Raw genomic sequence first — 57,671 nt, 5'->3', positions numbered from 1 at the left:
CGTTGGCGATGACGCTAGATTGGTAATCTTATGGCGCACCATAAAGTCGCGGGTATTGGTCGCATCAAAGCCTGCTTCGTTAAAGTAGGTCGTGACCCCTAATAATAAAGGCCCAGTAATCGCATAATATAGCCCATACGCCCAGCCGGGATCAGCCATATTCCAGTAGTTATCAGTCTCGCGCAGATCAATCGCATAACGCATATATAGATAAAAAGCAGGCAACGCCGCTAATGACACACTAACGCCTTTTGACTTGCCCACCGTACCTGAAGTAAACATTTGCAAGAATGGTGCATCCGTATCTAGCAAAACAGCTTCTATCGCTTGCGGCTGCGTCACCCTCATCTCGTGATAATTGTCATCACCCCAAGCGTCGCTATCATGAATACTGCCAATAAGTACCATTTTGGCTTGTTTGGCCAAATCTTCAAACTTGCCACGATTTTCCTGATTGGTAAATACCACCTTGGTATTGGCCTTATCCATACGGTACTTAATCGAATCGTAACCAAAAGCGGTAAATAGCGGCTGGTACACTGCCCCAATGCGCCATGTCGCTAATACAACCGTTAGTAATTCAGGCGTGCGCGGTAGCATGGTGGCGACTTGGTCACCGGCTTTTACACCATAGGACAATAATAAATTGGCAACTTGCGCACTCGCTTCATCCAACTCGCCAAAGCTCATGCGCGTTATGTTACCGCTAGTATCTTCATGGACTAAGGCCGTATTGTCCGCGCGACCGTCACGCACATGGCGACCACAGCAAGCCATGTAAGCATTTAATCGATCATCCAAATGCGCGCCAAATATTTCCTCTAACAACGCATTCATCTCGAAGTTATTATAATAATCACTATAATTGATGGGTGTTTTAGAAGTATCCGCTGTAGCGTGCGCGGTTTGTGTAGATGAGGTATTCATGGGCTAATCCTTTAGCGGTGGAGATCGAGCTGAAAATATCAATTGCTATCACAACAGTCGATATCCTATAGACTGTGTTACTTGATAAAATTGGGCGTTAATCATTAGGGTCTGTTAAAAAAGCACGTTAACATCTAATTCAATACATAACGTATCATTTATAAATATCTGAGTCCAGATAATTATCTTACTATTAGCAGTTGTTAGACTGCTATATATTCTTCTAATGTGCTTACTTTATAAAGCAACTATTCCCGAGGCCTTTATTTTATAAGCCTCTTATTTTCTAACGCAGTTACTCTAGTGCGCTTAGTCAAGTACGCTTAATCGAATGTACTCAAAAAGCCCAGCAGTGCTTTTTCTTCACAGCTTTGATACTTTCGAGTGCGTCCACGGCGCGCTTGTTTATAGGGCTCAAAAAACTGACCTGCCAAAAACCGTTCAATAATAACAGGGTGAATATAGGATGCTCGGCACACGCTTGGAGTATTGCCAAGCTCATCTGCCACTTCTTTAACCATATCAGTGACCAACTGTTGGCGCGTCCGACTGTCCGGCTCGCTAGTCAATATCTCTTTGCCACTGGCGGCTTCAAGCTCGTCATACAGATGACTGGCAGCCAATACACTGGCCATCCAAGTACGAAAATCCTTGGCACTATACAGATTGCCACTATATAAATGATCGCTTTTATTATTGCTGGCATCAGTGCAAAGGTGCTTACGCAAATAATCATTGATATCGGCACTATCGACGACTTGCTTATGACCATTATCATCTAAGTATTTAAAAATTTGATAACCGGGCAGCTCAGAACACGCTTGTACAATCTCAATCAAACGCTCATCCTGCAATTCGATATGATGGGCTTTGGCACTTTTTCCGACGAAATCGAATGCCAAGCCATCGTCTATCTCGCTCACATGTTTGCTACGCAATGTACTGAGACCGTAGCTTTTATTCATCTTCGCATAGCGGCTATTACCGATTCGAATTAACGTCGTCTCAAGCAATTTAACCACGGCAGCCAGTACATTGGCGCGTGATAGCGGCGCTGCTTCTAAGTCTTCTTCGACTTGCGCACGTAGGTTTGGCAATGCCTCCGCAAAACCTATCATCGCATCGAACTTGGCTTGGTCACGTACCGTATCCCACTCAGGATGATATAAGTATTGCTTGCGCGCTTTGCCATCACGACCGGTCGACTGCAGATGACCCTTATCATCTTGGCATATCCATACCTCTGACCACATCGGTGGAATGACCAAGGCATCAAAACGCTGGCGCAAAGCCTTGTCTTTCACCGTCTTGCCAGTAGCATCTCGGTAAGTAAAACCGCGACCCCAACGCTGACGACTATAACCCGGTTCATTATCACTGACGTAGCGCAAATTCGCCCGACGTGCTAAATGCTCATAATCGTGACGAATATCCTCTGAGGTCGTTTGTGCAGCTGCTTTGGTCATAAATAATACACTTTTAAATAATAGTGGTTTTAGCATAATTAACTATGAGAATTTTTGCTGTTTACTTGCCACGGATAAAGTGTAATCGCTATGTAAAAATGCTGTATAGAAGGGTTATCAATTATGATTGATTGCGTCATAATTGAACGTCTGTCCATTAATAAAATCAAGTGAACACCCATGAAAAATATTTCGATAAAAATAATCCCATTGTCTAAAGCTGATTACGATGCTTGGTTAAAATTGTGGCAAAGTTATTTAATTTTTTATGAAACTCGTCTGCCACCAAGTACCACAGAAAAGACTTGGCGCAACCTGCTTGATAGCAATATGCCAATTTATGGCTTTGGGGCATGGGTCGATGAAACGCTGGTAGGTATCACGCATGTCGTGCTACATCCCAATACATGGAATACCACCGAATGCTGTTACTTAGAGGATCTGTATGTTAGTGAGTCTGCCCGCGGGCAAGGCATAGGACGCGCACTGATTGAACAGGTTTATGACTTTGCTGATAAGCAACATTGCAACCGTGTCTATTGGACCACGCAAGAAGGCAACACCACAGCACGCAAACTCTATGATGCCATCGCCACCCAAACGGACATGGTGCAATATCGTAAAAAATTATAACGATTGACAAAGATAGTCAAAATATTTTAAAAACGCGATGGTATTGCTGATATAAATTTTTTGTCGCCTCTGTCTGTGCAGACACAGTAAGCTAGAAAAATTGATATCAGCAGTGCGTGATGGTTCGATATTACTTTTCACTGACTATATCTTACGACTGAAACTTAATCTTACGACTGAAACTTATCTTAAAATTTAACCATAAAAAAACGCCAAGCGTTAAACACTTGGCGTTAATTATTATATTACTACTTTAAAATCGCTTATTTACCATATACACATAAATAAGCAGTTTCCACTTCAACTTTAACATTGAATTTCTGATTGGCTTCAACGGTAAACTGCTCGCCCGCATTAAAGGTTTGCCACTCAGTGCTTTCTGGTAGCTTAACTGTCAATGCACCACTCACCACACTCATGGTTTCAAATTCGCTAGTACCGAATTCATACTCGCCAATTTCCATCACGCCAACGGTAGCGGGCTTGGTCGCGGTTTGAAAAGCAATAGAAGTGACTTTATCATCAAAATAATTATTAACGCTTGGCATAGTTTTCCTTAATAAGGTTTTAGGTAATATTTGAAAGTTTTTTTACAATCCCGCTTTTAGACTTGCTTCGATAAATTGATCAAGGTCGCCATCTAGCACTGCACCGGTGTTAAAGGTTTCAACGCCAGTACGCAAGTCTTTAATACGTGAGTCATCCAGCACATATGAGCGGATTTGACTGCCCCAACCGACGTCAGATTTACCATCTTCAACCGCTTGTTGCGACTCCATGCGTTTTTGCATCTCAAGCTCATAAAGCTTGGCACGTAGCATCTTCATCGCCGTCGCTTTGTTGCCATGTTGGCTACGCTCATTCTGACAAGTCACCACCACACCACTCGGCTCATGAGTAATACGCACCGCAGAGTCAGTGGTGTTCACGTGCTGACCACCCGCGCCTGATGAACGGTAAGTATCGATACGCAAATCAGCTGGGTTGATATCAATCTCAACGTTATCATCAATTTCAGGCGAGACAAAAACAGCGGCAAATGAGGTATGGCGACCGTTGTTACTATCAAATGGTGATTTACGCACTAAGCGATGCACGCCAATTTCGGTACGTAACCAACCAAAGGCATAATCACCCTTAATCTCAATCGTGGCTGATTTAATCCCAGCAACGCTACCAGAAGATACTTCAATCACGTCAACTTTAAAGCCATGCGCCTCTGCCCAGCGCGTATACATGCGCAGTAGCATCTCGGCCCAATCTTGCGCTTCTGTGCCGCCACTGCCTGACTGGATATCCAAGTAGCAATTATTAGGATCCATCTCGCCACTAAACATGCGACGGAACTCTAAGTCCGCAACGCGCTTCTCCGCATCGTCAAGCTCGGCTTGTACATCAGCAAGTAACGACTCGTCTTCTGCTTCTACCGCCAGCTCCAGCATGGCAGATGCATCTTCTAAGGTGGTCTCAAGCGAGACCACGACATCGATGACGCCATCAAGCTGGCTTTTCTCTTTATTAATCTTGGTTGCACGCTCTGGATCATTCCATAGCTCGGGGTTTTCTAATTCTAAATTGACTTCTTCTAAGCGTTCTTGCTTACCATCGAAGTCAAAGATACCTCCGCAAGTCCTGTCCACGCTCAGATAGATCTTTGATTTGTTCTTGATACGGATTGATTTCCATAAGTATTCCTGTGTTTTTAAATAAATATCTCACTGATATGGCGCTATTTTAAATGAGATTGACGATAAATAGTTGACTAATTATCAATGCCTTTATATTAAATAATCATAGACCAGCTAAATTGACCAATCCTCTACTGCCCAGCGATGGGCTAACGCATGCGCATGCAACGCGTCATCAGGGGACACGCAAATAGCCACATCCGCCCATTCAAGCAAAGGAATATCATTTTTGGAATCTGAATAGGCATAGGTTTTATCAAATTTTATGCCAGCCAGTTGCTTTTTATTCAGCCACTTATCGAGATGGTATATCTTGCCTGCCTGAAAGTTTGGTTTGTCCATCAGCTTACCAGTATAGCGCTGATCTTTGATTTCCAAAGGCGTAGCCAAGACATTGGCATCTTCAATACCAAAACGTTTAGCGATAGCCGACACTACAAAGTCATTGGTCGCCGAAATAATCACCACATCATGACCTTTTTCGACATGATGACAGAGCGCCTCCATCGCTTTTGGACGAATATGAGGCTCGATTTCAGTCTTAATATAATCTTCTCGCAACTCATGCAGTCTATCCATCGGCAAACTGCTCAAAAACTGGGCGACGAATTCATTATATTCGGTCGCATCAAGCGTGCCTTCGATGTACTGTTCGTAAAATGCTTGATTGGCTGTACGATATTCAGCTTCATCAACGAGGTTATGCTTGACGATATATTCGCCCCATAGGTAGTCGCTATCGACATCGAGCAAGGTATGATCTAGATCGAATAACGCCAATTCTTTTCCATCAGTGTGTGCTTGAGTTGCCTGCATAATTGGAGCCTTATGATTTTTTAAGGGAATGATTTTTTGAATGAAAAATATTTTAGAGAAAATATTGGATATAAAATGTGCTGATAATTCTCTATAAGCCTACTGTTCACCGAACAAAATTATGCTAACTTGTTTACTTTAAAATCTCATTAGCTTATCTTTAGCTTGCTTGATAATAACAATAGAGAACCTTATGAAAGCGCCTGATGATAAAACTGCTTTGTTTAATCGACCGCGACGCCCTGCCCGCTCCATCAGAGAAATTAGGCGACGGCAGTTAGGCAAAAGCTATCAATCGCCTTTAGAGCGTCTGCTTTATGCGCTGTTAAATGGCTTGATGTATGGCTTTGGCGGCTTACTTATCGACCTTGCGATTGTTGTCATTCGCTCACTTGCTGGCATGGGCAATGGCGAGATATTCTGGTTATTTACGCCGTTTATGTTGGTTTTGGGTGCTTTAATAGGCTTTATCGTTGGCAAAAGCGCCGGTGCCGAGAGCGTCAATGCTTTGCATAATGATGAAACTGGCAACAACAATGCTTATCTTAACGACTACTCGATACGCCATGACGTTTTTCGTGGAATAATCATCGGTATTATCATTTTTGCCGTTATTTGGCTTATCATGATGCTAATGGCATAAATAACATAAAAGCTTCTGCCCCAAAATTATTTGCTCAAAAAACGTTTCAATAAAGGATGAGAAATCAATAACGCTCAATCTGCTTATCACTTATAAAACGATTATCTAAAGATAAATCAATGCTCACTTTTATATTGATTAATCAGGCATGGCTATTTCTTTTAAGCCAGTCTTAAATGTCTGACAACGATCGCTATAATGCAGCGCAGACCACTTCATCATGGCAGCTTGCTCATCGGTCAAGGTTTTGACTACTTTTGCAGGTGCGCCCATTACCAGAGAATTATCTGGAATCTCTTTGCCTTCAGTGACCAACGCTTTGGCACCAATGATACAATTTTTACCAATTTTGGCATTATTTAAAATAACTGCACCGATGCCAATGAGACTATTATCACCGACTTCGCAGCCATGCAGCATCGCTAAATGACCAATGGTGACATGATCGCCGATCTTTACTTCGATGCCTGCATCGGTATGAATGACGCTGTTTTCTTGCACATTACTATAATCACCGATATGAATGCGCTCATTGTCCCCGCGAATCACCGCCCCAAACCAAACACTGGCTTGATGACCCAAATATACATCGCCGATGACACGTGCGGTATCTGCCACCCAACCGTTAAATGGAACGGCAAACTCAGGCACTTTGTCTAAATATTGGTAAATCATAACGGGTCCTTGTTACATTGGGTATTTTAATAATTATATTCGGTTCAAAGCTATATTTATAACAGCGCCGTCCATTGTGGCAAAGCTACCTGTGAAAATCTAGCTCTTTTAGTATTAGATTTATGGTTATATCAGTCACGAAAATTCATTTTTATAACTTAGGCTATTTTATATATAGTTAGAATATCCTAGAAACGCGACGGTATTGCTGATATCGATTTTTTGTAGCCTCTGTCTGCGTAGGCACAGCAAGCAAGAAAAATGGATATCAGCAGTGCATGATTTATCGATATTACTTAGGCCATTTTATATGGCTCTTATTTTAGGCAATCATGTTCTTTAAAGACGACCATACATATGCATGTCACGCAAATTTTAAACAAAGCCCAAGTATACAGATATCGGCTTTTAGCTAAGTTAATATCGGCTATTTACTACGATCAGCAAAGCCACAGTCATCAACCTTGAGAATCGGCTGGCTATCTTAGCGGATATTGTATATAATGCGCAAAATCTGTGCCTAAGCGAGCGGACATGATGCAAGTTACCTATTCACTACCTAGTGAGTTTTGTAGTTTCCATCGATAATGTCTTCTCGCTTTTTTGTGGAAAAATTTTGGCTTTAGTCCTTTTTTATTCTGGTTTTAACAGCAGCTATAACCCTATAAATAGTGATTATAAGTCAATATTTTCACCCACAAATCATGATGGCACTCACCAATAACAGCGGAGGCAACCCTTGAATTCATCGGCAGAAATACAAGCAATTTTGGCACTAGCAGACGGTACGATCTTTCGCGGTGTGAGTATCGGCAGTCTTGGTCATCGTGTCGGTGAAGTGGTCTTTAATACAGCCATGACAGGGTATCAAGAAATCCTGACCGACCCAAGCTACGCGCGCCAGCTCGTCACCCTCACCTATCCGCACATTGGTAATACTGGTACCAATGCTGAAGATACGGAGTCTGGTAATGGACACCAAGTATGGGCAGAAGGCCTGATCATTCGTGATGCAACGCTGGTTACCTCAAATTTCCGTAACTCTGAATCGTTGAGTGATTATCTACAGAGCCATGATACGGTCGCTATTGCTGATATAGATACCCGTCAGTTGACCCGCCTACTACGTGATAAAGGCGCTCAAAACGGTTGTATCATGACCGCATCTAACGGCGACACGATTAGCAGCGAAGACGAACAGCAAGCCATCAAACTGGCGCAAGAGTTCGCTGGTCTTGAAGGTATGGATTTAGCAAAAGAATGCTGTACGCCGACGACGTTTGAGTGGACCGCTGGTAGCTGGGATTTATCAGATACCTTGCTTAATCGTGATGTAGCTGGTAGCCATGATAGCGGTACGGGCGGCTTCTTTAAGAATTTGGGCACGCACGTTGAAGCAAAATATAATGTTATCGCTTATGACTTTGGTACCAAAACCAATATCTTACGTATGCTAGTCGACCGTGGTTGTCACGTCACCGTTGTACCAGCACAAACGCCTATCGCTGACGTGCTAGCGATGAATCCAGATGGCATTTTCTTATCAAACGGTCCTGGTGACCCTGCTGCTTGTGATTATGCCATCGATGCGGTACGTCACATCATTGAAGAAACGGAAATTCCAACTTTTGGTATCTGCTTAGGTCATCAGCTGATTGGTCTAGCCAGCGGTGCAAATACTATTAAAATGAAAACCGGTCATCACGGTGCCAACCATCCAGTACAAGACTTGGCTACTGGTACGGTGATGATTACCAGTCAAAACCACGGTTTTGCGGTTGACGAAGACACCTTGCCTGCCAATGTTAAATCGACTCATCGCTCATTATTCGATGGTACTAACCAAGGGATTGAGCTGACTAATAAGCCGGTCTTTAGCTTCCAAGGTCACCCAGAAGCCAGCCCTGGCCCGCATGATGCTGCGCCATTGTTTGATAAGTTTGCAGAGATGATGGAAAAGGCTAAGGCATAATCAATGTTGAAATTAGTTTTAGCAACTTTGTTCTTGATATCTTTTTCAGTAGCTAATGCCGATGATAGAAGAAATTTATTGCCTGAAGATACAAAAGAGCAGGTTGCTAAACTAGTTGCTAATAATTCAATTGATACGCCTATTACTTTAGGGGTTTTAGTCGCTAATAATCCAAAATTTTATAACAAAAGAGAAGACGCTGAAAAAATTTCTAATGCTATTTTAGGTTTATACGATTACAGCGGTTATCTTAAGCAATTTCGAACTAATATGAACGACCATGATCCTATAGAAAAGGTGACTGCCCCGCATCAAAAGGCATATTTAACATGTCTACAAAATAATTGGACTCCAGAAAAATATGCAGAGCATCTGCTAACTTATAGCTTAATATATGTAAATTCCATTAATGATAAAGAGTTAAACGAAAAACTGTTGCTATTAAATAATCAGCTAATAAAGGATTACTATAGTCTTTTAGCTCAGACTTGGGAACATTCATTAAAAGCAATAGAAGATAATGACTCATCTCTAAAAGCCTTGCTAACAAAGGATGAGCAACAACTCGACAAGATGTTGAAAAACCCTCGACTTTTGGAACTTCTACAAAATATTCATGAGTCTCCAGGTTTAACATTTTTAACAAATTATCCTATGCTGACCACTTTCGAATTTGATAATGGTATTTTAGCAAGATTTATAAATGGGACTGCAACCATATGTACTGCTGATTTTAATAAAGAGTTCTATAAAATGTTTGATAGAAAATGATTTTTTTATAGAATTCAACTCAACTATCTAATCTATACGAATTTTAAATATTTAACAAATCCCAAACCGCCAAAATAGGACTTAAAAACATTATGCCAAAACGTACCGACATAAAAAGCATTCTTATCATTGGCGCAGGCCCCATCGTTATCGGCCAAGCGTGTGAGTTTGACTACTCAGGCGCACAGGCGTGTAAAGCACTAAAAGAAGAAGGTTACCGCGTTATCTTGGTCAACTCAAACCCTGCGACCATCATGACCGACCCTGTCATGGCGGATGCCACCTATATCGAGCCGATCACATGGCAGACGGTTGAGCAAATCATTGCCAAAGAGCGTCCTGATGCGATCTTGCCAACCATGGGCGGACAGACCGCGCTCAACTGTGCGCTAGATCTAGACAAACATGGCATACTGACTAAGTACGACTGCGAGCTAATTGGCGCGACCAAAGACTCAATCGAGATGGCAGAAGATCGCGACTTGTTTGACAAGGCAATGAAACGTATCGGTCTTGAGTGCCCACGCGCTGAAACCGCTGAAACGATGGAAGAAGCTTTTGCGACCCAAGAAAAGATGGGCTATCCCTGTATCATTCGTCCCTCATTCACCATGGGCGGCTCGGGCGGCGGTATCGCGTACAACCGTGACGAATTCATCGAAATCTGCGAGCGCGGTTTTGATTTGTCTCCAAACCATCAGCTACTCATCGATGAGTCACTCATCGGTTGGAAAGAGTACGAGATGGAAGTCGTCCGTGACAAAAACGACAACTGCATCATCATTTGTGCCATTGAAAACTTTGACCCAATGGGCGTACATACAGGTGACTCAATCACCGTAGCCCCTGCGCAGACGTTGACCGATAAAGAATACCAAATCATGCGTAACGCCTCGCTCGCGGTACTGCGTGAGATCGGTGTAGAAACAGGCGGCTCAAACGTACAGTTCGGTATCAACCCTGATACGGGCCGCATGGTGGTCATCGAGATGAACCCACGCGTATCGCGCTCGTCTGCCCTCGCCTCAAAAGCGACTGGCTTCCCAATTGCCAAAATCGCAGCAAAGCTAGCGATTGGTTACACATTGGATGAATTGCAAAATGACATCACGGGTGGCAAAACGCCAGCCAGCTTTGAGCCTGCGCTTGATTATGTCGTTACCAAGATACCTCGTTTTAACTTTGAAAAATTCCCACAAGCGGACAACATCCTATCGACTCAGATGAAATCGGTCGGTGAAGTGATGGCGATTGGTCGTAACTTCCAAGAGTCAATGCAAAAAGCACTACGCGGTATGGAAACAGGCGCAGATGGTTTTGATGAGCAAGTTGATTTATCCAAAGTCAGTGCTGAGAAGGCTCGTAGCGAAATTATCAATCGCTTAACGATTCCAACCCCTGATCGTATCTACTATATCGCTGATGCTTTCCGCGTTGGTATGAGCGTCGATGAGGTGTTCAACTTCACCAAGATTGATCCATGGTTCTTGGTACAGATCGAAGACATCGTGAAAACCGAAGCAACCGTAAAATCACTCGGCTTTGGCGGTTTAACCGAGAAAAACTTGCGCAGCTTTAAGCGTAAAGGCTTGTCAGATTTACGTTTGGCTAAATTGCTAGGCGTGTCACAGAAGCAACTACGTAAGAAACGCTGGGATATGAACGTCTATCCAGTTTATAAGCGTGTTGACACTTGTGCTGCAGAGTTTGCGACCAGCACCGCTTATATGTACTCAACCTACGATAGCGAATGTGAAGCCAACCCAACTGACAAGAAAAAAATCATGGTCATCGGTGGCGGCCCTAACCGTATCGGTCAAGGTATCGAGTTTGATTACTGCTGTGTACATGCAGCGCTTGCCATGCGTGAAGACGGCTATGAGACTATCATGGTCAACTGTAACCCAGAAACGGTTTCAACTGACTATGACACTTCTGACCGTCTATACTTTGAGCCAATCACATTAGAAGACGTGCTAGAAATCGTCCGTATCGAAAACCCAGACGGTGTGATTGTCCAGTTCGGTGGTCAAACGCCATTGAAGCTTGCCCGCGCGTTAGAATCAGCGGGCGTAAAAATCATCGGTACCAGCCCTGATGCGATCGACCGCGCTGAAGACCGTGAACGTTTCCAGCATATGATTCAACAGCTAAACCTAGTACAGCCATCGAACGCCTTAGCAACGAGCTTGGAAGATGGTTTGGTCAAAGCAAAAGACGTGGGTTATCCATTGGTTGTACGCCCGTCGTATGTCCTTGGTGGCCGCGCGATGGAAATCGTCTACAACGAAGACGAGCTAAGACATTACCTGCGTACTGCGGTACAAGCCTCGAACGAAGCGCCTGTCCTACTCGATCGCTTCTTAGATGACGCCATCGAAGTCGATGTCGACTGTGTATGTGACGGTACTGATGTCGTCATCGGCGGTATCATGCAGCATATCGAACAGGCGGGTGTCCACTCAGGCGACTCAGCCTGTTCATTGCCGCCATACTCACTGTCTAAAGAGCTATGTGATGTCATGCGCGCGCAAACAGTCGCGATGGCAAAAGAGCTTGGCGTGGTTGGCCTCATGAACGTTCAGTTCGCGGTCAAAGGTGAAACGGTTTATATCTTAGAAGTGAACCCTCGTGCTGCCCGTACTGTCCCGTTTGTCTCTAAGTGTATTGGTACATCATTAGCACAAATCGCCGCTCGTTGTATGGCTGGCACGTCATTGAAAGACCAAGGCTTTACCACTGAAATCGTTCCTGCATTTTTTGCCGTAAAAGAAGCGGTATTCCCATTTGCTAAATTCCCTGGTGTCGACCCTATCTTGAGCCCTGAGATGAAATCAACGGGTGAAGTCATGGGTGTGGGTAAAACCTTTGGCGAAGCATTCTATAAAGCCGTCATCGGTAGTAATGAGCGCCTGCCCGGTCTACCTGTTGAGGGCGAAAGCAAAACGGTCTTTATCTCGGTACGTGATAGTGATAAAACACAAATCGCCCCTATCGCCCGTCAGCTAGCGGACTTTGGCTTTAACATCGTCGCTACTACTGGTACGCAAGAAGTCTTGGCTCAGAATGGTATCGAATGTAAGCAAATCAACAAAGTCACCGAAGGTCGCCCGCATATCGTTGACGCCTTGAAAAACGGTAAGATTGACCTTATCATCAATACGACTGAAGGCAAACAAGCTCAAGAGGATTCGTTCTCTATTCGCCGTAGTGCACTACAAGGCAAAGTCTTCTATGTCACGACGTTAGGCGCGGCAGATGCGGTTTGTAAATCTTATGGCATTGACCTACCGTTTGAGGTCTATAAGCTACAAGATTTGCACGAACAAGCAAAGACTATTGCTTAGCTCTATTGACTTAGCAGCATAATTTCAGTAGATTAAGCATAATGGCAACGCTCGTTTAACAGCGGATGCAAAACTTGTTATCGATTTTTATATAACAATAGGGCTTTAAAAAAACGTACGGCTTAAAAAAGCAGTACTTTAAAAAAATAAAGTTTTAAAAAGATAGACCTAAAAAGCATAGTGGCTAAACTGCGACTATGCTTTTTATTACGTAAAGTTAAAGTGCCTTGCTTGTCAGTGTATCCACGCTCACAGATAAGCGCATGTTTAGTTGTTACGCAGTCTAAACCTCATTCTTTTTATATCTTCACATACTCATTGCAACAACACTGACACCATCTCACTATTCACTAAGAGTAGGAGATGGTGTGGTGTTATTGGTTTAAGGAAAAAACATGCAACGTTATCCCATGACTCCTCAAGGACATGCGGCTCTAGAAGCCGAATTAAAACAGTTAAAAAGTATCGACCGTCCACGCATCACTGCTTCTATCGCTGAAGCCCGTGAACACGGCGATTTGAAAGAAAATGCTGAATATCATGCTGCTCGTGAGCAGCAAGGTTTTTGTGAAGCGCGTATCCGTGATATCGAAGCCAAACTTGGCGGCGCGCAAGTGATTGATCCTGCAACATTACCAAAAGATGGTCGTGTGATATTCGGCGTGAGCGTCGTTATCGAAAACATGGACACCGGAGAAGAAAAACAATACAAAATCGTTGGTGATGATGAAGCGGACTTTAAAGCGGGTAAAATCTCAGTCAATTCACCGATCGCACGTGGTTTGATTGGTAAGTCTGAAGGCGATGAAGCACGTATTGAAACGCCAAAAGGCGTGGTCGAATACGAAATCATGAAAGTGATTTACGATTAATTTTCCTGATTTGAGAAATATCTGGATAGAAAGCCTTTGATAGCAATTCTTTGATAAAGAAAAAGCTTTTGATAACAGAAGTATCTTAACGCGAATCAGCTGGCAATTCGCCTAGCAAATGAGCGTAGAAAGTAGTACACAACCTCATTATGAATAGAGCAGAAGTTACACAACGCTGCTTTTTTAGTCTGTTTGTTTTAGCGCATAATTGCTCGAGTATAGATGCTGAGCCTTGTGACTATTACAAGTGTCTCATTATAAGTATTAGACATAAGTGCTTAGCAACTGACTAAAATAATGATGGAGAGATAGCGAACGTTGGCTATCATTAGTATCTTTACCCTCGTTATTTGACATGGTTTACATGCTCATTTGACGGGGGTTTTTCTTTTCTAGGTGTTGTTTTCTAAGCGTTATTTTTTACGCTTTGCTTTCTGCTACTACATTAGCGGCTTTATTTACTGTTATTTTAAAGGAATCTATTATGACCATACACATCGATATGCCAGCGTTACTGACTATAAATAAGAAGGCGTTTACCCAGCACAGCCTCGTCAAAAAAAGCGTGATAAGCACTGCTATTCCAACAATTTTAGCAGGCGCTTTATTGACGGTATCTACCGCACATGCTGCGCCTGAGATCGCCATCACTTCGTCTGCTGGTAGTAGCACTACCGTCGTTGAGCAGTATTCTGACGGTAAAACCGCGACCATTACAGCGACACCACACGGCATCACCATGCAAGACGGCATGCCTTATGCTGTGACTCAAGTAACTAACGTTCCTCGCTATACGGTTCGCCAAGTCGCCAGTGGTGCGAGCAATACGGTCGTCACCCAAGGCAGCACCACGGTTACGAGCGTACCTGTGACCAACCAAGTCACCAATCAAACAAGCAACGTTGATGTCATAGCCGTGCCGACGACTAGCGTGACACAAGTATTGCCTGTGACGACGGCTACCCAATTGCCAGTCATCAATACGCCAACGACAACCATAGTGACGAACCAACCTGCAACGACGCAAATAGTATCTACGTCTTTAGATGCTCTGCAACTGACCCCGACCTTTAGCACGCCTGACGTGGTGAATGCACAAACCAAAGTGATGAAAATATTAAAAAATAAAGATGGTCGCGAAGTGGCTGTACCTGCGAACCATATCGCACCTGGCGACATCATCGAATACCACACCACTTATACCAATACCACGGCACAACCCGTCACTGACATCAATGCCATGGTGTCACTGCCAAATGGCGTGCAATTGGTATCATTGAATAGCCCACTACCAACGCTTGCGACAACAGGCGGCGACAGTTATCAGACTATCCAACAAGTTGGCAATACTGTAGTTATCACAGAAAATTACTCTGGACTCAAATGGAACTTGGTAGATCTTCCTGCTAACGTACCGCAAACGGTTGTTATACGTGCGAAGGTTCAGTAAAAATTAGATTTGAAAGTTTAGATTTGAAAGTATTGTTATTTAATAAATCTTAAAATTAATAAAAGGTCTTGCCGGCTAATTTCCTAGTCAGCAAGACCTTTTTGATGAGCGTACCTTATTCCTTAACAACCAACCTTTTGCTATAGTGCTATTAATTCAAAACAAATATCCGGTCATTACTTCCATGTATAAATTTACTCCTCTCTATTCATTGGCTTTTATCATTTACAGCTGTATTTTGAGTTCTATATCTTGGGCTGAAGCTGCCGAACCAAAATTTGACGATAGCTTTTATATGTCGAAAATTTGTACTGCCTATATGAGTAAAGACGGTCATGAGTATTGCGATGATGGTTACATCCTTAAAAGCGAAACCTTGAAAGACGGTCAAGTAAAAGAAACTAAACTTATGGATGGAATAGGTCATTACGGCTGGAACCATACTTCGCTCAAAAAAATCGATAAAGATACTTATCATGTTTACGTTGGCTGTGGCAATCCGTGCGGTGCTAATATGCTATTTGGTCGTGGCGGCAAGGAGCAATACTTTGGCCGTTATTTCACCTTTGACCTAAACAGTCCGTGTAGCGTTGGATATAATAGTGATAAACAATTATGGACGGCTAGCCGATTTTTTTCAGATAAAGAAATCGATTTTCCTTCGACCTATGACCCTGACGCTTTTGCAGCTTACCCCAAGTACAACGTCGAGTTTGACAAAAAAGGACGTCTTATTATCAAAGAATACTTCTCAGAAGAAGTGGTTCAAACGTTGCCTAACCCCTGTTTCTCTAATTAAAAAACTCATAAATAGCACGACAACAGTTGTCGTATGAAATCGATATTTCCCTAATAATTACAGTGACTTACAAGACAATTTGCTAAAATAATAGCCAATAAATGAATTGGTAATCTTATGGCCACCATCAATTATGAACGACTACAAGGCAAGCTCAATATTTTAGCGGACGCGGCTAAGTATGATGTTTCTTGCTCATCTTCCGCTGGTACGCGCAAAAACCAAGGCGGTGGCCTCGGTGATGCCTCAGCAACGGGTATTTGCCACAGCTATACCGAAGATGGTCGCTGCGTTAGTTTACTCAAAATTCTGCTGACCAATCATTGTATTTACGACTGTGCTTATTGCACCTCGCGCAAAAGCAATGACACCCCACGCGCGGCCTTTAGTGTTGAGGAAGTAGTCGATCTAACCATGCAATTCTATCGTCGTAATTATATCGAAGGACTGTTTCTCAGCTCAGGTATTTTCAAAAGTGGTGACTATACGATGGAGCGCTTGGTCGAGGTCGCCAAGATATTGCGTACCCGTGAGCGCTTTAATGGCTATATCCATCTGAAGACTATTCCGGGCGCATCAAAAGAGCTTTTGTTAGAAGCAGGGCTTTATGCTGATCGTTTGAGCGTCAATATCGAGATTCCAACGATATCTGGCTTGGCTTTACTCGCACCAGAGAAATCGCATGATGAATTAAAAGCACCAATGGAAACCGTTAAAACTGAAATTATTACGATAAAAGAGAGCCGTAAAACCCATAAAAAAGCACCGAAATTTGTGCCAGCAGGTCAAACCAGTCAAATGATCGTTGGTGCCAGTAATGAGACCGATTTGCAAGTAATTCAGCTATCGAGTCATTTTTATAAACAGTATGATTTAAAACGCGTTTACTACTCTGGCTATGTACCGATGTTGTCCGACAGCCGCTTGCCAGCGATTGGAACGCCCGTGCCGATGATACGTGAAAACCGCCTTTATCAAGCGGATTGGCTGATGCGTTTCTATGGTTTTGGTGCGCATGAGATCGTAGAGCCAGACTCGCCATTTCTAGACTTGGACTGTGACCCAAAATTGGCTTGGGCAATCCGCCATCGTGAGCATTTTCCGGTCAATATTCAGACAGCGAGCTATGAGATGATTGTACGCATCCCAGGTATTGGTACCAAAACGGCCAAAAAGATAATGAAAGCGCGCAAGTTTAATCAGTTAACGCTTTATCATCTAAAAAAGATGGGCGCAGCGGTTAACCGTGCCAAATACTTTATTGCAACAACGGGTAAGAATGAACATTTAGCGCATTTAACCCGTGATAACTTCCGCCAATATGTACTGGCGCAAACGCAGACCAAGTATAAAGATCAACGTAGTGGTCAATTGGCGCTATTTTAAAAACCATTTAGAACGAGTATTTAGAAAAACTGTCTTTAAAATCAGCCATAACATTTTTAGAGTTATCTTAGGATAGACAATGTCGATACTTGCTCAACACATAACGTATTCTGTCGGTCACTTAATGCCCAGTATTGTGCTTTATGAGCCAAGTTTTGAAGGTTGGCTGAGTGCCGTTTTTTATGTCTATGCTAATAAGTTACAGGACGATGCATCCTTACGGATAATTGCTGAGGATTGTTATGTACCGTCATTAATCTCACAAGCGACAAGTGTTGCCACTGATGAAGACAAAGCCGAACGGGTACTAACCAAGCTGCATAAGCTTTTGGGACGCTCGGGCATACGTAACTTGCTTTGGGGGTTTTTATCTGAAAAAGACAACATCGGCACCACTTTATTTCAAGTGGTGAAGTATGCCATTGACTACCCTAGCCGTCATATTATGCAGGATTTAGGTAATTTAGATGTGCTTGAACTGGTACAGACGGTCAAGTCTGTCGGTCGTGAGAAGCATCGCATGGAAGCCTTTGTGCGCTTTGAACATACCACTGATGATATCTACTTTGCCCGCGTTGAGCCTGACTTTAATGTTTTGCCATTGATTGGTGAGCATTTTCGTCAGCGCTACCAAGACCAACACTGGGCGATTTATGATTTGACTCGTAATTATGGTATTTATTATGACAAAAGCCAAAGCACGCCCAAACGCCCCGCTGCCCTGCAAACGATTACTGACCTTGATGATGCAGTACTGCGTAATCCTGCCAGCATTCATAGTCCTGATGAGCAGCGCTATCAAAGATTTTGGCAGGGTTACTTTACCAACGTCAATATCAAAGAGCGTAAAAACCCGCGTTTGCATAAGCAATATTTGCCGCAGCGCTATTGGAAATACCTAAGCGAAAAACAAGTACTGCCCAATGCTAAGCATCTGCAAAAACGTCGCTAAGGTAGTCATACGTTTTTGACCCAATAAGAGTGTCTATTACTTATTTGCTAAACGACTCAAAAACCAAACGCCTCTTTTACGCTTCATGGTTGAGTTTTTTGCGCTTTTAACTGACAATAGCAGTTTAATATTTTAACCGGTGACCCACGCTATTATGAAAGTTATGCGCTTACTGTCGTCTTTAAAGCATGATGAATCCGAGCGCGGTATTTTTCATCTTGGGCGCGCACTGGTCAAAAATGGCCATACCTCTATCATTGTCTCTAGCGCGGACTATGACAATGATTTGGTAAAACGCTTAGAGCGTGACGGCAACCTCTATCATCAGCTGTATATGAATAAAAAGTCTTGGCTATCCCTGCTCCAAGTCAGCGCCTTACGACGCCTCATCGAGAAGTATAATCCTGACGTCATTCATGTGCACTCGCGTACGCCTGCGTGGATATTACATTTGGCACTACGCCGCGCGCGCGTTAAACGTCCGCCAAAGCTAGTGTCGACCATGTATGGCTTTTATCCCATCAATAAATACTCACAGGCGTTGCTCGATGTCGATACCATTATTACGGTGTCCGATAGTGTCACCAACTATCTAAAAAAAGGACTGCGCCGCGAAGACGTCGATCCCAAAGTCATTAAGCGTATCTACCGCGGTATCGATACCCGTCGCTATCCTTATCGCCACAATCCGTCTGTCTATTGGCTGCGGCATACCTTTGCCGAATATCCTGAGCTTGAGCATAAAAAGTGGCTGGTGTTTCCGACCGTAATCGGTAACGAATACGGGCAAGAATGGCTCATCGATATATTGGGCAATCTGCAAGAACAATTTCCTAATATCCACGCCATTATTATGGACGATGACTTTAGAGATGGTGATGTCGCCCACGAAGACTTTCGTCAGCGCACCAATACCTTGGGACTTGCTGAGCGCATCACTTACGTCGGCAGCAAACGCAATGATATGCGTGAATGGTTGTCAGCGGCCAATATTGTTATGGCGCTTGCCAATGAGCCCGAATCAATTGGTATCAATGCGCTGCAAGCCATTCATTTAGGGACGCCTGTGATTGGCTGGGATCAGGCAGCATTTAGTGAAATTCTACAGCCGCTCTACCCGCAAGGCTTGGTAAAAAAATACAATGCCAATGCCTTGTGTAAAGCGGTTAGGAACCAGCTAGAAAGCGTAACGCGTCCAGAGATGACCAATCAATTTACCATGCGCGAGATGATCGAAGAAACGCTTGCCGTCTATCAAGGCTTATATGATGAATCGCTAGTAGAAGAGCAAGCGGCAGCTGATGCGGCAGCGGTACGAAGAATTAAAAAGAGCCTAAAGAAGTCTGCTAAGCTTACCCTTGCACCCACGCACAAAAATACTGGGTCGATTTATATCAAGCCTGAGCGTATTAATACTAATGGCAAGGCAAAGCTACTCAAAAAAGAGGATAAAACGGGTCATATAGCAAAGTCTACTGAGGAAGATCTCAAGCTCTAAATAAACCTCCAAATTCACTGTACAAAACCTCATCGAATGACGTCAACAGCCTTCTGTTTATCCTTTATTATCGTCAAATATAGAAACCTCTCCTGATACGCAGTGGTATTTCATTACCTAAACTCGACATATTTTGTCCCCCTTCTATAGCAAATCCTTAACCTGTCATTATTCCTTCATTATTTGCCAATACAATGATATTTCTGGTATTTTAATGACTATATACCTTGAAAAACCCTTTGCGTGTCATCAGGTAGTGGGAGTAAGAAAGACATGGTTCTAGGCGGCGGCCACATTACTATTATTACTCAACCTCAGCCGTCAAGTAATAACACTACAATGACAGCGCTATTAAAATGCTAGAGTCATTGTAGATGTTTTGGCACTCTTTTTACGAATCTGAAAACTATAAAATGACTGACAACCATAAGAACAATCCACGCGCTTTATGATAAAAAATAGAGTAATTTGCCACACAATCAAAAATGGATCTTAATCCAAGGACATTTTAAACTAAAGGACATAACTATGAGCGAATATCAAGTTAGCAACCCATCTACAGGTGAAATTGAAGCCACTTATCCTACAGCGACTGAGCAAGATATCCAGAATGCCATTGAGCAAGCGGATAATGCGTATCAGGACTGGCAAAAAACGTCGCTTAGCGAACGTAGTGTTATATTAAATAAAGTCGCTGACCTCTATATTGAGCGCCAAGACGAGCTAGCACGTATCGTTGCCAACGAAATGGGCAAGCCTGTCGCACAAGCCAAAGGTGAAATCCAGCTAGTTGCCGAAATTTATCGTTATTACGCAGACAACGCAGCGCAGCTATTAGCACCAAATAAGATTGATGTTGCAGAAGGTTCAGCCTCGGTAGAAAAACTACCAGTTGGTGTGTTACTTGGCATCATGCCATGGAACTATCCACATTATCAGGTAGCACGTTTTGTCGCACCGAACTTTATGGCAGGTAATACGGTCATTCTAAAACATGCACCGCAATGCCCTAATACGGCAGAAGTCATCGCTGAGATGCTGACAGAAGCAGGCTTGCCTAATGGCGTGTATAACAATGTTTTTGCTACTAACGATCAAGCAGCAACGATTATTGAAGACACTAGAGTTCAAGGTATTTCTTTGACAGGCTCTGAACGTGCAGGACAAGCGGTTGCAAAAATAGCAGGCGGCGCACTTAAAAAAGTCGTTTTAGAACTTGGCGGCTCTGATGCCTTTATCGTTGCAGCAGATGCTGACATCGAACAAGCCGTACAAGGTGCGATCACAGGTCGTTTCGGTAATACTGGCCAGGCTTGTAATGCTGCTAAGCGTTTAATTATCGTCGAAAGCGTTTACGACCAGTTTGTTAAAGGCTTTACTGACGCCGTACGTGGCATGAGCCTAGCTGATCCACAAAGTGAAGATACTTTCATTGGTCCGATGTCTTCGAAGGCCGCAGCAACCAACTTGCAAGAGCAGTTAGACAATGCTGTTAAAGCTGGTGCAACCGTTCTAGTCGAAGGCGGCATAGTCAAAGACAAGCCCGGTGCTTGGTTTGCACCTGCTGTATTGACAGACGTCAATGATTCAATGGATGTTTATAGTCAAGAGTTGTTCGGTCCTGTCGCCGTTATCTACAAAGCGGATGACATTGCACATGCTATCAAAATTGCTAATGATGTGCCTTTTGGTTTGGGTGCTTCTATCCAAACTCAAGATGCCGCATTGGCAGCAGAGATTGCTGAGCAATTAGAAGTGGGTATGGTAACTATTAATGCTCCTTCTGGTACCGAAGCCAACACCCCATTCGGTGGCGTTAAACGCTCAGGATTTGGTCGCGAGCTAGGTACTCTTGGTATTACAGAATTTCTAAACTACAAGTTGATCCGCGATAAATCGTAATCAATAGCGTATTTTTTAGATAAACAAAAAGCCTAACATTAGATGTTAGGCTTTTTTATGCATGATCATTGATAAAAAAATCTTATCGTTTAGGTGGGTTATCTTTTAGCCACAACTGGTTAACAATTTTTAATTCACGTAGCTCTTCTGCCATAATTGACTCACTAATACCCGGATACTTGATCCTTGCATAGCCATATAATGCAATACCTAGCACAGTCCAGCCAAAGAAAATCCACCATTCAATGGGTGTTAGCGCCGATGGCATACCTGGCATATATAACATCAATAAACCAAAACTTAGTGCAATCGTAACCATACCAACGAGCTTACCTGCTGGTATTTTAAATGGACGTACCATATCAGGTTCGCGGTAGCGTAGTACTAGGAATGAGATAGCGACACAGGTATAAGCAATAACGATACCAAAGCCACCGGCATCGACGATCCAAACCAGCATTTTACGACCAAATAATGGCGCTAATGTCGCCAAACCACCGATTAATAGAATGGCATTCGACGGCGTCTTATACTTTGGATGTAGCTTGCCCAAGAAGGCAGGCAACATACGTGCTTTTGACATGGCGTATAGTAGACGACTACCACCGATTAAGAAGGCATTCCAGCTTGATAAAATCCCAAGCACACCGCCAATCACCAGCAAAATTCCTGCCCACTTACCTTGCCATGCATTGGTCATCGCATCAGCAGTAGCAAGGGTTGAGTCCTCTGCTTGTACAAGTGGCAGCGTCGTCCCCACGCTCCAAGCAATACCCACATACCACATCACCGCAACGACGATAGAGATGATCAAAAACTTACCGATATTAGGACGAGTTAGATCGATCTCTTCTGCTGCCTGCGGGATAACGTCAAAACCAACAAACATAAAAGGCACCATGACGATGACCGCCATCATACCGCCGATACCACCAATAAACGCGGGCGCTTGTATCGAATTTGAGCCCTCAGGATTGAACAAGACCGCACCGATAAACAGTAATGTACCGACGAATAAAATGCCCAATACCGCCGTTTTTTGAAACCAAGCACTGACTTCCATACCGCGTATATTTAGCCACGTCACAATAATTGAGCCGAGCATCCCGACGCCTACCCAGGTGGCATAGACATCCCAACCAGCGATGGTCCACAGATACCCTTGGTTATAGTTGGGAATGAAATACTCTACGACGGTCGGTAAAGCAACTGCCTCAAAAGCGACCACTGAAAAATAACCGAACAGAATACTCCACGAACAAATAAAGGAGACATTCACCCCTAGTGCTCGGTGCGTATAAGTATGCTCACCGCCCGTAATCGGCATGGAGGCCGCCAGCTCAGCATAAGTCACACCAATCAGTATCACTGCCAAACCGCCAATAAAGAACGCCAGCATCGCGCCCCATGTCCCAGCAGATAAAATCCAGCCTCCTGCCAAGACTACCCAGCCCCAACCGACCATAGCTCCGAATGCTAAGGCAATAATATCTAGCGTCCCTAACGATTTTTTTAATTCAGACATAACTTACTCCTTGTCTGTGTGTCGTCCGTGTTAACCTTTTATGGCCACACTATTTATGGCCACACTATGTTTTGTTTAGTGGGATAGCACCCATCATAATTATCATATATACCTTTTGATTCAAGCTGTCATATACTACCAGAGCACTTTTAAACCGCTACGGTGTTACCCGCCCTAGATGTACTCAATGTACTATCTGCGGTCGGTCGCCTTATAGCGATTTTAAAATTCCTTGACTATACCTGTTTGAGATTCAAATAGTAGAGACAGCAACGGCGTCTTGACTTGCAAGGCGCCGTTGTAAAAAATGTACTCAAAGCGAGTGCCATATGGGCAATCTTGCTGTTCTATCAACTATTGGCTCAATATTTATTAAGCCGTTAGGATACCTTTGATCATATCTAATCCTTCTTGCAGTACTTCATCTTCAACGGTGAGCGGCACCATCACACGAATGGCGTTGCCAAACATGCCGCACGAGGCTAATAGTAGACCTTGCTCGAATGCTTTGGCTTTTAAGTTAGTAGTCGCCTCGACATCAGGCTTGCCGTCACTGTCGATTAATTCAAACGCAAGCATCGCGCCTTTATGGCGAATATGACCGATGCTACTTAGGTTTAAATCCTTTAAGAATGCTTCGATTTTGTCTCCAATCTCAATACTACGCTCAAGCAGGTTCTCTTCTTCGATGACTTCCATCACTGCCAATGCAGCAACACACGCCAATGGGTTACCAGAATAAGTACCGCCCAAACCACCTACTTGCGGCGCATCCATAATATCAGCGCGACCGATAACGGCAGAAATAGGATAACCACCTGCCAAGCTCTTGGCACTGGTCATCAAGTCCGGCTCAACGCCTAACTGCTCACTGGCGAACAACGTACCCGTACGCGCAAAACCACACTGCACTTCATCAAAAATCAGTACGATGCCATGCTCATCACAAATCTCGCGTAAGGCTTTGGCAAATGATGGCGTCACTTGATGGAAACCACCCTCGCCTTGTACTGGCTCGATAATCATCGCCGCCACTTCACTAGGATCGATATCCGCTTGAAAGATCATCTCAAGGCTATGCAATGCTTGTGCTTCGGTGACGTTCAGCTCTTCTGCTGGGAATAGCGCATGAAAGACAGGGCCTGGCATCGGACCAAAGTTCTTTTTGTACGGCAACACTTTACCCGTCAGACTCATGCACATCAGCGTGCGACCATGCCAACCGCCAACGAAAGAGATGACGCCCGGGCGACCAGTTTTTGCACGAGCAATCTTTATACAGTTTTCGACGGCTTCTGCGCCAGTGGTTAAAAAGAACGCTTTTTTCTCACCGCTGATAGGGGCTTTTTCGCAAAGCTTTTCGGCAAGATCGACATAGCATTCATAGTTAATCATTTGTGCCGCAGTATGGGTAAACTTATCAAGTTGCTCATGGACACGCTGAGTGATTTTCGGATGGCTGTGACCAGTATTGAGTACTGAGATACCGCCGACGAAATCGATATAGCGATTGCCTTCCACATCCCAAACTTCAGAGTTTTTGGCTTTTTCTGCGAAGATAGGAAAGGCAACACCAAGTCCTGTTGGTAAAACGGCTTTGCGGCGCGCAAGTAATGATTGATTGGTCGTAGTCATGAGAATGTCCTTTTCATTATTTTTAATATGAGCGCCATTGATTAGATAGTCGCTCATTTAACAAGCATTAGGTGCTAGATAAGAGGTGCTTTTAATAAACAGCTTACAGTGCGGCGTTGAAATCAAACATTAGCTGACGTCAGAACACCAGTATTTGGTCACGACATATTCTTCGATGCCGTATTTTGAGCCTTCACGGCCAAAGCCAGACTGCTTGACGCCACCAAATGGCGCAACTTCAGTAGATATCAAACCAGTGTTGTGGCCGATAATGCCGTACTCAAGACCTTCGGTGACGCGCCATGAGCGTGCATAACTGCCGCTATAGAAGTAAGCGGCCAAACCATAAATCGTGTCGTTGGCTTGACGGATGGCTTCTGCTTCATCGTCAAAAACGAATATCGTCGCGATAGGACCAAAAATCTCTTCAGCAGCGATATCCATGTCGGTACTGATATCGGTAATGACGGTTGGGTTAAAGCTAAGCGGAGAAGCGTCATTTTTGTCACCACCAGTGACCAAGTGAGCGCCTTTATCCAAGGCATCTTTTAATAACGCTTGTACTTTTTCTAAGCCCTTTTCATTGATCAAAGGACCAATATTAACGCCCTCATCCATACCATTGCCGACGTTAAGTGCTTCAACTTTTTTCACAAAAATATCGAGGAATTTATCTTTGATACTGGCTTGTACGTAGACACGGTTGGCACATACGCACGTTTGACCAGCGTTGCGGAATTTGGAGGCAATTAAACCATCAGCAGCTTTTTCGAGATCGGCATCATCAAAGACGATAAAGGGCGCATTGCCACCCAATTCTAGAGACAATTTTTTGATGGTTGGTGCGCACTGTGCCATCAAGGTACGACCGACTTCAGTAGAACCGGTGAACGATAGCTTTTGAATACGGGCATCACCCGTTAAGATTTCACCGATGACCGATGATTTGCCCGTCACTACTTGAATGACGCCTGCTGGGATACCAGCTTGCTCAGCTAATACACCAAGGGCTAAGGCCGAAAACGGGGTTTCGGTGGCAGGTTTGATGATGATGCTACAGCCAGAAGCCAAAGCAGGAGCCGCTTTACGGGTAATCATTGCCGCAGGGAAGTTCCAAGGTGTAATTGCTGCACAGACACCGACCGGTTGCTTTAAAACAACGTGGCGCAGTTGTGATTGATTGGCGGGGATGACATCGCCGTAGACGCGCTTACCTTCTTCGGCAAACCAGCGAATAAAGCTGTTGGCATAACCAATCTCACCACGTGATTCCGTCAATGGTTTACCTTGTTCGGCAGTCATAAGAATCGCGAGATCTTCTTTGTTTTCATCAATAAGATCGGCCCACTTTTGCAGTAGCTCGGCACGTTCTTTGGCCGTTTTTTCCGCCCATGATACTTGCGCTTTATGAGAGTAAGCGACCGCTTCATCGACGTCTTGTTTGGTTAAGCTTGGCACCGTACCGATGACTTCGCCATTAAAAGGATTGGTCACATCGATAGTCGCGCCGTCACTGGCACCTTGCCAGCCGTCTTTGATAAAACACTGCTGTTTTAGTAGCTCTGAATTCGATAGGGTTAGCGTATTTTTTGGCATCGTAACACTCCATGTGGGTCGTGATTTGCGCATTTATTATGGGCAAGCTATTTAACAATTTGATAATGTGGCCATTTAAAGTGAAAACTCAAAACTATGCCATTTTAAAAGTACGGCAACACCATTCATTGTTAGTAAGCTCATTATAAGAGACTAAAAATCAAAACGATCAGTCAGTAATAATTATTGCTCATCTGTATTTTGTTCAATATACTGAACATTAATTCTATATATGAGACATCATTATAAGAATGATGCGTCACTATTTGCAACCTTTATTCAAATTATTTTGAGTATTCTCTTCACTATTTTGGTTTTTACTTTTTTATAGGCGACTTATGAGCACAACGGCCGTTCCAGCATTGGACAAAACCTTTCAGATTTTAGATTTGATTACAGCAAGTCAACAGCCCTTGACTGCCGCTTATATCGCCAAGCAATTAAAGCTGCCGCGTAGTTCAACCCATAACATTTTGCAAAGCTTGCTGGCCAAGCATGTCATCTATAAAGATAGCGACAGCCGCTTTCATTTAGGCTCCTATCTGATGTATTGGGCCGGCAAGTATGAGCAGCAGCAAGGCGTCATCCAGCTATTTAAAGACCTCATCGTGCAGTATCCTATACTCATGCAGCATACCGTTACCTTATCCAAACTTGACTTGGGCGAAGTAGTATTTTTGGCCTGTCATGAAGCGCCTGCCCCGCTCGGCTTTACCTTCCGTGCTGGTGTGCGCGTGCCAGCGGTATTTTCAGCGACTGGCAAAGCGATGTTGTCTACGCTCTCCATCCAAACCATCGAATCTTTGTACGAAGGTATCTTCCCTGAACCACTGACGCCAAACGGTGTCGATAACTTTGCGGACTTATCTACTGAGATGGCCGCCATTCATGACAGTCGTATCTCACTCGATGACGGGCAATTACGCGAAGGTATGTACTGCTTGGGTACTTATATTCGCAATGCGTCAGGCAATGCCGTTGCAGGTATGGCGGTTAGCTTTTTGCAGGCAGAGTACGAGTCTAAGTATGCTGAGGTCAGTGCTGTGCTGATTGAATTGGCACAGCAAATTGAGCAGCGTTTGGGTTTTAAAGAGGAGCATTTGGCTTAGCTGTCTGATAAACGTCTCAAACAGTCAAATGAGCCATTAACTAAACAATCCCATCCGCTTTAAGCTTGGCAATCATCTCGCTGTCGTAACCCAAATCAGCAAGCGTGCTATCGGTATGCTCGCTCAATTGCGGTGGCGGCGTACGATAGCTGACAGGTGATGCAGAAAGCTTAATGGGATTACCCAGTGCTCTAACAGGACTACCCTGCTCACTAAAATCAACAATCATCTCGCGTGCCAATGCTTGCGGCATGGCTAAAGCTTCGGCCACGTTATGAATAGCACCGCACGGAATGCCTTCTTGATCCAATACCTCTAACCAATAGTTGCGTGGTTGCTCGCCGAACTTTTTGGCCAGCTCATTACATAGCAGCTCACGATTGGCAACGCGTTGCGGATTGGTCGTAAAGCGGCTGTCGCTATGCCAATCAATACCCAATACGTCACAAAGCTTGGCAAACTGGCTGTCATTACCACAGGCTAAGATAAAGTGCGCCTCCCCCTCACCAGCAAACACTTGATAAGGCACGATATTGGGATGCTGATTACCCAGTCTTGGCGGTACATCACCTGAGGCTAAATGATTCATACCGACGTTCGCTAACATCGCCAGTGCACTGTCAAGCAATGCTACATCGACATGTTGTCCAAATCCGGTATGCTGACGTGCCAGCAGTGCCGCTTGAATACCAATGGTCAGCTGCAAGCCTGCAAACAAATCAACGACGGCCACACCAACCTTGTGCGGTTCGCCGTCGCTTGGCCCAGTAATACTCATTAGTCCTGATAGCCCTTGAATAATATAGTCGTAACCGGGGCGCTTGGCGTCGGGACCTGTCTGACCAAACCCCGTCAATGACGCATAAATCAGACGTGGATTGGCTTGTTTTAAACTGTCGTAATCTAAGCCGTATTTCTTTAAACCACCCACCTTAAAGTTCTCAACGACAATATCGCTATCAGCAATGAGCTGTTTGATAATGGCTTGTCCTGCCGGTTTAGTAATATCGACGGTAAGCGATTTTTTATTGCGGTTAATAGTGGCGTAATAAGCGGAAGTGTCATCGCTGAATTTTGGCGGGGCCCAATGACGCGTTTCATCGCCGATATGTGGACGCTCAACTTTTATGACTTCTGCGCCCAGATCAGCAAGTACTTGTGTGCAAGAAGGGCCCGCCAATACTCTCGATAAATCCAGTACCTTGATACCATGCAACGCGCCCTCTGGCATATTAGCCCTATCAGTCATAATCATCCCTTATTTTGTAGCGTATTCTTTGATTTTTTGATCATAAAACTGTTCTGCATCATTTAGCCGCTTAACGGTTAAATCATGAAGAACAACTGAAAAACGTACGCTACTGTCTATAACTGCTTCGTAAAAAGCAAAACAATAACGTACGTCACAAAATACAGTTGTATCAATTAAAAACGCTTAAAAGAACGCTTGAATACCCGTCTGTGCACGACCTAAGATGAGCGCATGAATATCATGCGTCCCTTCATAAGTGTTGACCGCCTCTAGGTTCATGACGTGACGGATGATGTGATACTCATCAGAGATACCGTTACCGCCATGCATATCACGAGCGATACGCGCGACATCCAGCGCTTTACCACAGTTATTACGCTTAATCAGCGAAATCATCTCAGGCGCTGCATTGTCTTCATCCATCAGACGCCCAACACGTAGCGCTGCCTGTAGACCCAACGTGATTTCAGTTTGCATATTGGCAAGCTTCAACTGTACGAGCTGCGTCGCGGCTAGCGGACGACCAAACTGCTTGCGATCTAGCGTGTATTGACGAGCCGCTTTCCAGCAAAACTCAGCCGCGCCCATTGAGCCCCAAGCGATACCGTAACGGGCTTTATTTAAGCAACCAAACGGCCCTTTTAGACCACGGATATCTGGGAAGGCATTGGCTTCGGGAACGAACACTTTGTCCATGACAATCTCGCCAGTGACTGAGGCACGCAGTGAGAACTTCCCTTCAATCTTCGGCGCTGATAAGCCTTTCATGCCTTTATCTAAGATAAAACCACGAATATCACCAGCGTCATCTTTTGCCCACACCACAAACACATCCGCGATAGGACTGTTGGTAATCCACATCTTATTACCCGTCAGCTCATAACCGCCATCCACTGCACGCGCACGAGTCGACATCGATGAAGGATCAGAGCCGGAATCTGGCTCAGTCAGACCAAAGCAGCCGACATATTCGCCTGAAGCCAGCTTCGGCAAATATTGCTCTCTTTGCTCTTCGGTGCCGTACGCCCAAATAGGATGCATGACCAAGCTTGACTGTACACTCATCGCTGAACGATAGCCCGAGTCAACCGCTTCAATTTCTTTGGCAATCAAGCCGTAAGCGACACTAGACAAACCGGCACAGCCATAACCTTCAATCGTCACCCCAAGTAAGCCCATCTCACCCATTTGGCGCATGATATTACGATCAAAGTTCTCGTTGCGATTGGCCTCTAAAATACCAGGCATCAGCTCTTTTTGAAAAAACTGACGAGCACTTTCAGTGACCATGCGCTCTTCGTCAGTCAGCTGATCGCGTAATAAAAAAGGATCTTCCCAATCAAAACGTGGGCTAGTAGATGTTGCCATGTGGAGCTCCTTGGTGTCAGTCATCCTGACCGACGAGTAGTGAATGAGATATGAACTAACTTAGTAAGATATTGACTTCTTAATTCCGCTGTGCGAAACTTAGTTTCATAATATAAAACTATTTAAGCAAAATTTAGCCGCGTTGTAAACCCTTTATCAACACAGACGATTATAAAATGACAAAAAATGTATCAACAGCTCTGCCATTATTAGACCGAATCACTACTGTCATTGGTCAAAGCAAGGAAGATAATGACCGACAGTTTGTCACTGCGCTGGGACGTGGACTGACTTTATTAGCAGCCTTTGAAGACTGTGAGCAGCTCAGTCATCAACAATTATGCCAGATGACACAATTACCAAAAGCAACCGTTACACGCCTAATTTATACGTTAACCACGCTTGGATTTTTACGTCTTACCGAGCACGGACAGTATCAATTGGGCAGTAGCACGGTGCGACTCAGCGCCACTGCGTGGAGTCGCCACGATATGGTCGCAGCCGCTGAGCCACTGCTAAGGCAGTTTGCGAGTAGCAATGAAGTATCGGTGAACTTGGCAACAGAGGTCGAAGGAGAAATGCGCTATCACGCTTGTTGTCGCAGCCCTGCTCGCCTATCGGTCAATTTGCAAGTTGGCTCAGCAGTGCCGGTCACCCGTACCGCTATTGGTCGCGCTTTTTATGCAGTGAGCTCGCCAGTGAGACAGGCTGTTATTAGAAACAATCTACAAGAGCATTTATCCAAAGAAGAGTATGACCGCGCGCAGACTGCTTTATCTGAGTCTGCAGAGTATTATGCAAAATACGGCTATACGGTATCAGATGGTGAGTTTTCTACCGATATATTGGCCGTCGCCGTTGGCGTATTTGATGTGGCCACTGGACAGCATGCCTATTCGCTTAATGCCAGTGTGCCGAGTGCCAATTGGCAAGCGGACGAATATGCAGCGATGATTGTGCCAAAATTGCAGGCGTTGGCTGAAAGGATTGGCAGTGGTGGTTAGACAAGATGATTGAATTTATTATTTTTCATCGAGGTATACAGATACTGATAATATGATGAAATAGACTAATTATTATTCAATCAAAAATTTTAGAATTTTCTATGTGTTTGCTTTAAGCGCATAGACTACCCTTAGCCTATTCTAAGAGCAAAATTAGCACTCTGTTACCCAATTAAACCGATGCAGTGATATCATATGTGTATGATATCATCGATAAATTTAAGCGCTTTATTTTCCCATAATAACAATGATAACCGTATAGTTATTTTTTAACCTGTTATTTGCTAAGTTAGCGCCTTTTTAACTTATAGTCGATACTAAATAAAATGGATACGTTATTTAGGGTCTGTTGAACATTCAAATGTGGAACTGGTATAAATTTTTCTGGCTTGCTTTGCCCACGCCGACAGAGGCTGCAAAACCAACATTAAAAACTAAGCATCCCAGTCCCGCTGTATCTTTTTCGTATTGGACTGACTATATCGTTGCGTTTTTTAATCTTTACGCCTTACTGTTGAGCCTTGCTATGCCTGAATCTCGTACCAATCTAAACCCCAAACCTGAAAACAACTCCCCTTACCTGACTGGTGTTCTGCTACGTTACAGCACTTTTGCGGCAGCTATCTTGCTATTCTTAGCAGGGCTACTATTAACCAATTGGTGGCTGATTATTCTCGGTGGTTTGGCAGTAGGTTTGGGTATTTATGACTTGATTCAATCAAAGCATTCTATTCTTAGCAATTACCCTATCGCGGGTCATATTCGCTATGTCCTCGAAGACTTCCGTCCTGAGATTCGTCAGTATTTATTAGAGGATGATAAAGAGCAAGTACCGTTTTCACGCCAGCAACGTGCGCTCGTTTACCAACGTGCAAAGAACGTCAGCGATACCAATGCCTTTGGTACGTTGGATAATTTATACGCGCATGGTAAGGAGTGGTTTTTGCAGTCGGCAGTGAGTCAACCGTTAGAGAGCCAAGACTTTCGTATTATCGTTGGCGGCGAACGCTGCCAACAGCCGCACGATATGTCGGTGTTTAATATCTCGGCGATGAGCTTTGGTAGCTTATCAGCCAATGCCATTATGGCGCTCAATCAAGGTGCAAAGATTGGCGGCTTCACTCACGATACCGGTGAGGGCGCGATTAGCCCGTATCACCGCAAGTTCGGTGGCGATTTGATTTGGGAATTGGGTACGGGGTATTTTGGTTGCCGTGATGACAACGGCAATTTTGATCCACAGTCTTTCGCCGAAAAAGCGGTCGATCCACAAGTTAAAATGATTGAGATTAAGCTCTCTCAAGGTGCAAAACCTGGTAAAGGTGGCGTGCTACCTGCTGAGAAGATCACTCAAGAGATTGCTGATACCCGTCAAGTTCCTCTTGGGCAGGATTGCGTGTCGCCATCTTCGCATACCGCCTTTAGTACGCCACGCGAAATGGTGGCTTTTTGGCAACAGCTACGTGACTTATCAGGCGGCAAGCCCGTTGGTTTTAAGTTATGTGTGGGTCAACCGTGGCAGTTTATGGCCATTGTCAAAGCCATGATAGAAACGGATAACTATCCTGACTTTATTGTTATCGATGGCGCTGAAGGCGGTACGGGCGCAGCACCGGTTGAATTTATGGATAACGTCGGCATGCCGATGGTTGAAGGGTTTTTATTGGTACACAACACCTTGGTTGGTGCAGGCATCCGCAACAAGATTAAGCTTGGCGTCAGCGGCAAGATCGTATCCGGCTTTGATATTGCGCGTATGATTGCTTTGGGCGCAGACTGGTGCAACTCAGCGCGTGGCTTTATGTTTGCCGTTGGCTGTATTCAGTCACGCTCATGTCACACCAATACCTGCCCGACTGGTGTGGCTACTCAAGACCCGTATCGTCAAAAAGCACTGGATGTCCCCAGCAAAGCCGAGCGCGTCGCAAGCTTCCACAAGAACACCCTCAAATCTCTCGCCAGTATCGTGGGAGCGGTGGGACTTGAACACCCAAGTCAGTTGCAGCCTTATCATATCGCTCGCCGCTTAGACGACGGCCAAATCAAATTATTATCTAAGTTCTTTTACTTTACCGATAGAGGCGCTTTACTTGATCATAGTGCCCGCGCAGACGTTTTCAACCAGATGTGGGTCATGGCAAACCCCGATAGCTTCTTAGCCAATAACGATGCGTTGATTGCTTATAACAAGGACTCGCGTGATAAAGGCAAAGAAACCAGCGCACCCACAGAAGCAAGCCTGGGTAGTCCTGAATATAATGAAATCAATGGTGGTCGGCTGATTGGTAATGTCAATAATACCTTTCGCGACTTCCCGCCTGCTAGCAAATAATAAGCTAATAGCCATACAAGCCTATAAATTATAGACCCAATTATATCGTTAAAATCTTCTAAAAACGCGATGCTATTGCTGATATCAGTTTTTTGTAGCCTCTGTCTGCGCAGGCACAGCAAGCAAGAAAAGTTGATATCAGTTGTACATGATATATCGATATTACTTTTCACTGACTATAGTCCTAATATAAAAGACACCTCATTGATGCCAAGTTTCGGTTTTGCTTTACCCCACTCCCTACTGGCGGCAGCGCTTATGGCCTTGAGCGTTAGTGCCTGCCAGCCGATAGGTGCTGATGCATCTGACAATGATACAGAAAACTGGTCATGCGAAACACAAAACTCGCCGTTTTCTTATAGCATCTGCCGTATCGATACCAATGCATTAAATAGCGAGCGCTACTCTTTACAGCTGTTTTGGCAATCGTCTGCAAGCGAGCAACCTTTGCTAACCTTTGACAATGTAATAGCGACCTTGCCAGACAATCAAACGCTTAGTTTTGCCATGAATGCAGGCATGTATAACGAAAATTATGCACCGATTGGCTATACTGTCATCGATGGTAAAGAGATTCGTGCGTTAAATACCAAAGAAGGAGGCGGCAATTTTCATTTATTGCCCAATGGTGTGCTGTGGTGGGATAAGTCTGGCAAGGTAAAAATCACTGAAAGCAATGCTTTAAATGAGCAGCTTGAGAGCGGCAAAGCGCAGCCTTGGTATGCCACCCAATCGGGTCCGATGTTGGTTATCAATAACGAGATACATCCGCAGTTCAACTCTGATAGCACCTCACTCAAGCTACGCAATGGTGCCGGTGTTTGCAGCGATGGTAGCATCCAATTCGTCAATAGCGATGAGCCTGTGACGTTTTATCAATTTGCTGCGCTGTTTAAAGATGACTTAAACTGTGCAAATGCGCTATTTTTAGATGGCGGGATTGCATCGGCATTATATGCACCCAGCATCGCTACACATGATAAAAAAGAGATGGGTGTGATGATTGGCTTGGTTGAAAATAAAAATTAATATACCTTTTATACCTCTGCCTTCCTAAGCAGTTACTAACCATTTATTGTTTGAAATTAAAAAAGCACTTGAGACGATTTTGTCATCCAAGTGCTTTTTCTTTATCAACAATAGCTAAAAACTAGCCGCCCAGACTCATTTTAGGACCAAAGGGCTCATAATGGACGCTATCAACGCCATGATCTAATGTCATCAAGCCATCAATCATACTTTCCATAAATGGCATCGAGCCACAGACATAAATATCAGCAGGCTCAGGCAAGGTAGCAAGCCATGCCTCATCTAATAGTTGCCCAGACTCGAAGTAAAAAATATGCTTTTCTACGTGGTCGGCCTTATCTAACAGCGCATTCACTTCAGGATTAAAAGCGTGATGCGCTTCATTTTGGCAAGCATAAACCCAGATAATATGTCGTTTCGGATTGGTCAATACTTGCGCTTCTAACATGGATAATACAGGGGTCACGCCAACACCAGCACTCATCAATATCAATGGAATCTCATTTTGCTCAACCAGCTCTTGGTTGAGCGCAAAGTCGCCCGCCGGTGCCGACAATAGAACGGTATCACCCACTTCTAAATCATCATGTAGATAGTTAGAAACCAAACCGTGATGCTCATTACGGTTGTCGCGTCTCACAGCGAACTGGACGCCTGTATCGGTACTGGCAGAGTACAAAGAATAATGACGCAGGGCAACATGGTCGCTGGCCTTTGGATCTGTTTTGACCGTGATATATTGACCAGCGGTTAGATTTAATTTACTCAGGTCAATACTTTGTGTACTTTCTGAATGCTCGTTCACTGGCACAACCGTAAAGGCGGCGATATCCGTGGCAGCCGCTACCTTTTCAGTCACTTTAAAAGGTGAAAAACCCTGCCACATCGCCTCTTCATACATACCATGTTCAATCTGGATAAATACCGAAGCAATCTCATCATAAGCTTCCGTCCAAGCCGTAATGATATCATCATTGGCAGCCTCGCCTAGCACTTCTTTAATGGCACCGATTAAGTGCTTACCAACGATGGGATAATGCTCGGGCAAGATTTGTAACGCGCGATGCTTGTGACTGATTTGGGTGACCTGTGGCAATAACGTCGCCAATTTATCTAAGTGCTTAGCAGCGGCTAACACTGTCGTCGCCAGAGCCGTCTGTTGACGGCCCAATTTTTGATTGGTTTCGTTAAATATGTCCAACAGCTCGGGATGCTCTTCAAACATGTTTTTATAAAATACCGTGGTAATTGCCGTTCCATGCTCTTCAAGGACGGGTACGGTTGCTTTTACGATTTCTAACGTTTTTGGTGAAGCCATAATATCTCTCTTAGTGATGTATAACATTGCTTGGATAAGGTTAAAGTTAAGTTGTCAGCGGTGATTAGAATTGCCTAAATCAATCAAACATTTTGGCAATTCTAATTGAAGGGCTGACATAAATCTTTATAAGATATATTTAAAATGAATCTTATCATGTTTGTCTACGCATACCAATACTGAATCAGTATTTTCAGTTATTTTTAGCGTGATTGGCTTTTAGAGTGACAAGTTTTTAAAGTAACAGGCTTTTAGAATAAGTATCTCTGATTACTACTCTGGTAAAAACCAACAAAGCTGCAAACGGACGCTTATTTTGTGCCAAAAAAAGCAGCCATTATGAGCTTATAATGGCTGCTTGATTAGAGTCTGTTATACATGCAAATATAATACTGTTGGCGACTATTCTTTAGAGCAATCAGGATAATGCTCTAAACGATTGCGCTATAACTAGCGCGCCATATAGTTGGTCATCTCTTCAACACCGTGCAGAGTCATGGGGTACATCTTGTTATCAAAGATTTTTTTGATCTCAACGATGGTCTGGGTATACTGCCAATAAGAAGGCGCTTCAGGATTGAGCCACGCCACCTTGTCAAAATGCTCCAGTACCCGCTTCAACCACACAATACCTGCCTCATTATTCATATATTCAACGCTACCACCGACCGTCATCAGCTCATATGGCGACATCGACGCGTCACCAACGAAGATAACGCGATACTCGCGACCGTATTTATTGAGCAGCTCATAGGTTGGCATCGGCGCACTATGGCGACGGTTATTGTCCTTCCAGACATAGTCGTATAGACAGTTATGAAAGTAAAAGAACTCTAAGGTTTTAAATTCATTTCTAGCCGCAGAAAATAGCTTCTCTAAAGCCTCGACATGGACATCCATACTGCCGCCGACATCAAACAGCATCAGCACTTTGACACGATTACGCCGCTCAGCTTGCATATGAATATCGAGCACGCCTTTTTTGGCGGTGCGCTTGATGGTTTCATGAATGTCTAGCTCATCCGCGCTACCGGTGCGGGCAAACTGACGCAAGTTACGCAGTGCCATCTGAATTTGGCGCGTACCAAGCTGACTGTCGTCATCGAGATTGCGATATTTACGCTGCTCCCAGACTTTGGCTGCGCTACGCTTACGCGATTCACCGCCGACGCGTACTCCTTCTGGATGGTCGCCATAGGCCCCAAAGGGTGACGTACCGCCAGTGCCGACCCATTTACTGCCGCCTTGATGACGCTCTTTTTGCTCTTTCAGACGCTCTTCAAGCGCTTTCATCAGCTCCTCTAACGAGCCATATTTTTTTAGCAATCGGCGCTGTTCTTCGGTCAGATTTTTTGGATCGAGCTTGAGATCTAGCCACTCTTTAGGAATGTCCGTCAGCTTGGCCAACAGCTCATCCATATCGAGACTGTCGACGCCTTCAAAATAGTCAGACATGGCGCGGTCAAACTTATCAAAGTGGCGCTCGTCTTTGACCATGCACAGTCGAATCAGCCGATACATATCCTCGCGACTGCCAAAGGTAGACAGCTCTGGGTTTTCAGGATGTGGCTGCATCATCAGCCCTTGATCCAACGCAGCATTTAAGTCAAGTAGCTCACGCGTACTGACCGGCACACCGTAAGTACGTAAGGTATAGAACAATTTGATAAACATAAGAGTCGCATCGCTTATTGGCTGATATGGTGACGAGTGAAGCCGTTTTCTTCATTTCAATCATGACAAATGGTCTGTCGCTTAACGACGCATCATATTAGCAAAGCGCTGCAATAAATTGACATCGGCTTCGTTTTTGAGCAGTGCACCATATAACGGCGGAATAGACTTCTCACCGCGCAGGTTTTCTTCTAGCTCTGCTTGAGCCATATCGTCAGCCAGTAGCAACGTTAACCAATCGACCAACTCTGAGGTTGATGGTGGCTTTTTAAGCCCTTGAACATTACGCAGCTTATAAAAGATATCGAGCGCATCATTGACCAGTTTTTCTTGAATATTAGGGAAATGGACGTCGATGATTTGACGCATAGTGTCCTCTTCTGGGAAGTCGATATAATGAAAGAAGCAACGACGCAAGAAGGCATCGGGCAGCTCTTTTTCATTGTTTGAGGTGATAATAACGACCGGACGCTGTGCAGCAGTGATGGTCTCGCCTGTCTCATAGACATAAAACGACATCTTATCGAGTTCATGCAATAAGTCATTAGGAAACTCGATATCGGCTTTATCAATCTCATCAATCAATAACACACTGCGCTCGTTACTGGTAAAGGCATCCCACAGCTTACCGGGCTTGATATAGTTGCCAATCTCATAAACCTTATCATCACCCAACTGCGAATCACGCAAGCGCGAGACGGCATCATATTCATACAGCCCTTGCTCCGCCTTGGTGGTTGATTTGATATGCCACGTAATCAGCGGCATACCCAAACTTTCAGCCACTTCTTCAGCCAGTAAGGTTTTACCTGTACCCGGCTCCCCTTTGATGAGTAGCGGCTTTTGCAAAGTCATCGCCGCGTTGACTGCCAATTGCAAGTCGTCGGTGGCAATATAGCTTTGCGTGCCAGTAAAGCTTTTCTTTGTTTTGTCAGTCGTGGTCATAATCAAGTCTCAGTTATTGTTATAAATTAAATGAATTAGAAGGCAAGTGATGAAAGGTAAATAATGAATTAGATTAGCACAGCATGATTGATTGCCAAAATACTCATGCGTTCGCAGTTGCTCGCAATTATCACCAATATCCAAACATACTACTCTATCTAGGCATGGATTGATAAACGAACACGCTCACATAAAAAAAGACACGCACCGGTGTCTTTTTTTACTTATTCAGATTATTGCTTATGCAGATTGTTACTTATTCAGAGCTCTAGTACCTTCATAAGGGCAACTTTACCGTTAAAGCTGATCGGTTTTTTTGGGTAATTTGCTGTCTTTTTTTAAATTGATGTCCGCTTTAGGCTGCGACGCTAATGAGCCATTATCAGGCTGTCCAACGAGGTTTGGATTTTCTGTCAGATAATTGCCAGTGGTTAATTGAACCGTTGCCTGCGTGTCTTCTGCACTACGGCTGCGTGCTTTGTCCAAACTTGACTCAAACGCGCCGCGAATAAGTTGCCAGACAAAACCAACAAACAAGCCAACCACTAACACCACCAGTATCGGTAGCATATTAGCAACTGCGCCCGCCATATCCTTCATCATGATGGCATAGACGACACCAATGCTCGCCGGCGCGATCACACTAGGATCGCCAAGGGTGGTGCCTGGTGCCAACAACACAGCAAACAGTATCATCCAGCTCATACCACCGAGTGGCCGTGGTAGCATGCGAGCGACCAACAACCACAATACCAACACAATCACGACACCACCAAGATACGCATACATCGGTAAGTCTGCGGGTGGCACATCTTTTACCAGCTGTCCCCACCAGATAGTAATCTCACCGAGAATATCACTGATGGCTTCTAGCGGTAAGCTGTTTACGATATTTTTTAACCAGTCCATGCGTGTTTAGTTACCTGCGTTTATAAACCTAGCAAGACGTTGTGCGCCTAGCAGTAGCTACAATAGCTATATGGTACGTTCTGTCGTACTAAAAATAAGACCGAATACATCATCGACATGTACGCTTGATAGGTTCTAGTTTATCACGACTTCTTAATAAAAAGCATGCTGCCCATTGCTGAGACCTGTTTTTTTATCGCTTACTCAAAGAAAAGAATGAAGTGTACTTGCCTATTAATCGTTGCAAAAAAGCATGTTAGTCGTAAATATTGTCCTGCGCTTCGCGTGCACGTAACTCTGCTTGCCGGCGCATAACGTCTTGTGGCGGCATCTGTACAAAGTATCCTTGCGCTTGTAACTTTGCCAATACCTCTGCTTTATCAACGCGCGCAAGCGTCGGTGTCGCCCCTAAATCTAGATGCATCACAAACTTACTGCGACCTAAACCAGCACGAAAATCTTTGGGTAACACGCCAAGCCAGTCCTTCAGCTCGTCGGTGTCATCAGGATAATCAGGGCGAGCAATATAGACATACATACCGTCATGTTTGGAAAATTTATAAATATCACAATGCATAAGGACCACCTATCAGAAACTATAGGCGTAGGTTAGCATAATTTCGCTAAATTTCAGTAGTCGCTTTACGTTCTGCTATGGTAAACCATGCCAAAATTATGCGCTGTCATAAAGACTAAAGCGTTCAACTTATCGATACTTCGACCGTTTATTCTAACAATAATGTCGTTTTCGACAAAATTATGCACTTTAATGCGGTTGATGACTTGTAAAAGTGCCCTGAACCTTTCATAATAAAAGCGTTTTTCAGGAGAGAGTCTGCGGGCGCAACTGTTGTATCAGACCGTATTGGTCATACCACGTTGCACGTTGCCACCAGACCACCGAAGGCGCATCCACCCTGCCAATCGCTCAGGTAAAAGGACTGAAAAGCACATGTCATCTTTGTTTGCTGTGATGCCATCATTTGTGCATCACATACTCAAGCATTGGGCATAACAAATCTGGAGAGCGGTAAGGACGGACGACGTCTTACCCACCGAAGGGGAGAAAATACGCTATCATCAGTGATAGGTCTTTTAAAGCCAAGCTCTTTATATATTTTTTAGAGCTGCCTTTAAAACCATGATGATTCGTGTTGAAAATCTCAGGTCACAGGACAGATAGGGCTTTTGCTTAAACCGACGTTCAGCGTTTGTTTGGCTTATTGCTCTATCTTTATTTTCTGTGCCGCCCTTGGTTGCAATGCTTGCACCCTGCAATATTGCTTCTCTCTACTATGATACTGCACATCGCTCATTACTCTACCGAGTACGACTGATGTACACATAAGGATTTGTTATGACCGATACCCACTCTCAAGAAACTCACGCTCAAAATACTCAAGCACCGCAGCGCACGCCCCTTTACCAGTCTCACGTCGATAGTGAGGGCAAACTGGTGGATTTTTCTGGTTGGGAATTACCCATTCATTACGGTTCACAAATCGAAGAGCATGAAGCGGTGCGTACCGATGCTGGCATGTTTGATGTCTCACACATGGTCGTCGCTGATATCAAAGGTGGTGATGCCAAAGCTTGGCTACAGAAACTATTGGCCAATGATGTTGATAAACTAAAAACCGTCGGTAAAGCGCTATATTCTGGCATGCTCAACGAGCAAGGCGGCGTCATTGATGACCTAATCGTTTACTTAATGAATGAAGAGGCTACCGAATATCGTATCGTCTCAAACGCGGCTACTCGTGATAAAGACATGGCACAATTTGAAAAAGTCGCCGAAGGTTTTGACATCAATATTACTGAGCGTCCAGAGCTTGCCATGATTGCCGTGCAAGGACCAAATGCGGTTGCAAAACTGGCACAAGCTAAACCTAGCTGGGCAGATACGTTGGCTGAACTTAAGCCTTTCGTTGGTGCTGACTTAACAGACATCGAAGGCGCTGATTGGTTCGTGGCTCGTACGGGTTACACTGGTGAAGATGGCGTCGAAGTGATTATGCATGGCGATGATGCTCCAGCATTCTTTGAATTATTAAAAGTCAATGGCGTGAAGCCAGCCGGCCTTGGCGCGCGCGACACGTTGCGCATGGAAGCCGGTATGAACCTCTATGGTCACGATATGGACGAGACCATTAGCCCTTACGAATGTAATATGGGTTGGACACTCGCATTAAAAGACGAGCGTGATTTTGTCGGTCGTGAAGCTTTAGTCAGCAAACGCCAGCAGTCAAAAGACGACAACACCGCCATGAAGCAAGTTGGCTTACTATTGACAACGCGCGGTGTATTACGTGAAGGTATGAGTGTGACTATCAATCAAGGCACGGACAATGAACAAACTGGGGTGATTACCAGTGGTACCTTCTCCCCTAGCCTAAAAAATTCGATTGCGATTGCCCGTGTCCCTGCCAGCTTATCAGATGATGACAATGTACAGGTCGATTTGCGTGGCAAAGGTAAGTTCGCTGATGTCCGCGTCCTTAAACTACCGTTTGTCCGTAATGGCAAGCAGCAGTTTGACTCTTAGTCATCATAAATTCTATTATTAGCTTCCACTATTTTTGTAAACCATCCTCTATCACTTAGGAGAGAGACCATGAGCAATATCCCAGCAGAACTAAAATACATCGCCAGCCACGAGTGGCTACGCCTAGAAGACGACGGTACTATCACTGTTGGTATCACTGACCATGCTCAAGACCTATTGGGTGACGTGGTGTTTGTTGAACTTCCTGATGTTGGCGATACCATTGCCGTTGATGACGAAATTTCAGTCGTAGAGTCTGTAAAGGCTGCCTCTGACGTCTATGCGCCTATTTCAGGTGAAGTCGTTGCCATCAATGAAGCACTAGAAGATGATCCAGAAATCATCAACTCTGACCCATACGGTGAAGGTTGGTTCTTTAGAATGAAGCCTGACAATATTGCTGATTACGAAGCATTGCTAACCGCTGATGAGTACGAAAACGAGCTGTAGTCAATCCACTATAAAAGTGTTACAGCGTTAACCTCGCTTGAAGTATGATCTATACATCTGCATTCGGTTGCCTTGTACCACTTTTAAATTGAATCGATTCTATAATCTGATTCTTATTCTCTCGCTTAAAAGCGGTATTTGACTGAACTGAAATACCGCTATTTGTAATCTAAAAAGTGCAGCTTAAAAAATACAACTAGAAAAATATAATTTACTATGACAGATATTGGCATCAGTTGGTATCTGACCACTTTTTCCAAAGCACTTATCGCTCAATTTATTACGTCTAATCGCTATCTGATTTATTCATATCAATCACTTGTCAGACGCTATTGAGCAGACACACTCAATACTGACCGAGTTGATCACTTAATCCCCAGTATGGATCCTAATATGACTTCCAACTCTGATAACAACGACAATATTGCCACACCCAAACACACACCGCAGCTGCAAGCGTTTCGTGAAGTGGTCGAGTCACGCCGTTCCGTGCGTCGCTTTACTGACACACTGATACCTGACGATGTGTTAGCAGATTGTCTGCGTTTGGCCATGCTAGCGCCAAACTCGAGCAATCTACAGCCGTGGGAATTTTATGTGATCGATGATGCGGATAAGCGCAAACGTACGGTCAAAAACTGCATGAATCAAAATGCGGCAAAAACGGCAGCGCGCTTGATTGCGGTCGTTGCGCGTACGGATATCTGGCAAGATCACGCCCAGCAAATCTTACGTGAATATCCTGAATCGCCAGTGCCCAAAAAAGTCAAAGACTACTACACCAAAGTCGTCGCCATGGACTTTTTGCGAGGGCCAGCCAACGTGGTGTCAGCGGCAAAATGGAGTGCTACTCAAGTATTTAGACGGGTAAAAGGGCCGATCAAGTCACCTTACTATACTTTTGAAGACACCAAAAACTGGGCCACCAACAATACGGCACTGGCTGCTGAAAACTTAATGCTGGCACTACGTGCGCACGGCTTTGATAGCTGTCCGATGGGCGGCTTCGATGAGCCTGCCATGAAGCGCTTGTTAGGTTTAAGCGATGATCAGCACATCATTATGATGATTGGTGCTGGCGAACGCGCTGACAATGGCATTTACAGTAGCCAGTTCCGCTTTGACCAAGAACAGTTTGTCCATTACGTTTAATTAATCCTAACGTTATTTTATTTAAGTCAATCCCTTTATTACTCCCTTAACCAAGGACTGTCATGACTATCTCTCAAAACCCGACGTTTGATACCTTTCAAGGTTTATTTAACGAAGCTGAATTTGTCTATCGTCATTTAGGCTCAAATGAGACCAAACAAGCTGATCTGCTCAGTACAATTGGTTATAAAGACATGGCGAGCTTTATCAATGATACGGTGCCTGAGCCCGTACGCTTGCACAAAGACTTAGACTTGCCACTGGCGATGAGTGAGCACGCCGCGTTGGCTAAATTGCGCGCCATGGCAGATAATATCACCGTTAATAAAAGCTACATCGGTCAAGGCTATTCACCTGTACGTATGCCTGCGGTTATTCAGCGTAATGTGCTTGAAAATCCAGGTTGGTATACCGCTTACACCCCTTATCAAGCTGAAATTGCTCAAGGTCGTCTAGAAGCCTTACTTAACTTCCAGCAAGTTTGTATCGATTTGACTGGTCTAGAAATGGCTGGGGCATCGTTACTTGACGAAGCCACTGCTGCTGCTGAAGCCATGGCCATGTCAAAGCGGGTGAGCAAAAGCAAATCAAATCAGTTTTTTGTTGATGACCGCATTTATCCACAAACCTTAGATGTCATCAATACTCGTGCCAAGTATTTTGGTTGGGAAGTGGTCGTTGGTGATTTTGAAACCGCTAAATCAGGTGATTATTTTGGGGCATTATTCCAATACGTCGGTGTTGAGGGCGATGTAAAAGACCTAACCGACGTCATCGCTGCGGTGAAGAAAAACAAAACCTACGTCAGCGTCGTCAGTGACATCATGAGCTTGGTGTTACTAAAATCACCAGCCGATATGGGCGCAGACGTAGCGTTAGGTAGCACCCAGCGTTTTGGTATTCCCATGGGCTTTGGTGGTCCACATGCCGCTTATTTTGCGTTCTCTGATAAAGCCAAACGCTCAGCACCTGGCCGTATCATTGGCGTCTCAAAAGATTCGCAAGGCAATACGGCATTACGTATGGCATTACAAACTCGTGAACAGCATATCCGCCGCGAAAAAGCCAACTCAAACATCTGTACCTCGCAAGTATTGCTGGCGAACCTAGCAGGTATGTACGCAGTTTATCATGGTCCAGGTGGCGTGAAGCGTATCGCCACACGTATCCATGCTTTTGCCACAGCCTTCGCCAATGTCATTAGAGAAGCTAATGACAGCAACTTAAGCGTGGTACATGATCAGTTCTTTGATACCGTCGTTATCGATTGCGGTTCAGAAAAACTGGCGACGCAAATCTTTGAAAATGCGGACAATGTTGGTTATAACTTATGGCGTCTCGATGATAACAGACTGGGTGTCGCCTTTAGTGAAACCAGTGATCAGCAAGACTTTACGGTGTTAACTCAGCTGTTCGTGAATAAGTCGCATGATTTGCCTGAGACTGCTAGCCTGTCACTTGATAGTGCATATTTACGTACCGACGACATCTTAACCCATCCGGTATTTAACACGCATCATACCGAGCATGAGATGCTGCGCTACTTAAAATCGCTCGAAGACAAAGATTTGGCGATGAACCGCAGTATGATTTCACTCGGTAGCTGTACCATGAAACTGAACGCAACCAGTGAGATGCTACCGATTACGTGGCCTGAATTTGCCAATGTGCATCCATTTGCACCGCGCGATCAAGTCACCGGCTACATTGACATGATTGATAGCCTACAAGACCAACTCAAAGCCATTACTGGTTTTGATGATGTGTCTATGCAGCCAAACTCTGGTGCGTCAGGTGAATATGCTGGCCTACTGGCGATTCGCCGCTATCATGAATCATTGGGCGAGACCAATCGTGATGTCTGTCTCATTCCAATGTCAGCGCACGGTACCAACCCTGCGACTGCCATGATGATGGGCATGCAAGTCGTCGTGGTCAAAACGGATGAAAATGGCAACGTTGATATCGAAGATTTGACCGCTAAATGTGAAGAGCATAGCGCCAATCTAGGTGCATTGATGATTACTTACCCGTCGACGCATGGTGTATTCGAAGAAGGTATCCGTCATATTTGTGATTTGATTCATAAGCATGGCGGCCAAGTCTATATGGATGGTGCCAATATGAATGCGCAGGTCGGCATGATGCAGCCTGCGGATGTCGGTGCAGACGTCCTACATATGAACTTGCATAAAACCTTCTGTATCCCACATGGCGGCGGTGGTCCTGGTATGGGCCCTATCGGTATGAAGGCACATTTAGCACCATTTATGGCCAACCATACGCTAAGCCCTGTACATAATGCCCAAAAAGACTGTTCTGCCGTATCGGCAGCGCCTTATGGCTCAGCCAGCATTTTACCAATTTCATGGATGTATATTGCCATGATGGGCCGTGATGGTCTGCTTAAAGCCACTGAGCTTGCGCTATTGAATGCTAATTATGTTGCCGCGCAATTAAAAGATCATTACCCTGTGTTATATGCTGGCAAAAATGGTCGCGTCGCGCACGAATGTATTATCGATATTCGTCCGCTAAAGGAAGAAACTGGCATCAGCGAAAGCGATATTGCCAAGCGCTTGATGGATTATGGTTTCCATTCACCAACCATGAGCTTCCCAGTGGCTGGCACTCTGATGATTGAGCCAACTGAATCTGAATCTAAAGAAGAGTTAGATCGCTTTATCAGTGCGCTAAAATCTATCAAAGCTGAAGCGATGAAAGCCAAAGCAGGCGAGGACAACTGGACGCTAGAAGATAACCCACTTGTCAATGCACCGCATACTGCCGCTATGGTCACCAATAGCGAGTGGACGCATCCATACAGCCGCGATGTTGCCGCATTCCCATTGCCTTATGTACGTGCTCATAAGTTCTGGCCAAGTGTTGCTCGTATTGACGATGCTTATGGCGATAAGAATCTGATGTGTTCGTGCCCAAGTATTGAAAACTATATGTAGTTTTCAAACAAGTATGAATAATTGATATAAAAATAAACCTCCAAGTCAGTAGCTGATTTGGAGGTTTTTATTGGTCTACAAGTTAATGATAGCTAATAACAGTTGATAAGAAGAAAAATCAATAGGCTAATGATATTATACGCGTATTTGATGAATAATTATCGAGTGCCATTACCTATGCCAACAAACCGCGTCATTCTGATTCATGGCTTACATCAAGCCGCATTTGTTATGCGTCCATTGGCTAAACGCTTGCAAGCACAAGGGTTTGATACCCATCAATATGGCTATCGCAGTATGCGTGACGGCATCAAAACCAATAGTGCCCGATTAAATGACTGGCTAGAAAACCATCATCATCCAGACCAGCCAATCGATTTGGTCGGTCATAGTTTGGGCGGTTTAATTATTCGCGATTTTGTCACTGCGTATCCGCAATGGCAAATTGGACGGTGCGTCACACTAGGTACGCCGCATATGGGTAGCATTTGTGCGGATTATATTTGGCGCTTGATCCCAGCTGTGGTGGGACGCTCATATATCGATGCATTAGATGGAACCGTCGCACCTTTACCAAAACACATTGAGCTTGGTGTGATTGCAGGGAATCGCCCGTATGGTTTGGGACAGTTATTTTTGCATCATCATAACCGCAAACTGCGTAAAGCAGATGTGCCACCACTGAAGCAGCAACTTGACCACGATGGCACAGTGTATGTAGAAGAAACCAAAATGGAGGCAGCAGTCGATCATATCGTCATGCCAGTCTCACATACCGGCATGTTAGTTAACAAAGAAGTCGCTAAACAAGCCTTTTACTTTCTAGAGCATGGGAAGTTTGAGCGTTAGATTGGAAAAAAACCAGATAACAAGTTAGATTTAAATTGAGTATAAACTAATGAGCAATAATGAATTTGATCCAAATAAATATAGTTATTTAGAGACTAGACCAAATAATCTTAAAATATTAATTGTTATAATACTCTGCTCTGGCTTATTTGGTGTCTACTCATATTTTAGCGACAAGTCCAAAGTCATAAAGTTAAATGAGCCACCTTTAGACCCTTTTTGGAGTTTTGTTGTTAGTAACGAGCAAGTAGAAGTGTATACTGATTTAGTCAATGTAAATATGGAAAATCAAGACTCTGATAAAGTAGATTATTGGGAAAAGATAGTTATGCTAAACGGATTTGAAGTAAGTGACGACATCAACGATCAAATACTATTGGATTTTGACAAACCTTTAGAGACTATTATTAGTCACTTCTTAGTAAATTGTTCGAATAGTACTTATCAACGTTTAAATACAATTTATACTCAAGTTGATGGCAAAACACGATTTATGAATACATACGACGATCCGTTACCAGCTGTTGCCATCAATGATGATATGTTAAATTATTATAGTTCACAGTATGCTTGTCAAATTAAAGATATGGACATCGCACAACGACTGGCTACGGTCGAATAATCTATTGGTTAACAACAATCGCTTTACTTAACACCCATGCCTTGCTGTAATTCAGTTTTGTGCTTCTCAATTACTGGTATCAAGGTTTGCGTCACCCACTCATTGCGCCAGCCTTTTAAGCCTTCTGGTAGCTTGCTTAAATCTTTATCAAATGCAATCACTTCATACAGCTGCCCCAGCCATTTTTTACGCATTAATACATTAGCAGGCACGCCAATAGCTTCTGCTTGCTCATCGATCGCTTGTTGCACAGCCTTTGACAGCACTTTGTTTTTTGAGCGATAAGGCGGCAATAGACAGTCTGGATATTCAGCAGGATGCAGATTTTTTGCCTCTTTTATTACTTTAAGCAACTCTTCGCCATACAGTCGCAACATGCTACGGTGCATCGTGGTTTTATGCGCCAACTCGCGCATGCTGGTTGGCTTTTCAGTGATAATCTCGCGTACGGCTTGTTTCTTAATCACAAAAGTGCGCGGCTGATTGGTCGAACGCGCCAGCTCTTCTCGCCAAGTCGCCACCGCTTTTAATATCGCCATTTGCTGCGAGTTATAGCGATAATCAGCCATCGTTAAGTACATCGCTTCGTCCTCAACATGCTGAGCGTCGTACAAATCGCTGGCATAAAGCTGACAATCCGCCCAGACATATTCAAACAGTCCTTGCTTTTTTAGCTCGTATTCGAGGCTCAAATAAAGCGCTGGCAAGAAGCGTACGTCATCAATCGCATATTGCTCTTGCTCATCTGAGAGCGGACGCTGTAGCCAGTCCGACTGACTTTGTTCTTTATCGATATGCATATCTAACTGATCATCGAGCGCTTGCTGATAGCCCATTTGCAACTGTCCCGTCAAATAAGACAACGCAATTTGCGTATCAAAAATATTGGTCAATGGCGGGCAACCAGACAACAGATAAAAAATCCCCAAATCTTCACCACAAGCATGCCAAATCGCTACGTCAACTTCGCTAAGCGCTTGCCAAAAATCAGCCAACTGCAATTGCGGCGCATCCAATAAATATACATGATTGCCGGTATTTAGCTGTACCAATGCCAAGCGTGGATAATAAGTATCGCGCTTGATAAACTCGGTATCTAACGCCACTCGCCCGCAAGTCGCCAATGCATCGATGACTTCAGCCAAACCATCTTGCTCACGCACCCACGTGATGGCAACTTCATCCGCAATATCCAATAATGCATCGATATTTGGTTCAGGCGGCACAGCTGTTGACGCTATATCAGTATTAATTGATTGCTTTGATGCATCGTCAGTAGCAGCAGTGTTGTCTGCACGGTTTGATTGGGTAGAAGCGGTTGAAGCTAATGAAGCATTGTTGGACACGGGCAGATACCTGCATAAATAGGAGAAAATAAAACGCCAAACTGCGTCTTAATAAAAGATAACAATAGTAGCAATTAAGCAATTAAGCAATTAAGCAATTAAGCAATTAAGCAATTATAACAAGTTCATAAAATAAAATGGGCAAGATTTGGGTTTTATAGAGAACTTATGAAATTGCTATAGAAAATACTATAAGAAGGAACGATTTTGCATCGCTTGTCCAAGGGTCATACTATCAAGGTACTCCAGCTCGCCACCCATCGGGACACCTTGTGCCAAACGCGTCACTTTATTGACATGACGGCCGACGGCTTCGCTGATAAAGTGGGCGGTGGTCTGCCCTTCGACAGTCGTACCCGTTGCCAAGATCAACTCTTCAACAGGCTCTTGCTTAACCCGCCAGACCAGTTGATCGATATTTAAATCATCAGCGCTAATACCATCAATCGGTGATAAATGACCGCCTAAAACAAAGTAGCGACCACGATAACCTGCCGTTTGCTCGATAGCCATCACATCTGCTGCGGTTTCGACCACGCATAATAGGCCATCATCACGCCTTGGGTCTTGGCATAGTGGACAAACGGCCTCGTCACTAAAACTGTGACAGCGCTCGCACTCAACGATATCACGCATCGCCTCATCAAGCGCTTGCGCCAGTGCCATGCCTTGTGGACGTTTTTTGGTGAGCAGATGCAGCGCCATACGTTGGGCACTTTTTTGACCCACACCCGGCAAAATGCGCAGTTGTTTGACCAGTTGATCAAATTTGGCTGTCAGCAAAGTAACTTCCTTTATTTAACTTAATTTATAAACCGTAGCTATAAAAATGGGGTCGTATCGTGTCGATAACAACCCCATTTTTGTCTTCAATATGCAGTATTTGGCACCTAAAAACTTAACCTTTACAAACTTAGTAGTTAAAAGGCAGTTGCTTAGAACATACCTTGCATACCTGGTGGCAGACCCATACCTGAGGTCGCGCCTGCCATCGTTTCTTCGTACAGCTCATCCGCTTGACGCACCGCGTCATTGATAGCCGCAGCGATTAAGTCTTCGATCATATCCGGCTCATCTTCAAGCAAGCTTGGATCGATGGTCAAACGCTTAACCACATGTCGACCCGTCATAGTGACTTTTACCAAACCACTGCCCGCTTCAGCTTGCACTTCTTTATTGGCCAGCTCTTTTTTAGCATTTTCAACGTTTGCTTCGACTTTCTTTTGCATCGTTTGTGCTTGTTGCATCAATGCTTGGATATTCATAGTTGCCTCTTTGTCTTTATAGTAATGAGTAATATAGTAATGAGTAATTTTTATTAACGTAGATCATAACGTAAATTTTATGCGTTAACGGTGATTATACCGTTATCTTTACAAACTGTCTAAACCACGCGCCAAATCTTTAATGATGTCTTCTACATCTTCCAAGCCGACCGACAGACGAATAAGGCCGTCTTTGACGCCTGCTTCTGCTCGTGCTTCAGGCGTCAGGCGAAAATGGGTAGTGGTCGCCGGATGGGTAATCGTGGTTTTGGCGTCGCCCAAATTATTGGTGATAGAGACCATTTGCGTGGAATCTATCACATGCCATGCAGCGGCTTTTGAATCCTGACTATTTGAATCAGTGCTAGCAGATGGTTTGACTTCAAAACCCATAATAGCACCATAGCCGCCTTTCATATGATGTTGACGCGTCGCCAGTTCATGCGCAGGATGATCGCTCAAACCTGAAAAGTGCACCGTGCTGACATTGGGATGATTGACCAAAAAATCCGCCACTTGATTGGCATTGTTGCAGTGCGCTTGCATACGCAATTTCAGCGTCTCAAGCCCCTTAGTAAAGACCCACGCGTTGAACGGGCTCATGCTGATACCGCCTGAGCGCACCACGGTAAAGGCCTCTTGCATCAGCGCATCGCTACCGACCAAGGCACCGCCCAATACACGACCTTGCCCGTCTAAATACTTGGTCGCAGAATGTATCACCACATCGGCACCCAAGTCGAGTGGACGCTGCAGCGCTGGCGTGGCAAAGCAATTATCCACCACCAATAAGATATCGTTGGCCTTGCATAGCTTGCTTAAATAGTCGATATCACAAATCTGCGCCAATGGATTACTAGGACTCTCACAATAAATAACCTTGGTATTTGGCTGTACAGCCTTAGCCCACGCGTCATTATCGAAGCAATCGACATAGCTGACTTCCACACCGAACTTTGCCATATAATTATTAAATAGACCAATGGATGAGCCAAACAATTGATTGGCAGCAAGCAGATGATCGCCTGCTTTTAAATACGCCAAGCACATGGTCAAAATCGCCCCCATGCCTGAGGCTGTCGCCACCGCACGCTCACCATTTTCAAGCGCTGCCAAACGACGTTCAAAGGTACGCACGCTTGGATTGGTGTGGCGTGAGTAAACGTTGCCCGTCTTGTCACCATTAAAATGCGCTGCCGCGTCCGCCGCCGACTCATAAACATAGGAGCTGGTGGTAAAGATAGCCTCTGAATGCTCGCCTTCATCGGTGCGATGTTGCCCTGCACGCACAGCGATGGTCTGCATGCCATAATCAAGGTCTAAATTGAGCGCGTCACTGCGCCAGTTAGGATCTAATTTATTTAAATGGTTATCATCATGCGCTTGCGACTGACTCATAAATCTTCCGTTACTCTTGTTGGTAGTAAAATAATTCTTAGTAAAATGGTTGAGCATAAAATGACGGCTTATTCTCTAATTATCGACACCATTCATCAGCGTTATCATATCATGTCAACTTATTCCAAACATCTGGTTTCAGAGCACTACTAAATATTATTTTTGAATACGCTTTCGCAGAATACTAAAACCCGAAATTAGAGTTAAATGCGAGCTTAGTCAAGCGCTTAAGCCAAAAAATAACGTATTTATAATAGGCAGATAAGACAACAACTGCTAAGCTTAGCGACTATTTAAGCTTGGCCTAGGACGTTATTTTTATAAGCGTCATCATCAGTGCTATTATTTTATAAAAATGAACATATTCATTAAAATTTTAGCAGCATTCCAATAAAGCAAGGTTCATTAGGGTTAATCAGTTATGTCGATGCTAAGTATAGAACCAAGCAATTTATCGCTCAGTCTAACACTCGGATTAACCTTAGGTCTTAGTGGCTGCCAGAGTTTGCCTGAGAAGCCACATTTGCCTGAGAGCCAAGCGTTATCAGCGCGTGTTAATGCTTTATATCAGCAAGACAGCAAACCTAAAAACAATGACAGTGCTAACAATAAGAATAGTGGCGGTGAAAATACGGATCTGGTCGCGGCCATTAGTGAACAGAACAACGTTCACCCTGATTTGTCCGGCTATCATCCGATTGTGACTGGCGCCAATGCTTTTGCTTCGCGCAGTATCCTGACCGGTATGGCCACGCGCAATATCGATGTGCAATATTATATTTGGCATGATGATCAGGCCGGTCAGCTACTTTTAAAAGACTTATGGGAAGCAGCTGAGCGCGGCGTTATCGTGCGCTTATTGCTCGATGATTTTAATAATAACGCCAAGTTTGATCAGCGTTTATTACGTTTTGCCAGCCACCCAAACATCGCGGTGCGCATTATCAATCCGTTAATGCATCGTAAATTTCAGACCTTAAATTTTGTCACGGGCTTACCGCGTATCAATCGGCGTATGCACAATAAGAGCATGACCTTTGATAAGCAAATTACCATTATTGGCGGTCGAAATATCGGTGATGAATACTTAAGTAACAATCAAAACAGCCAATTTGCGGATTTAGATGTATTACTGATCGGCAAAGTAGTGGCCGATATCGATAATAGCTTTGCTAGCTACTGGTCCTCGCCCATCTCATTTGACATCGAAACGCTGGTAACCGCTGATAAAGGGACAAGTAAAGATTTCTTAGCGTCGTTAGACAAGCTCGATCAAGATGAAAAAAATAATACTCGCAGTAGTTTGGCTGTTTATAAGACCGCCATCGAAGACTCCTCTATCGATACTGATTTAATCAATAAGCAGGTGCCCTTTCGCTGGACGGATATGCAGTTTTTGAGTGATGATGTCGGCAAACTGACCAAAACCGTTCCTGCCAATACCAATTTGGTACATCAGCTGCGTACCTTGCTGGGCACGCCCACCAAGCGCTTGACTATTATTTCATCCTACTTCGTACCAACCAAAGATGGCGTTAAGACGCTGGTACAATTGGCCGAAGCAGGTATTGAAATCAAAATTTTGACCAATTCATTTGATGCAACCGATGTGACGGCGGTGCATTCTGGCTACAGTCAATGGCGTCCCAATTTGCTGCGCTCAGGGGTGAAAATCTACGAGCTTAAGTCCACCGCTGCGGAAGAAAAACGCGAAAACAAACTGTGGAAAGCTCGCAGCCAATCCTCAACCAGCTTACATGCCAAAACCTTTGCTGTGGATGATTATCAGGTGTTTATTGGCTCATACAATGTCGATCCGCGCTCTGCCAATATCAATACCGAAATGGGCGTCATTATTAATGATGAAGAACTGGCAAGCCAGCTACACGGTGCACTCAGCGATGATTTGTTAAATCAGGCGTATGAAGTCAAGTTGCTGGAGAGCGGTGCTTTACAGTGGCATACCATGGAAAATGGTAAAAAAGTGATTTACGATACAGAGCCGCGCGTTGATATGGGTGACCACGTTTGGCTGACCATCATGTCATGGCTGCCAATCGATTGGCTGCTATAGATTATAGGTTCCTTTTAACCAAATTTATAGCGTACTGAATGTCTGTCACTTATTTTAAGAGTCAGTGGCTCATTAGCCTTCGTATTCAAAAAGCCTTATTTTTATTATGCCGGCAAATCATTATCTATCTATATTGATTTGCCGGTTTTTATTATGGTCGGTTATCTAGATGATGACCGTCTTAACAATCAGTTTACTGTGTGGATGCGTGATCTATTATGCCGTCTCGTTCTCAATATGCTTTGATGTCTGCTAAAGACAAAAATATCGTGATGCTTATCAGCTTTAGCAGCGCGGTGACATTTTTTGACTTTTTGATTTATCTGTACATCGCAGATATCGTCTCGCTTGCTTTTTTTCCGGCTAGTACCAGTCCTACCGTCGCCAAGCTACAAGGGCTTGGCCTCTTTACGGTCGGTTATTTGGCACGGCCACTTGGCGGCATTATTTTTGGTCGTTATGGGGATATCAAAGGTCGAAAGCCCATATTACTTATAAGCTTGCTCGTCACTGCTGCCAGTTTATTAGCGATGGCATGTCTGCCGACGTATGCGCAGTGGGGCTTGGTTGCGCCCGCTTTATTTATTTTACTCAGGCTGGTACAGGGGATGGCTTATGGCCTATATGTACCTTTAGCATGGGTTTTTGTGGCGGAACATGTGCCGCGGCAGTATCTTTCTGTAGGTTGTAGCTATGTAACTGCCAGTTTCTTCGTCGGTGTATTATTTTCTAATGCCTTTTTTAGTTGGCTTACCGGAGCAATGACCCCTGAGCAGTTGACGGATTATGGCTGGCGGCTGCCATTTTTTATCGCCTCAATACTGAGCTTTTTGCCGTTACTTGCGTGGCGATTGATTGGTGAATCACCGTTTTTTATCGCGATGGAAAAATCGAAACCCAAGAGCTATTTTGCCAAGCCGCTTACCCTGCTCTTTAAAAATCACAAACATTCAGTATTTGTCGGCATGATGCTGACGTTGATTATTTCTAGCATTACGACTGTCGTCATTCTTTTATTACCAGAGTTAATCGAATTACGCTTTACTTTAGATACTGATTTGTTTGGATTTTCGCACAGTTTGGGTATTGTTTTTATGATTTTTGGCTGCATATTTTATGGCTTAGTGTCTAATCATGAGAATTTTGGCAAAATTTTGGTTGTTGGTTCTGCCTTGTTAATCGCTCAAATGCTTGCTTTCTTTTATCACTTGCAAGCAGGCGGCGACTATATCTTGATTATGTATGCGCTACTGGGCTTCTGTGCTGGCATTGTCGGTATGGTACCGGCTATTCTTGTGCAACTGTTTCCAACCAATGTGCGCCTTACCGGAATGGCTTTTTGTTATAATATCACCTATGGCATCGTGGGCGTACTTATACCTTTTGGGCTGGGCTATGCCACGTTATTTATCAGTTTTTCACCCGCTCTCTATATCGCCTTTATCGGCTTTATTGGCATTATCATGGGACTGTATTTTTACAACTTACCCCAGTTCAAAAGAATTGATCAGGTGGTCTAGCAAGGGCGTATTGAATATTCGCCCATTGTGCTTACGACACCTGTTGTCTCTATGCAAAACACTCACACTCAAAGAATAAAATATTAAGGCTTATTATCCATGGTTGATATGACCAATAAACGACTCTCAGTTGCCCCCATGATCGATTGGACGACGACGGATTATCGTTATTTTGCGCGACTTTTTAATCCGCACGTCTACTTATATACTGAAATGATCAGTACAGGGGCGCTGATACATGGTAATCGAGCACGGCATTTACGCTTTGACGCGCTCGAGCAGCCTATCGTGCTGCAACTTGGCGGTGCAGATATTGATGAGATGACCCAGTGTGCCGAGTTCGCGCAACAGCATGGTTATGATGAGGTTAATATCAATGTTGGTTGCCCATCGGATCGCGTCCAACATAATAAAATTGGCGCTTGTCTCATGGCCGAGCCAAATATTGTCGCTGACTTGGTCAAACACATGCAAACGGCGGTCGATATCCCAGTAACCGTCAAGCATCGTATTGGTATAGATGATTTTGATAGCTATGAGTTTATGGCAGATTTTGTGCAGACGGTCGCTGCTGCTGGTTGTACGCGCTTTATCGTCCACGCTCGCACCGCATGGCTACAAGGTCTTAGCCCCAAGCAAAATCGCGAAATTCCACCATTACGTTACGATGATGTCTACCGCCTCAAACAAGACTTCCCAGACCTTGATGTCGAGATAAACGGTGGTATCGAGACCGTCGCAGATATTCAAGCGCACTTGCAGCATATAGACGGTGTGATGATTGGCCGCGCCTTTTATCATAACCCTTATCTGCTAGCAGAAGCCAATAGCTTATGGGGTGAGCCTGCACCTAAGCGCTCAGATATATTGGCGCAGCTTTATCCTTATCTAGAAGAGCAACTGGCCAAAGGTGAAGCGCTGCCAACGATGACTCGGCATTATTTAGGATTATTTCAAGGGCTGACGGGAGCTCGCAAATGGCGACAGGCATTGAGTGGCAAACCTAAACTGACGATAGATGACGTTAAACAAGCAGCCGCTGAAGTCTTGGCATTAAACCCTGATGCATAGCTCTTTTTGATTAAGCAAATTCTCTTAAGAAAATTTTGATTAAGCGGTTTGCGCTAAATACTGCCCCATCGCTGCGCCATTATTGACAATGTGAAGCAGCATGGGCAGTAGCAGCGAGCCAGATTTGATACGGGCATAGCAAAATATCAATGCCAGCACCACGATAGTGCTGATTTCATAAACGCCATACTGCAAGTGAATCACCGCAAATATTACACTGGTGACGATACTAGCAATGATCGCCCCGCGCAGCTCTTGACTTGGTGAGGCGACGAATTGCTCAGTAATGGCCGACCATAGGATGCCGCGAAAGACCAGCTCTTCGTATAATGGCGCGACTATCACCATCGCAAATACTAGCAGCCACACTGAGCTGACGGACTGATATAACGGATCGACAAACACCAGTGGCGATTTATCAAGCCAGTAAGTCAGCGCCTGACTGCCAATCATAAATATCAATAATATACCTAGCATCCCAACGCCAACCGCGACTGAAAATGGATTAAGCGCAAGATAGCGCTGCCAATTACCGCCTTTTAACCGAATCAACATAACGATGAGGGCGACCAGCAATACACCGCCAATCATAATGGACACACTCACGACCGTGCCATTACTGCTGCCATAGAAAAACACATCAGCCACGTTTGCGCTTTTAATAGCCGGCAGCAGCAGCTTGCCTGCGACATAGACTCCTAGCAGTTGACTGATAAAGAATGCGACGATCATACCTATGGTCAGTAAAAACACTTCCAAGCGTGAAAATAACGGCGAACGCTTAGGCGAGTTTATCAGCCGTTGCTTGGCAGCACTAAAATGATTTGGCATAAAATGGTGACTCAGTGATATAGAGTATCAATGCTGACGACAACTTTATATTAGGACTAGGACACGCCCTAATCTGAGCAGTCAAATAAGTAGCG

At 44.3% G+C, this 57,671-nt stretch carries 46 protein-coding genes and 2 riboswitches (1 of these 48 cut by a window edge); of the genes, 25 read left to right on the top strand and 21 right to left on the bottom strand.

Features of this window, described 5'->3' with window-relative positions; genetic code table 11:
• Both AAEY79_RS05425 and AAEY79_RS05420 read right to left on the bottom strand, forming a co-directional pair.
• On the bottom strand, positions 1-927 hold the 5' portion of the coding sequence (locus AAEY79_RS05425) for an AMP-binding protein (RefSeq protein WP_201566018.1). Its footprint begins 777 nt before the window's first position; the window shows 927 of its 1,704 coding nt (coding positions 1-927); its start codon is at positions 925-927; its stop codon lies beyond the left edge, outside the window.
• A 323-nt stretch (positions 928-1,250) separates the two neighbouring features.
• Entirely contained in the window at positions 1,251-2,393 is a 1,143-nt protein-coding gene (locus AAEY79_RS05420) for a DNA topoisomerase IB (protein ID WP_101212144.1), read from the bottom strand.
• Positions 2,394-2,573: 180 nt separating this feature from the next.
• On the opposite strand from AAEY79_RS05420, the gene AAEY79_RS05415 reads away from it, so the two are divergent.
• Entirely contained in the window at positions 2,574-3,026 is a 453-nt protein-coding gene (locus tag AAEY79_RS05415) for a GNAT family N-acetyltransferase (RefSeq protein ID WP_173239696.1), read from the top strand.
• A 263-nt stretch (positions 3,027-3,289) separates the two neighbouring features.
• Here the strand turns inward: AAEY79_RS05415 and AAEY79_RS05410 are convergent, their stop codons facing one another.
• The 3 genes from AAEY79_RS05410 to AAEY79_RS05400 form a co-directional block, all read right to left on the bottom strand.
• Positions 3,290-3,574 (bottom strand): pyrimidine/purine nucleoside phosphorylase, encoded by a 285-nt coding sequence (locus tag AAEY79_RS05410; protein ID WP_025651065.1) that lies wholly within the window; start codon positions 3,572-3,574, stop codon positions 3,290-3,292.
• 42 nt (positions 3,575-3,616) lie between these two features.
• Positions 3,617-4,712, bottom strand: a protein-coding gene (gene prfB / locus AAEY79_RS05405) for a peptide chain release factor 2 (protein WP_101212133.1) whose coding sequence is annotated in 2 segments (ribosomal slippage) — positions 3,617-4,639 and positions 4,641-4,712 — 1,095 coding nt in all. Because the reading frame shifts where the segments join, the coding sequence is not laid out codon by codon here.
• A gap of 116 nt (positions 4,713-4,828) precedes the next feature.
• Positions 4,829-5,530 carry an HAD family phosphatase gene (locus AAEY79_RS05400; RefSeq protein WP_025651063.1) on the bottom strand — a complete coding sequence of 234 codons (702 nt, stop codon included), beginning with the start codon at positions 5,528-5,530 and terminating at the stop codon, positions 4,829-4,831.
• Positions 5,531-5,723: 193 nt separating this feature from the next.
• Here AAEY79_RS05400 and AAEY79_RS05395 point away from each other — a divergent pair, with 193 nt between their 5' ends.
• A complete protein-coding gene (locus AAEY79_RS05395) occupies positions 5,724-6,173 on the top strand; it encodes a hypothetical protein (protein WP_025651062.1) in 450 nt (149 codons plus the stop codon).
• A gap of 138 nt (positions 6,174-6,311) precedes the next feature.
• Here the strand turns inward: AAEY79_RS05395 and AAEY79_RS05390 are convergent, their stop codons facing one another.
• The gene (locus AAEY79_RS05390; protein ID WP_173239695.1) at positions 6,312-6,848 is read right to left on the bottom strand and encodes a gamma carbonic anhydrase family protein; all 537 of its coding nucleotides are present in this window, start codon (positions 6,846-6,848) and stop codon (positions 6,312-6,314) included.
• A gap of 739 nt (positions 6,849-7,587) precedes the next feature.
• On the opposite strand from AAEY79_RS05390, the gene carA reads away from it, so the two are divergent.
• The 10 genes from carA to AAEY79_RS05340 all read left to right on the top strand — a co-directional run bounded on the left by carA (position 7,588) and on the right by AAEY79_RS05340 (position 21,797).
• On the top strand, positions 7,588-8,820 hold the full coding sequence (gene carA / locus AAEY79_RS05385; RefSeq protein WP_201576811.1) for a glutamine-hydrolyzing carbamoyl-phosphate synthase small subunit: 1,233 nt from the start codon (positions 7,588-7,590) through the stop codon (positions 8,818-8,820).
• Between the two features lie 3 nt (positions 8,821-8,823).
• Positions 8,824-9,591, top strand: coding sequence for a hypothetical protein (locus AAEY79_RS05380; RefSeq protein WP_201566002.1), 768 nt, complete (start codon positions 8,824-8,826; stop codon positions 9,589-9,591).
• Positions 9,592-9,683: 92 nt separating this feature from the next.
• The gene (gene carB / locus AAEY79_RS05375) at positions 9,684-12,938 is read left to right on the top strand and encodes a carbamoyl-phosphate synthase large subunit (RefSeq protein WP_201566000.1); all 3,255 of its coding nucleotides are present in this window, start codon (positions 9,684-9,686) and stop codon (positions 12,936-12,938) included.
• Positions 12,939-13,333: 395 nt separating this feature from the next.
• A complete protein-coding gene (gene greA / locus AAEY79_RS05370; protein WP_045445504.1) occupies positions 13,334-13,810 on the top strand; it encodes a transcription elongation factor GreA in 477 nt (158 codons plus the stop codon).
• 484 nt (positions 13,811-14,294) lie between these two features.
• On the top strand, positions 14,295-15,260 hold the full coding sequence (locus tag AAEY79_RS05365; protein WP_227687595.1) for a hypothetical protein: 966 nt from the start codon (positions 14,295-14,297) through the stop codon (positions 15,258-15,260).
• 184 nt (positions 15,261-15,444) lie between these two features.
• Positions 15,445-16,059 carry a hypothetical protein gene (locus tag AAEY79_RS05360; protein WP_201576814.1) on the top strand — a complete coding sequence of 205 codons (615 nt, stop codon included), beginning with the start codon at positions 15,445-15,447 and terminating at the stop codon, positions 16,057-16,059.
• Positions 16,060-16,176: 117 nt separating this feature from the next.
• The gene (locus tag AAEY79_RS05355) at positions 16,177-17,445 is read left to right on the top strand and encodes a putative DNA modification/repair radical SAM protein (RefSeq protein WP_201565989.1); all 1,269 of its coding nucleotides are present in this window, start codon (positions 16,177-16,179) and stop codon (positions 17,443-17,445) included.
• Between the two features lie 79 nt (positions 17,446-17,524).
• Positions 17,525-18,397 (top strand): TIGR03915 family putative DNA repair protein, encoded by an 873-nt coding sequence (locus AAEY79_RS05350; RefSeq protein ID WP_201617219.1) that lies wholly within the window; start codon positions 17,525-17,527, stop codon positions 18,395-18,397.
• A 154-nt stretch (positions 18,398-18,551) separates the two neighbouring features.
• On the top strand, positions 18,552-19,895 hold the full coding sequence (locus AAEY79_RS05345; RefSeq protein WP_101212127.1) for a glycosyltransferase: 1,344 nt from the start codon (positions 18,552-18,554) through the stop codon (positions 19,893-19,895).
• 528 nt (positions 19,896-20,423) lie between these two features.
• Entirely contained in the window at positions 20,424-21,797 is a 1,374-nt protein-coding gene (locus tag AAEY79_RS05340; RefSeq protein WP_025651051.1) for an NAD-dependent succinate-semialdehyde dehydrogenase, read from the top strand.
• 82 nt (positions 21,798-21,879) lie between these two features.
• On the opposite strand, the gene AAEY79_RS05335 is transcribed toward AAEY79_RS05340, so the two are convergent.
• From AAEY79_RS05335 to AAEY79_RS05325, 3 genes are all read right to left on the bottom strand, one after another.
• Entirely contained in the window at positions 21,880-23,322 is a 1,443-nt protein-coding gene (locus tag AAEY79_RS05335; protein ID WP_173239685.1) for an APC family permease, read from the bottom strand.
• A gap of 372 nt (positions 23,323-23,694) precedes the next feature.
• Positions 23,695-24,957, bottom strand: a complete 1,263-nt coding sequence (gene gabT, locus AAEY79_RS05330; RefSeq protein ID WP_201632061.1) for a 4-aminobutyrate--2-oxoglutarate transaminase — start codon at positions 24,955-24,957, stop codon at positions 23,695-23,697.
• Positions 24,958-25,086: 129 nt separating this feature from the next.
• Positions 25,087-26,553, bottom strand: a complete 1,467-nt coding sequence (locus AAEY79_RS05325) for an NAD-dependent succinate-semialdehyde dehydrogenase (RefSeq protein WP_350588094.1) — start codon at positions 26,551-26,553, stop codon at positions 25,087-25,089.
• A gap of 338 nt (positions 26,554-26,891) precedes the next feature.
• On the opposite strand from AAEY79_RS05325, the gene AAEY79_RS05320 reads away from it, so the two are divergent.
• Positions 26,892-27,662 (top strand): IclR family transcriptional regulator, encoded by a 771-nt coding sequence (locus AAEY79_RS05320; protein ID WP_025651254.1) that lies wholly within the window; start codon positions 26,892-26,894, stop codon positions 27,660-27,662.
• Between the two features lie 40 nt (positions 27,663-27,702).
• On the opposite strand, the gene AAEY79_RS05315 is transcribed toward AAEY79_RS05320, so the two are convergent.
• Positions 27,703-28,911 carry a CaiB/BaiF CoA transferase family protein gene (locus tag AAEY79_RS05315; RefSeq protein ID WP_407074176.1) on the bottom strand — a complete coding sequence of 403 codons (1,209 nt, stop codon included), beginning with the start codon at positions 28,909-28,911 and terminating at the stop codon, positions 27,703-27,705.
• Between the two features lie 186 nt (positions 28,912-29,097).
• Positions 29,098-30,282, bottom strand: a complete 1,185-nt coding sequence (locus AAEY79_RS05310; protein ID WP_101212124.1) for an acyl-CoA dehydrogenase — start codon at positions 30,280-30,282, stop codon at positions 29,098-29,100.
• Positions 30,283-30,458: 176 nt separating this feature from the next.
• Here AAEY79_RS05310 and AAEY79_RS05305 point away from each other — a divergent pair, with 176 nt between their 5' ends.
• The 3 genes from AAEY79_RS05305 (at position 30,459) to AAEY79_RS05295 (ending at position 34,647) form a co-directional block, all read left to right on the top strand.
• Positions 30,459-31,286 (top strand): IclR family transcriptional regulator, encoded by an 828-nt coding sequence (locus tag AAEY79_RS05305; RefSeq protein ID WP_201632054.1) that lies wholly within the window; start codon positions 30,459-30,461, stop codon positions 31,284-31,286.
• Positions 31,287-31,812: 526 nt separating this feature from the next.
• Positions 31,813-33,618: an FMN-binding glutamate synthase family protein gene (locus AAEY79_RS05300; protein WP_201565968.1), complete on the top strand. Its 1,806-nt coding sequence runs from the start codon at positions 31,813-31,815 to the stop codon at positions 33,616-33,618.
• Positions 33,619-33,825: 207 nt separating this feature from the next.
• Entirely contained in the window at positions 33,826-34,647 is an 822-nt protein-coding gene (locus AAEY79_RS05295; RefSeq protein WP_025651264.1) for a phosphodiester glycosidase family protein, read from the top strand.
• Between the two features lie 121 nt (positions 34,648-34,768).
• On the opposite strand, the gene AAEY79_RS05290 is transcribed toward AAEY79_RS05295, so the two are convergent.
• The 5 genes from AAEY79_RS05290 to AAEY79_RS05270 form a co-directional block, all read right to left on the bottom strand.
• Positions 34,769-35,965, bottom strand: a complete 1,197-nt coding sequence (locus tag AAEY79_RS05290) for a globin domain-containing protein (protein WP_025651265.1) — start codon at positions 35,963-35,965, stop codon at positions 34,769-34,771.
• A 450-nt stretch (positions 35,966-36,415) separates the two neighbouring features.
• Positions 36,416-37,639: a VWA domain-containing protein gene (locus AAEY79_RS05285; protein WP_201583947.1), complete on the bottom strand. Its 1,224-nt coding sequence runs from the start codon at positions 37,637-37,639 to the stop codon at positions 36,416-36,418.
• An 81-nt stretch (positions 37,640-37,720) separates the two neighbouring features.
• Positions 37,721-38,584 (bottom strand): MoxR family ATPase, encoded by an 864-nt coding sequence (locus tag AAEY79_RS05280; protein WP_025651267.1) that lies wholly within the window; start codon positions 38,582-38,584, stop codon positions 37,721-37,723.
• 297 nt (positions 38,585-38,881) lie between these two features.
• Positions 38,882-39,493: a hypothetical protein gene (locus AAEY79_RS05275; RefSeq protein ID WP_201583945.1), complete on the bottom strand. Its 612-nt coding sequence runs from the start codon at positions 39,491-39,493 to the stop codon at positions 38,882-38,884.
• 256 nt (positions 39,494-39,749) lie between these two features.
• Positions 39,750-40,070 (bottom strand): YcgL domain-containing protein, encoded by a 321-nt coding sequence (locus AAEY79_RS05270; RefSeq protein WP_101212116.1) that lies wholly within the window; start codon positions 40,068-40,070, stop codon positions 39,750-39,752.
• Between the two features lie 237 nt (positions 40,071-40,307).
• Positions 40,308-40,447: riboswitch (glycine riboswitch) on the top strand.
• 56 nt (positions 40,448-40,503) lie between these two features.
• Positions 40,504-40,682, top strand: a riboswitch (glycine riboswitch).
• A gap of 168 nt (positions 40,683-40,850) precedes the next feature.
• Here AAEY79_RS05270 and gcvT point away from each other — a divergent pair.
• The 6 genes from gcvT to AAEY79_RS05240 all read left to right on the top strand — a co-directional run bounded on the left by gcvT (position 40,851) and on the right by AAEY79_RS05240 (position 48,071).
• Positions 40,851-42,038, top strand: a complete 1,188-nt coding sequence (gene gcvT, locus AAEY79_RS05265; RefSeq protein WP_025651270.1) for a glycine cleavage system aminomethyltransferase GcvT — start codon at positions 40,851-40,853, stop codon at positions 42,036-42,038.
• 69 nt (positions 42,039-42,107) lie between these two features.
• The gene (gcvH, locus tag AAEY79_RS05260; RefSeq protein WP_025651271.1) at positions 42,108-42,488 is read left to right on the top strand and encodes a glycine cleavage system protein GcvH; all 381 of its coding nucleotides are present in this window, start codon (positions 42,108-42,110) and stop codon (positions 42,486-42,488) included.
• 393 nt (positions 42,489-42,881) lie between these two features.
• Positions 42,882-43,640, top strand: coding sequence for a nitroreductase family protein (locus AAEY79_RS05255; RefSeq protein ID WP_025651272.1), 759 nt, complete (start codon positions 42,882-42,884; stop codon positions 43,638-43,640).
• 62 nt (positions 43,641-43,702) lie between these two features.
• Positions 43,703-46,600, top strand: coding sequence for an aminomethyl-transferring glycine dehydrogenase (gcvP, locus tag AAEY79_RS05250; protein ID WP_350588098.1), 2,898 nt, complete (start codon positions 43,703-43,705; stop codon positions 46,598-46,600).
• A gap of 150 nt (positions 46,601-46,750) precedes the next feature.
• On the top strand, positions 46,751-47,449 hold the full coding sequence (locus AAEY79_RS05245; RefSeq protein WP_025651274.1) for a triacylglycerol lipase: 699 nt from the start codon (positions 46,751-46,753) through the stop codon (positions 47,447-47,449).
• A 49-nt stretch (positions 47,450-47,498) separates the two neighbouring features.
• Positions 47,499-48,071, top strand: coding sequence for a hypothetical protein (locus AAEY79_RS05240; protein ID WP_201575667.1), 573 nt, complete (start codon positions 47,499-47,501; stop codon positions 48,069-48,071).
• Positions 48,072-48,094: 23 nt separating this feature from the next.
• On the opposite strand, the gene AAEY79_RS05235 is transcribed toward AAEY79_RS05240, so the two are convergent.
• The 4 genes from AAEY79_RS05235 to AAEY79_RS05220 form a co-directional block, all read right to left on the bottom strand.
• Positions 48,095-49,417, bottom strand: coding sequence for an HRDC domain-containing protein (locus tag AAEY79_RS05235; protein WP_101212110.1), 1,323 nt, complete (start codon positions 49,415-49,417; stop codon positions 48,095-48,097).
• A 189-nt stretch (positions 49,418-49,606) separates the two neighbouring features.
• Positions 49,607-50,200 (bottom strand): recombination mediator RecR, encoded by a 594-nt coding sequence (gene recR, locus AAEY79_RS05230; RefSeq protein ID WP_025651277.1) that lies wholly within the window; start codon positions 50,198-50,200, stop codon positions 49,607-49,609.
• A gap of 152 nt (positions 50,201-50,352) precedes the next feature.
• Positions 50,353-50,682, bottom strand: coding sequence for a YbaB/EbfC family nucleoid-associated protein (locus tag AAEY79_RS05225; protein ID WP_025651278.1), 330 nt, complete (start codon positions 50,680-50,682; stop codon positions 50,353-50,355).
• Between the two features lie 108 nt (positions 50,683-50,790).
• Positions 50,791-52,080: an O-succinylhomoserine sulfhydrylase gene (locus AAEY79_RS05220; protein WP_025651279.1), complete on the bottom strand. Its 1,290-nt coding sequence runs from the start codon at positions 52,078-52,080 to the stop codon at positions 50,791-50,793.
• Between the two features lie 421 nt (positions 52,081-52,501).
• Between AAEY79_RS05220 and AAEY79_RS05215 the strand changes: the two genes are divergently transcribed.
• The 3 genes from AAEY79_RS05215 to dusA all read left to right on the top strand — a co-directional run bounded on the left by AAEY79_RS05215 (position 52,502) and on the right by dusA (position 56,745).
• Complete coding sequence (locus AAEY79_RS05215) at positions 52,502-54,154, top strand: phospholipase D family protein (RefSeq protein WP_201566585.1); 1,653 nt, start codon at positions 52,502-52,504, stop codon at positions 54,152-54,154.
• A 218-nt stretch (positions 54,155-54,372) separates the two neighbouring features.
• Positions 54,373-55,674: an MFS transporter gene (locus AAEY79_RS05210; protein WP_101212107.1), complete on the top strand. Its 1,302-nt coding sequence runs from the start codon at positions 54,373-54,375 to the stop codon at positions 55,672-55,674.
• 99 nt (positions 55,675-55,773) lie between these two features.
• Positions 55,774-56,745, top strand: coding sequence for a tRNA dihydrouridine(20/20a) synthase DusA (gene dusA, locus AAEY79_RS05205; protein ID WP_201566587.1), 972 nt, complete (start codon positions 55,774-55,776; stop codon positions 56,743-56,745).
• Between the two features lie 39 nt (positions 56,746-56,784).
• On the opposite strand, the gene AAEY79_RS05200 is transcribed toward dusA, so the two are convergent.
• Entirely contained in the window at positions 56,785-57,576 is a 792-nt protein-coding gene (locus AAEY79_RS05200) for a CPBP family intramembrane glutamic endopeptidase (RefSeq protein ID WP_201566590.1), read from the bottom strand.
• Between the last annotated feature and the right edge of the window lie 95 nt (positions 57,577-57,671).

It is taken from the genome of Psychrobacter sp. GW64-MNA-CIBAN-0177 (genome assembly GCF_040309585.1).
Taxonomy (GTDB): domain Bacteria; phylum Pseudomonadota; class Gammaproteobacteria; order Pseudomonadales; family Moraxellaceae; genus Psychrobacter; species Psychrobacter okhotskensis.
Note: the sequence above shows the minus strand (reverse complement) of the source record. Positions and strands in the feature narration are given on the sequence as shown.

What these genes read in the sequence shown, in the direction of transcription:
- AAEY79_RS05420 (WP_101212144.1), bottom strand. Translation starts at nt 2,393, where the DNA reads ATGACCAAAGCAGCTGCACAAACGACCTCAGAGGATATTCGTCACGAT.
- AAEY79_RS05415 (WP_173239696.1), top strand. Translation starts at nt 2,574, where the DNA reads ATGAAAAATATTTCGATAAAAATAATCCCATTGTCTAAAGCTGATTAC.
- AAEY79_RS05410 (WP_025651065.1), bottom strand. Translation starts at nt 3,574, where the DNA reads ATGCCAAGCGTTAATAATTATTTTGATGATAAAGTCACTTCTATTGCT.
- AAEY79_RS05400 (WP_025651063.1), bottom strand. Translation starts at nt 5,530, where the DNA reads ATGCAGGCAACTCAAGCACACACTGATGGAAAAGAATTGGCGTTATTC.
- AAEY79_RS05395 (WP_025651062.1), top strand. Translation starts at nt 5,724, where the DNA reads ATGAAAGCGCCTGATGATAAAACTGCTTTGTTTAATCGACCGCGACGC.
- AAEY79_RS05390 (WP_173239695.1), bottom strand. Translation starts at nt 6,848, where the DNA reads ATGATTTACCAATATTTAGACAAAGTGCCTGAGTTTGCCGTTCCATTT.
- AAEY79_RS05380 (WP_201566002.1), top strand. Translation starts at nt 8,824, where the DNA reads ATGTTGAAATTAGTTTTAGCAACTTTGTTCTTGATATCTTTTTCAGTA.
- carB (WP_201566000.1), top strand. Translation starts at nt 9,684, where the DNA reads ATGCCAAAACGTACCGACATAAAAAGCATTCTTATCATTGGCGCAGGC.
- greA (WP_045445504.1), top strand. Translation starts at nt 13,334, where the DNA reads ATGCAACGTTATCCCATGACTCCTCAAGGACATGCGGCTCTAGAAGCC.
- AAEY79_RS05365 (WP_227687595.1), top strand. Translation starts at nt 14,295, where the DNA reads ATGACCATACACATCGATATGCCAGCGTTACTGACTATAAATAAGAAG.
- AAEY79_RS05360 (WP_201576814.1), top strand. Translation starts at nt 15,445, where the DNA reads ATGTATAAATTTACTCCTCTCTATTCATTGGCTTTTATCATTTACAGC.
- AAEY79_RS05355 (WP_201565989.1), top strand. Translation starts at nt 16,177, where the DNA reads ATGGCCACCATCAATTATGAACGACTACAAGGCAAGCTCAATATTTTA.
- AAEY79_RS05350 (WP_201617219.1), top strand. Translation starts at nt 17,525, where the DNA reads ATGTCGATACTTGCTCAACACATAACGTATTCTGTCGGTCACTTAATG.
- AAEY79_RS05345 (WP_101212127.1), top strand. Translation starts at nt 18,552, where the DNA reads ATGAAAGTTATGCGCTTACTGTCGTCTTTAAAGCATGATGAATCCGAG.
- AAEY79_RS05340 (WP_025651051.1), top strand. Translation starts at nt 20,424, where the DNA reads ATGAGCGAATATCAAGTTAGCAACCCATCTACAGGTGAAATTGAAGCC.
- AAEY79_RS05335 (WP_173239685.1), bottom strand. Translation starts at nt 23,322, where the DNA reads ATGTCTGAATTAAAAAAATCGTTAGGGACGCTAGATATTATTGCCTTA.
- gabT (WP_201632061.1), bottom strand. Translation starts at nt 24,957, where the DNA reads ATGACTACGACCAATCAATCATTACTTGCGCGCCGCAAAGCCGTTTTA.
- AAEY79_RS05325 (WP_350588094.1), bottom strand. Translation starts at nt 26,553, where the DNA reads ATGCCAAAAAATACGCTAACCCTATCGAATTCAGAGCTACTAAAACAG.
- AAEY79_RS05320 (WP_025651254.1), top strand. Translation starts at nt 26,892, where the DNA reads ATGAGCACAACGGCCGTTCCAGCATTGGACAAAACCTTTCAGATTTTA.
- AAEY79_RS05315 (WP_407074176.1), bottom strand. Translation starts at nt 28,911, where the DNA reads ATGACTGATAGGGCTAATATGCCAGAGGGCGCGTTGCATGGTATCAAG.
- AAEY79_RS05310 (WP_101212124.1), bottom strand. Translation starts at nt 30,282, where the DNA reads ATGGCAACATCTACTAGCCCACGTTTTGATTGGGAAGATCCTTTTTTA.
- AAEY79_RS05305 (WP_201632054.1), top strand. Translation starts at nt 30,459, where the DNA reads ATGACAAAAAATGTATCAACAGCTCTGCCATTATTAGACCGAATCACT.
- AAEY79_RS05300 (WP_201565968.1), top strand. Translation starts at nt 31,813, where the DNA reads ATGCCTGAATCTCGTACCAATCTAAACCCCAAACCTGAAAACAACTCC.
- AAEY79_RS05295 (WP_025651264.1), top strand. Translation starts at nt 33,826, where the DNA reads ATGCCAAGTTTCGGTTTTGCTTTACCCCACTCCCTACTGGCGGCAGCG.
- AAEY79_RS05290 (WP_025651265.1), bottom strand. Translation starts at nt 35,965, where the DNA reads ATGGCTTCACCAAAAACGTTAGAAATCGTAAAAGCAACCGTACCCGTC.
- AAEY79_RS05285 (WP_201583947.1), bottom strand. Translation starts at nt 37,639, where the DNA reads ATGTTTATCAAATTGTTCTATACCTTACGTACTTACGGTGTGCCGGTC.
- AAEY79_RS05280 (WP_025651267.1), bottom strand. Translation starts at nt 38,584, where the DNA reads ATGACCACGACTGACAAAACAAAGAAAAGCTTTACTGGCACGCAAAGC.
- AAEY79_RS05275 (WP_201583945.1), bottom strand. Translation starts at nt 39,493, where the DNA reads ATGGACTGGTTAAAAAATATCGTAAACAGCTTACCGCTAGAAGCCATC.
- AAEY79_RS05270 (WP_101212116.1), bottom strand. Translation starts at nt 40,070, where the DNA reads ATGCATTGTGATATTTATAAATTTTCCAAACATGACGGTATGTATGTC.
- gcvT (WP_025651270.1), top strand. Translation starts at nt 40,851, where the DNA reads ATGACCGATACCCACTCTCAAGAAACTCACGCTCAAAATACTCAAGCA.
- gcvH (WP_025651271.1), top strand. Translation starts at nt 42,108, where the DNA reads ATGAGCAATATCCCAGCAGAACTAAAATACATCGCCAGCCACGAGTGG.
- AAEY79_RS05255 (WP_025651272.1), top strand. Translation starts at nt 42,882, where the DNA reads ATGACTTCCAACTCTGATAACAACGACAATATTGCCACACCCAAACAC.
- gcvP (WP_350588098.1), top strand. Translation starts at nt 43,703, where the DNA reads ATGACTATCTCTCAAAACCCGACGTTTGATACCTTTCAAGGTTTATTT.
- AAEY79_RS05245 (WP_025651274.1), top strand. Translation starts at nt 46,751, where the DNA reads ATGAATAATTATCGAGTGCCATTACCTATGCCAACAAACCGCGTCATT.
- AAEY79_RS05240 (WP_201575667.1), top strand. Translation starts at nt 47,499, where the DNA reads ATGAGCAATAATGAATTTGATCCAAATAAATATAGTTATTTAGAGACT.
- AAEY79_RS05225 (WP_025651278.1), bottom strand. Translation starts at nt 50,682, where the DNA reads ATGAATATCCAAGCATTGATGCAACAAGCACAAACGATGCAAAAGAAA.
- AAEY79_RS05220 (WP_025651279.1), bottom strand. Translation starts at nt 52,080, where the DNA reads ATGAGTCAGTCGCAAGCGCATGATGATAACCATTTAAATAAATTAGAT.
- AAEY79_RS05215 (WP_201566585.1), top strand. Translation starts at nt 52,502, where the DNA reads ATGTCGATGCTAAGTATAGAACCAAGCAATTTATCGCTCAGTCTAACA.
- AAEY79_RS05210 (WP_101212107.1), top strand. Translation starts at nt 54,373, where the DNA reads ATGCCGTCTCGTTCTCAATATGCTTTGATGTCTGCTAAAGACAAAAAT.
- dusA (WP_201566587.1), top strand. Translation starts at nt 55,774, where the DNA reads ATGGTTGATATGACCAATAAACGACTCTCAGTTGCCCCCATGATCGAT.
- AAEY79_RS05200 (WP_201566590.1), bottom strand. Translation starts at nt 57,576, where the DNA reads ATGCCAAATCATTTTAGTGCTGCCAAGCAACGGCTGATAAACTCGCCT.